50 protein-coding genes, 1 tRNA gene and 2 pseudogenes (1 of these 53 running past the window's edge) are annotated in these 57371 nt (G+C 70.8%); 14 read left to right on the forward strand and 39 right to left on the reverse strand.

All coding sequences use genetic code 11. The features are described 5' to 3' along the window. Together ACFYYN_RS03275 and ACFYYN_RS03280 are read right to left on the reverse strand one after the other, a co-directional pair. Positions 1–370, reverse strand: a pseudogene (locus ACFYYN_RS03275) (hypothetical protein); the annotation flags it as partial. Positions 371–373: 3 nt separating this feature from the next. Continuing rightward, on the reverse strand, positions 374–724 hold the full coding sequence (locus tag ACFYYN_RS03280; RefSeq protein ID WP_500544490.1) for an SCO3933 family regulatory protein: 351 nt from the start codon (positions 722–724) through the stop codon (positions 374–376). A gap of 292 nt (positions 725–1016) precedes the next feature. Here ACFYYN_RS03280 and ACFYYN_RS03285 point away from each other — a divergent pair, with 292 nt between their 5' ends. Further along, positions 1017–2195, forward strand: a complete 1179-nt coding sequence (locus tag ACFYYN_RS03285) for a helix-turn-helix transcriptional regulator (protein ID WP_500544491.1) — start codon at positions 1017–1019, stop codon at positions 2193–2195. Here ACFYYN_RS03285 and ACFYYN_RS03290 read toward each other — a convergent pair. After that, positions 2179–2973, reverse strand: coding sequence for an NUDIX domain-containing protein (locus tag ACFYYN_RS03290; RefSeq protein WP_500544492.1), 795 nt, complete (start codon positions 2971–2973; stop codon positions 2179–2181). The genes ACFYYN_RS03285 and ACFYYN_RS03290 overlap by 17 nt on opposite strands. Positions 2974–3690: 717 nt before the next feature. Beyond that, complete coding sequence (locus ACFYYN_RS03295; RefSeq protein WP_500544493.1) at positions 3691–3888, reverse strand: hypothetical protein; 198 nt, start codon at positions 3886–3888, stop codon at positions 3691–3693. A 163-nt stretch (positions 3889–4051) separates the two neighbouring features. Between ACFYYN_RS03295 and ACFYYN_RS03300 the strand changes: the two genes are divergently transcribed. Together ACFYYN_RS03300 and ACFYYN_RS03305 are read left to right on the forward strand one after the other, a co-directional pair. Next, a complete protein-coding gene (locus ACFYYN_RS03300; protein ID WP_500544494.1) occupies positions 4052–4294 on the forward strand; it encodes a GntR family transcriptional regulator in 243 nt (80 codons plus the stop codon). Between the two features lie 53 nt (positions 4295–4347). Continuing rightward, entirely contained in the window at positions 4348–4671 is a 324-nt protein-coding gene (locus ACFYYN_RS03305) for a DUF6233 domain-containing protein (protein ID WP_500544495.1), read from the forward strand. A gap of 659 nt (positions 4672–5330) precedes the next feature. Here ACFYYN_RS03305 and ACFYYN_RS03310 read toward each other — a convergent pair. From ACFYYN_RS03310 to ACFYYN_RS03345, 8 genes are all read right to left on the reverse strand, one after another. Continuing rightward, positions 5331–6809 carry an AAA family ATPase gene (locus ACFYYN_RS03310; RefSeq protein ID WP_500544496.1) on the reverse strand — a complete coding sequence of 493 codons (1479 nt, stop codon included), beginning with the start codon at positions 6807–6809 and terminating at the stop codon, positions 5331–5333. Beyond that, positions 6806–8044: a DUF262 domain-containing protein gene (locus tag ACFYYN_RS03315; RefSeq protein WP_500544497.1), complete on the reverse strand. Its 1239-nt coding sequence runs from the start codon at positions 8042–8044 to the stop codon at positions 6806–6808. The genes ACFYYN_RS03310 and ACFYYN_RS03315 overlap by 4 nt, the downstream gene beginning before the upstream one ends. A gap of 122 nt (positions 8045–8166) precedes the next feature. Next, positions 8167–11118 carry a type I restriction endonuclease subunit R gene (locus ACFYYN_RS03320; RefSeq protein WP_500544498.1) on the reverse strand — a complete coding sequence of 984 codons (2952 nt, stop codon included), beginning with the start codon at positions 11116–11118 and terminating at the stop codon, positions 8167–8169. Positions 11119–11161: 43 nt separating this feature from the next. Further along, on the reverse strand, positions 11162–12379 hold the full coding sequence (locus ACFYYN_RS03325) for a restriction endonuclease subunit S (protein ID WP_500544499.1): 1218 nt from the start codon (positions 12377–12379) through the stop codon (positions 11162–11164). Continuing rightward, the gene (locus ACFYYN_RS03330; protein WP_500544500.1) at positions 12376–13914 is read right to left on the reverse strand and encodes a type I restriction-modification system subunit M; all 1539 of its coding nucleotides are present in this window, start codon (positions 13912–13914) and stop codon (positions 12376–12378) included. The genes ACFYYN_RS03325 and ACFYYN_RS03330 overlap by 4 nt, the downstream gene beginning before the upstream one ends. After that, positions 13911–15458, reverse strand: coding sequence for a type I restriction-modification system subunit M (locus ACFYYN_RS03335; protein ID WP_500544501.1), 1548 nt, complete (start codon positions 15456–15458; stop codon positions 13911–13913). Before ACFYYN_RS03335 ends, ACFYYN_RS03330 begins: the two co-directional genes overlap by 4 nt. Before the next feature lie 309 nt (positions 15459–15767). Next, positions 15768–17384 carry a hypothetical protein gene (locus tag ACFYYN_RS03340; protein WP_500544502.1) on the reverse strand — a complete coding sequence of 539 codons (1617 nt, stop codon included), beginning with the start codon at positions 17382–17384 and terminating at the stop codon, positions 15768–15770. Between the two features lie 32 nt (positions 17385–17416). Beyond that, entirely contained in the window at positions 17417–17722 is a 306-nt protein-coding gene (locus tag ACFYYN_RS03345; protein WP_500544503.1) for a transposase, read from the reverse strand. Between the two features lie 457 nt (positions 17723–18179). On the opposite strand from ACFYYN_RS03345, the gene ACFYYN_RS03350 reads away from it, so the two are divergent. Beyond that, positions 18180–18258, forward strand: a tRNA-Arg gene (locus ACFYYN_RS03350). A gap of 139 nt (positions 18259–18397) precedes the next feature. On the opposite strand, the gene ACFYYN_RS03355 is transcribed toward ACFYYN_RS03350, so the two are convergent. From ACFYYN_RS03355 to ACFYYN_RS03365, 3 genes are all read right to left on the reverse strand, one after another. After that, positions 18398–19111, reverse strand: coding sequence for a PspA/IM30 family protein (locus tag ACFYYN_RS03355; protein WP_500544504.1), 714 nt, complete (start codon positions 19109–19111; stop codon positions 18398–18400). Between the two features lie 44 nt (positions 19112–19155). Beyond that, a complete protein-coding gene (locus ACFYYN_RS03360; protein ID WP_500544843.1) occupies positions 19156–21186 on the reverse strand; it encodes a TPM domain-containing protein in 2031 nt (676 codons plus the stop codon). 248 nt (positions 21187–21434) lie between these two features. Beyond that, positions 21435–22637 carry a DUF6777 domain-containing protein gene (locus tag ACFYYN_RS03365; RefSeq protein WP_500544505.1) on the reverse strand — a complete coding sequence of 401 codons (1203 nt, stop codon included), beginning with the start codon at positions 22635–22637 and terminating at the stop codon, positions 21435–21437. Positions 22638–23081: 444 nt separating this feature from the next. Between ACFYYN_RS03365 and ACFYYN_RS03370 the strand changes: the two genes are divergently transcribed. Further along, the gene (locus ACFYYN_RS03370) at positions 23082–23732 is read left to right on the forward strand and encodes a cysteine hydrolase family protein (RefSeq protein WP_500325399.1); all 651 of its coding nucleotides are present in this window, start codon (positions 23082–23084) and stop codon (positions 23730–23732) included. Positions 23733–23745: 13 nt separating this feature from the next. On the opposite strand, the gene ACFYYN_RS03375 is transcribed toward ACFYYN_RS03370, so the two are convergent. Further along, entirely contained in the window at positions 23746–25692 is a 1947-nt protein-coding gene (locus ACFYYN_RS03375; protein WP_500544506.1) for a S9 family peptidase, read from the reverse strand. Positions 25693–26020: 328 nt separating this feature from the next. On the opposite strand from ACFYYN_RS03375, the gene pstS reads away from it, so the two are divergent. The 6 genes and pseudogenes from pstS (at position 26021) to ACFYYN_RS03405 (ending at position 33455) form a co-directional block, all read left to right on the forward strand. Continuing rightward, entirely contained in the window at positions 26021–28216 is a 2196-nt protein-coding gene (pstS, locus tag ACFYYN_RS03380) for a phosphate ABC transporter substrate-binding protein PstS (RefSeq protein ID WP_500544507.1), read from the forward strand. 355 nt (positions 28217–28571) lie between these two features. After that, positions 28572–29281: pseudogene (locus ACFYYN_RS03385) on the forward strand (DUF2470 domain-containing protein). Between the two features lie 127 nt (positions 29282–29408). Then, entirely contained in the window at positions 29409–30299 is an 891-nt protein-coding gene (locus ACFYYN_RS03390; protein WP_500325409.1) for a sigma-70 family RNA polymerase sigma factor, read from the forward strand. Positions 30300–30333: 34 nt separating this feature from the next. Then, positions 30334–30963 (forward strand): alpha-ketoglutarate-dependent dioxygenase AlkB, encoded by a 630-nt coding sequence (locus ACFYYN_RS03395; protein WP_500325411.1) that lies wholly within the window; start codon positions 30334–30336, stop codon positions 30961–30963. Between the two features lie 109 nt (positions 30964–31072). Then, complete coding sequence (locus ACFYYN_RS03400) at positions 31073–32011, forward strand: serine hydrolase (RefSeq protein ID WP_500325413.1); 939 nt, start codon at positions 31073–31075, stop codon at positions 32009–32011. Positions 32012–32366: 355 nt separating this feature from the next. Further along, on the forward strand, positions 32367–33455 hold the full coding sequence (locus ACFYYN_RS03405; protein ID WP_500544508.1) for a S1 family peptidase: 1089 nt from the start codon (positions 32367–32369) through the stop codon (positions 33453–33455). A 129-nt stretch (positions 33456–33584) separates the two neighbouring features. Here ACFYYN_RS03405 and ACFYYN_RS03410 read toward each other — a convergent pair whose 3' ends face one another. Beyond that, positions 33585–34469 (reverse strand): acyl-CoA thioesterase, encoded by an 885-nt coding sequence (locus tag ACFYYN_RS03410; protein WP_500544509.1) that lies wholly within the window; start codon positions 34467–34469, stop codon positions 33585–33587. A gap of 142 nt (positions 34470–34611) precedes the next feature. Then, on the reverse strand, positions 34612–34827 hold the full coding sequence (locus ACFYYN_RS03415; protein ID WP_499514004.1) for a DUF6296 family protein: 216 nt from the start codon (positions 34825–34827) through the stop codon (positions 34612–34614). Between the two features lie 143 nt (positions 34828–34970). Here ACFYYN_RS03415 and ACFYYN_RS03420 point away from each other — a divergent pair, with 143 nt between their 5' ends. Together ACFYYN_RS03420 and ACFYYN_RS03425 are read left to right on the forward strand one after the other, a co-directional pair. Next, complete coding sequence (locus ACFYYN_RS03420) at positions 34971–35396, forward strand: RidA family protein (protein ID WP_500544844.1); 426 nt, start codon at positions 34971–34973, stop codon at positions 35394–35396. Further along, positions 35393–36115 (forward strand): 4'-phosphopantetheinyl transferase family protein, encoded by a 723-nt coding sequence (locus ACFYYN_RS03425; protein WP_500544510.1) that lies wholly within the window; start codon positions 35393–35395, stop codon positions 36113–36115. Before ACFYYN_RS03420 ends, ACFYYN_RS03425 begins: the two co-directional genes overlap by 4 nt. Before the next feature lie 221 nt (positions 36116–36336). Here the strand turns inward: ACFYYN_RS03425 and ACFYYN_RS03430 are convergent, their stop codons facing one another. Both ACFYYN_RS03430 and ACFYYN_RS03435 read right to left on the reverse strand, forming a co-directional pair. Next, on the reverse strand, positions 36337–37233 hold the full coding sequence (locus tag ACFYYN_RS03430) for a LysR family transcriptional regulator (protein ID WP_500544511.1): 897 nt from the start codon (positions 37231–37233) through the stop codon (positions 36337–36339). A gap of 111 nt (positions 37234–37344) precedes the next feature. Continuing rightward, positions 37345–38388: a helix-turn-helix transcriptional regulator gene (locus tag ACFYYN_RS03435; protein WP_500325423.1), complete on the reverse strand. Its 1044-nt coding sequence runs from the start codon at positions 38386–38388 to the stop codon at positions 37345–37347. Between the two features lie 153 nt (positions 38389–38541). Here ACFYYN_RS03435 and ACFYYN_RS03440 point away from each other — a divergent pair, with 153 nt between their 5' ends. Next, positions 38542–38745, forward strand: coding sequence for a hypothetical protein (locus tag ACFYYN_RS03440; protein WP_500544512.1), 204 nt, complete (start codon positions 38542–38544; stop codon positions 38743–38745). 161 nt (positions 38746–38906) lie between these two features. On the opposite strand, the gene ACFYYN_RS03445 is transcribed toward ACFYYN_RS03440, so the two are convergent. From ACFYYN_RS03445 to ACFYYN_RS03535, 19 genes are all read right to left on the reverse strand, one after another. Then, the gene (locus ACFYYN_RS03445; RefSeq protein WP_500544513.1) at positions 38907–39902 is read right to left on the reverse strand and encodes a TauD/TfdA family dioxygenase; all 996 of its coding nucleotides are present in this window, start codon (positions 39900–39902) and stop codon (positions 38907–38909) included. A 3-nt stretch (positions 39903–39905) separates the two neighbouring features. Then, the gene (locus ACFYYN_RS03450) at positions 39906–41009 is read right to left on the reverse strand and encodes an amino acid kinase family protein (protein ID WP_500544514.1); all 1104 of its coding nucleotides are present in this window, start codon (positions 41007–41009) and stop codon (positions 39906–39908) included. Next, a complete protein-coding gene (locus tag ACFYYN_RS03455; RefSeq protein WP_500544515.1) occupies positions 41006–42064 on the reverse strand; it encodes an aspartate-semialdehyde dehydrogenase in 1059 nt (352 codons plus the stop codon). Before ACFYYN_RS03455 ends, ACFYYN_RS03450 begins: the two co-directional genes overlap by 4 nt. Beyond that, on the reverse strand, positions 42061–43041 hold the full coding sequence (locus ACFYYN_RS03460) for a DMT family transporter (RefSeq protein ID WP_500325431.1): 981 nt from the start codon (positions 43039–43041) through the stop codon (positions 42061–42063). Before ACFYYN_RS03460 ends, ACFYYN_RS03455 begins: the two co-directional genes overlap by 4 nt. Positions 43042–43074: 33 nt before the next feature. After that, positions 43075–44001 (reverse strand): amino acid ABC transporter substrate-binding protein, encoded by a 927-nt coding sequence (locus ACFYYN_RS03465; RefSeq protein ID WP_500544516.1) that lies wholly within the window; start codon positions 43999–44001, stop codon positions 43075–43077. Further along, the gene (locus ACFYYN_RS03470) at positions 43998–45299 is read right to left on the reverse strand and encodes a methylaspartate mutase (protein ID WP_500544517.1); all 1302 of its coding nucleotides are present in this window, start codon (positions 45297–45299) and stop codon (positions 43998–44000) included. The genes ACFYYN_RS03465 and ACFYYN_RS03470 overlap by 4 nt, the downstream gene beginning before the upstream one ends. Next, positions 45299–45757: a cobalamin B12-binding domain-containing protein gene (locus tag ACFYYN_RS03475; RefSeq protein WP_500325436.1), complete on the reverse strand. Its 459-nt coding sequence runs from the start codon at positions 45755–45757 to the stop codon at positions 45299–45301. The genes ACFYYN_RS03470 and ACFYYN_RS03475 overlap by 1 nt, the downstream gene beginning before the upstream one ends. A 119-nt stretch (positions 45758–45876) precedes the next feature. Then, positions 45877–46863 (reverse strand): helix-turn-helix transcriptional regulator, encoded by a 987-nt coding sequence (locus ACFYYN_RS03480; protein ID WP_500544518.1) that lies wholly within the window; start codon positions 46861–46863, stop codon positions 45877–45879. Positions 46864–46891: 28 nt separating this feature from the next. After that, the gene (locus ACFYYN_RS03485) at positions 46892–48277 is read right to left on the reverse strand and encodes an acetyl-CoA carboxylase biotin carboxylase subunit (protein WP_500544519.1); all 1386 of its coding nucleotides are present in this window, start codon (positions 48275–48277) and stop codon (positions 46892–46894) included. 12 nt (positions 48278–48289) lie between these two features. Further along, a complete protein-coding gene (locus ACFYYN_RS03490; RefSeq protein ID WP_500544520.1) occupies positions 48290–48838 on the reverse strand; it encodes an acetyl-CoA carboxylase biotin carboxyl carrier protein in 549 nt (182 codons plus the stop codon). Further along, on the reverse strand, positions 48822–50534 hold the full coding sequence (locus ACFYYN_RS03495; RefSeq protein WP_500544521.1) for an acetyl-CoA carboxylase carboxyltransferase subunit alpha: 1713 nt from the start codon (positions 50532–50534) through the stop codon (positions 48822–48824). The genes ACFYYN_RS03490 and ACFYYN_RS03495 overlap by 17 nt, the downstream gene beginning before the upstream one ends. A 17-nt stretch (positions 50535–50551) precedes the next feature. Then, on the reverse strand, positions 50552–51016 hold the full coding sequence (locus ACFYYN_RS03500; protein WP_500544522.1) for a DUF4188 domain-containing protein: 465 nt from the start codon (positions 51014–51016) through the stop codon (positions 50552–50554). Positions 51017–51064: 48 nt separating this feature from the next. Next, entirely contained in the window at positions 51065–52477 is a 1413-nt protein-coding gene (locus ACFYYN_RS03505) for an aldehyde dehydrogenase family protein (protein ID WP_500544523.1), read from the reverse strand. After that, complete coding sequence (locus tag ACFYYN_RS03510; protein ID WP_500544524.1) at positions 52474–52908, reverse strand: hypothetical protein; 435 nt, start codon at positions 52906–52908, stop codon at positions 52474–52476. The genes ACFYYN_RS03505 and ACFYYN_RS03510 overlap by 4 nt, the downstream gene beginning before the upstream one ends. Beyond that, complete coding sequence (locus ACFYYN_RS03515; RefSeq protein ID WP_500544525.1) at positions 52901–53311, reverse strand: acyl carrier protein; 411 nt, start codon at positions 53309–53311, stop codon at positions 52901–52903. Before ACFYYN_RS03515 ends, ACFYYN_RS03510 begins: the two co-directional genes overlap by 8 nt. 5 nt (positions 53312–53316) lie before the next feature. After that, positions 53317–54006: an RNA polymerase sigma factor gene (locus ACFYYN_RS03520; RefSeq protein ID WP_500325454.1), complete on the reverse strand. Its 690-nt coding sequence runs from the start codon at positions 54004–54006 to the stop codon at positions 53317–53319. Positions 54007–54230: 224 nt separating this feature from the next. Beyond that, positions 54231–55460 (reverse strand): MFS transporter, encoded by a 1230-nt coding sequence (locus ACFYYN_RS03525; protein ID WP_500544526.1) that lies wholly within the window; start codon positions 55458–55460, stop codon positions 54231–54233. Beyond that, positions 55457–56806: an amidohydrolase family protein gene (locus tag ACFYYN_RS03530; protein ID WP_500544527.1), complete on the reverse strand. Its 1350-nt coding sequence runs from the start codon at positions 56804–56806 to the stop codon at positions 55457–55459. Before ACFYYN_RS03530 ends, ACFYYN_RS03525 begins: the two co-directional genes overlap by 4 nt. Next, positions 56803–57371 carry the end of an ATP-grasp domain-containing protein gene (locus ACFYYN_RS03535; RefSeq protein WP_500544528.1) on the reverse strand. The gene runs 685 nt beyond the window's last position, so 569 of the gene's 1254 nt are visible here — the last part of the coding sequence; the start codon falls outside the window, past its right edge; its stop codon occupies positions 56803–56805. Before ACFYYN_RS03535 ends, ACFYYN_RS03530 begins: the two co-directional genes overlap by 4 nt.

A 57371-nucleotide genomic window follows, 5' to 3' on the forward strand; every position in this document is an offset into this window, starting at 1 on the left:
ACACATCCAGCTCCGGCCCGGCCTCATCAACGGCTGCCTTGCCGGAACCAGCCTGACCATCACCACACCGACCCCGACCTGAAAACCTCAGTAACCGCACCACCAGACCGGTACGGGTCGGGCGCAGCCGCAGGATGCGAGGGACCCGCGGCCCGGGAGCGGGACGGTTGACGGCTCGCGCGAGGGCCATGCGCCAGCGGGACGGCGGCACGGTCAGCCCGCACGCCTCCATGACGGTGGCGTACCGGACGAGGACCCGCAGGATCGCGAGGGTGACACCGAAGGTCAGCCAGTACCAGGCGGGACGCCGCCACCGCAGAACCAGAGCGATGGCGACGACCAGCAGCAGCGCGACCGCGAAGCGGGTCATGGCTCAGGCCGCCTTCGCGGTGCCGGCGGCGAGCGAGGTGACCGCGACCGCTCGGAAGCTGATCCCGTGGCGACGCTGGCCGTTGAACTCGTTCTCCCACGGCCGGGCCACCAGGCCCGTGATCGCGACCGGCGTGCCCATCACCAGCTCACCGGAGATGCCCGGCTCCGGCACGGACACCGACAGGATCTCGACCTCACCGTTCGCCGCAAACATCACGTCCACGGTCATCATCGTCGCGCCGGTCTCGGCATCGGTGGCGATCTCACCGGTACGGCGGTCACGAACCTTGGGCTGAGGCGCCTGGGCGACCATCACGGTGGCGGCGGAGGTGTCAACGGGGATCTGACGCATGATGGAACTCCTCTGATGGAGGGCGGAAGCGGCGTACTTGCTTGGCGGTGGGGCGCCGCTTCCGCGAGTTGGCAGAAGGCCGCGGTTGGCTGCGGAAGACCGAGTCTCCAACTGGTGCGCACCAGTAGGTTGCATCTGGTGCGCACCAGATGTCAAGCGTTGTCGCGACCGGACATCTTCAACTGGCCTGCCTGCGACGGCTCTAGAGAACTGCGTTCGTGAACGCCTCGGTAGCCAACAGGGGTTAACACCTGGCGCGTGTAACCTCTGCCGACCTGCGCCGTTGTCCGGCATGCTGCTGTTGGGTGTACCTAGAAGCCAAGCGGGGCGGCATGACGTGACGAACGGGCTCAAGGCAGCGAGGAACGCGCGGGAGTGGTCGCAGGAGCGATTGGTCCGGGAAGTGGAGGGCTATGCGCGACGGCACGCGCTCGACGTCGCGTCGACGGCCAGCCTGCGCGTGTACGTCTCGGAGTGGGAGAACGGCAGACGCCACATCTCTGCTCGATATGCGAAGATTCTCCGCGCGCTCCTCGGCGTCACCGATGATGAATTGTTCAGCGACGGGCAGGCGTCGGCGGTGCCGGCGGCTGTAGGCGGATACGACGAACTCATAGGCCGGATCGATGCGGCTCGCAGTATCAGCCTGACCATGGTCGACACGTTCATGGATCAGACGGAGCTGCTGCGGACCATGGATCGGCAGATGGGTGCCGCTAGCCTGGTTGACCAGATGACCGCCCACTTGGCGACTCTCGAAGACGCCCTCACCTTCGCCGTACTTCCTGAAACCCGGCGTCCGGTTGCCCGAGCATTGGCCGGGGCGGCGACTTTGGCGGCTTGGCAGGCTCTCGATGTCGGAGCTGTCGAGCGCGCATGGCGCCACTATGAGTTAGGTAAGCGAGCTGCCCAAGAGGCCGAAGAGCCGATGTACCTCGCACACGCGACCGCGGAACAGGCCTACGTGCTCTGCGACGCGGGACGCGCGCCCATGGCTGTACAGCTGATACGCGATGCTCATCGAGTCGGCGGCAAGGCCGTGTCGCCACGCCTCGCGGCCTGGTTGTACGCGGCGGAGGCCGAGATCTGCGCCCGAGCGGGCATGCCCAAGGACTGCCAGCGCGCGCTGGAGCGAGCCATGCGGTGCCTCCCTCCAGGGGATGAAGCGCGAGACCCAGACATGCTGAGCATCTTCCTGAATGAAGGGCACCTCACTCGCTGGCGCGGCAACGTGCTCGCCCTCATAGGCGACGACGAGGCGGTGAACAGCCTCTACTCAGCACTCGACGCTTCGGACCCCACCTTCATACGGGCGTCAGCAGGACTGCGGTGCGATCTCGCACAGGCACACATGGCCCGCGAGGAGTACGACCAGGCCAAGGACCATCTGCGCCAAGCCCGTCTCATAGCGAGCCGTACGGGATCAGTACGTCAGCGACGCAGGGTGGAACACCTCATGCAGCGGTTGTAGGGGAAGCGCCGGCAGCGCGCGAATACAGGACATGCAGCAGGGCCACCAACGTGCCCGAGCCCATGAGCTCGCCGCGCGCCATGAGGCCCGGAATGTCGGAGAGAGGCACCCACGCAATATGTCCGGCCTCTTCCAAGTCTGTCGGTTCTCCGACGGGCTTGGCGCCCTGGCCCACGAAGATCTCGTGTGGTGAGTCGACCATGCCCACCATTGGTTGATACGTGACCACGTGCTCAAGAGCGTCCGGCCGCCAGCCGGTCTCTTCCTCGACCTCTCGCAGTGCCGTCTGCAGGGGAACTTCGCCCTCGTCGACGATGCCGCCCGGGAGCTCCCAGCCGAAGGAGTCGGGGACGAAACGGTAGCGCCACATCATCAGGACGCGGTCTTGGTCGTCGATGACGGCGGCGATGGCCACGTGGTGAAGCTTCACGACATGATGTTCAAAGCGCTCGACCCCGGGCGGTTCGACGTCGACAAGGCTGAGCTTCACCCAGCGGTTGTCGTAGAGCATCCGCTCCCCATGGATCTGCCACGGCTCCGTATCGGCCGGCGCTTGCGTGGCCACGGAACGATCAGGCACCCGGTAGGAGCTACGCCCATGCACCTCAATGGTGCCCTCGGCAACAAGCTTCGCCAGCACCTGACGCAGTACCGTCCGACCGATACTTAGCTCCTCGGCCAGGGTCCGCTCAGACGGGATCTTGGAGCCAGGCAGGTACTTCCCTGTCGAGATCCACTCGCGGATCGTGCGGTAGACCCGCTCCGACTTCGGTCCCATCCGGTGAGCCAACTCCTTGCGTCCCGCAATACTGATTCGCTCCAGGGTAGCCGCGCGCCTACTCACGCGAATAGGTTCGTATGGACCTCCCGGACACTCCGCCAGGCTGGACGAGTTGAGCCCTCCTCCGGCTGTGTGTAGGCGTTGAGGATGCCAGGTGGCAGCCGGGGAGAGGGCTAGCATCGGAGTGCGAAGGGAGACGACATGACCAAGATGCCGCAGCACAGCTGCAAGCAGATGGGCTGTGTCACCGCCACCAAGCCCAACGCCATTGTCACTTGGCACGTCTGTGCACCAACTCGACGGCTCGGACCGAGGCAGCTGGACATCCGCCCGGCTCCCCGGCCTGTGCCAAGGGCGGGGGCGTAGGCCCCCCTACGCGGCGGGGCCGCCCGCCTGGTCGTGTTGACCTATCCACGAGGTCCGGACCCCGGCCGGACGGGCTCGGGCCATGGGAGAGCCCCCACCGCAGGGGTGCCGGTGGGGGCTCAGGCGGTCGGCTTCCTGTAGTGCTTGCCGTCGGAAGCCGGCGGCAGCTCTATAGGGAGTACCTGCGCGGTCGGGTCGGTCCCTCTCGCTTCGCGCAGGCCTTCACATCGCGGCACAGGATGAACGTGCCGCTCCACGCGGAGCCAGTCTCAACAGCGTGGGTGACGCCGTTGTCGGTGTGCTGCTGGCAACGGGCACAGGAGCCGGATGCGGGACCTTCGGAGACGATCATCGCTCGCCGTCACGGACCTCGGTGTACGCGCCCCACAGGCCGGTGGCGACGGGGCATCGGGTCTGCCCGAACCCGCAGTCGGCACAGCCCTGCAGGTGTTCCAGGTACAGGCGGTGGGCTCGCTGTGCGCTGCCCTCAAGACGGTGGAGTTGGGAGGCTACGCGCGGGCTGTTCTGGGCGGTACCGTGAGCCATGTCGACCCCTTCCCGGTCGGCCATGCCCCGGGCCGTCGCTAGCGGCCGCGGGGCTATCTCGTACCCCGAGGTTAGCGCCAGTCTACTAGGTCTACTACCCCTATGAGGCATACGACGTATCCATGTCTCGCGAGGTAGCCACCGTCCCCCTAGTTTCCTGATCATGGATTGGCAGCCGAACGAGCCCCGGTGGCGACAGGTGTACGCACTCATGGAGGAGCGCATCGCCGATGGCACGTACCCGCCCGGCGGCCGACTTCCGTCGCTGATGGAGCTGCAGCAGGAGTTCGGGATCGCCGTGGCGACCGGGCAGAAGGTGCTGCGCCAGTTGCGCGACGACGGCCTCGCCGTGATGTATCCAGGCTTGGGGACCTTCGTGACGGAGCTACCCTCCCCGAACGGGTGACGTCCGTCCGGTCTGCTGGTCCCGGGGCGCCCCTCATCCGTACAGTCGAATATATGTACGAGTTGCCTCCGGATGCCGAGCGCCTGCAGATGCTCCGGCTGTACCTCGAGCGCCAGCTGGCGGCGGTCGACGCGAGGATCCGCAAGGTCGAGCAGCAGGCGGCCGCCCCAGCGCATGAACCGAGGATCGGCCGGGACCCGGGCGGCTGGCGTCTCCAGCACACCCCAGGTGTAGATGGTGCGGGCCGCGGCATCGTGCACCGCGCGGACTGCCCGCAGGCCGCCGGCGGCTGGCTCAGCCGGAAGGAGCTGGATCTCGCCCTCGGCATGCCCGAGGTCACCGCCTGCCCACGCTGCCAGCCCAAGGCCAAGCCCTGAACACGCAAAAGCTTCCCGCTACCCATGAGGAGCAGCGGTATCACCAGGTGAAGCCACGCTGTCAACCATCAACCGAGACAGGACAAGCCCAGCAGCAAGCAGCGCGGTAGAACTTTCTCTACTTCATCAAGGCGGCTCGCTCCGCTCACCGCGCGCGGCCCGACCGCCGGCCGGGCCTGCGCTCCTGTCTCCGCCCCGCTCCAGCCCGGCCGACGCCCGTGCCGCGCTCAGGACGATCAGCCGCCTGATGCCAGAGAAGGGGTGCGTCGCGGCTGGGGCGGTCGGCTCCGCGGCTTTACGCAGCCACTTTGGGGCGAGCCTCCAAGATCTTGGCCCCAACGTCGTGCTTTACCGGGCAGGTCCACAGACTGCCCGACGCGCCGGAAGCTTACGGGGCCAAGATCACTCGCCCCAAAGCAGCTCCAGCCCAAAGCCGCTCCGCCAACCTTGCGAGCAGCCGCGCGTTCATTAGTCTTTGAGCACGGCGAGCCCTGGCCGCGAGACCAGAACCCGCCGTACCCTGCTCTTGCGCTGTCCTCGTGTCGTCTAGCTAGACCCAGCGACCGGCACAGAGGACGTAGCACCCAGCTGTAACGATGGCAGTCGTTACAAGCAGGAACGATTCGCTTCTGGCCTTCGCCGCCTCTCGTTGGCCAGGCTCAGGGCGAAGGGGCTACGAGTGCGCGAACGCGTTCCATGAGCCGGTCCGTGTCCTTGCGGAAGCTCGGCACAGAGCGGATTCTACGCACTGCGAAGGAGATCAGCCGCAGCTCGTCCACGCCTGTATGTTCACTCACCATGGCAGGTTGGTCATGGACGTTGCAGACCTGTGCTTCCTCTAGGGCATATTTCAGGGTGTCCTCTGCAACGCCGAGGTCCTTGGCCGCCGCTCCTGTGCGTGTCTGGAGTAACTGCATGACGACTTCCTCGGGATCATGATGGCCCGGCAGATACTCCAGCCACTCTCCCTGACGACCCGGTTCAGAGCGTGTGTCTCCGTCCAGTACGCCGAGAAATGCCGCAGCCGGTCTGGTCGGTCCGAGGACACGGGCGACGGCTGCGACAGTGTCGGCGCCGCGCAGATCCTGCACGCACAGATGCGGGGCCAGCTCCGGCAGGTGGCAGCGGAGCAGTTCCTCCAGCATCAGCCGAGCGAAGCGGTCCTCGACCAGCAACACTGCCTCGGTCCGCGGGGCCATGCCCAGCTTCCGGCTGACTTGAGCAGGAATAACACCGGCGGAGATGGTTGCCTGAGCCACGGCGCCCACGCCGCGCTCGAGTGTGCGGAGAGAAGTGCTGGGCAGGCGGTAAGCGAACTCCGGGGAGTGCGACGCGAGGACGACTGACAGCTCCATTTTGACCGCACGAGCGACAATGATGTCGAGTAGCCGTTCGCGAGCGCGGGGCGAGAGAAAGTTCTCGGGCTCGTCGAGCAGTACGATGCTGCCCCGCCCCACCCCACGCAGAGCACGCAGGATGACGCAGGAAGCGAGCTCCCCCAGGCTCATCTGTTCGGGCCCGTACGTGTCGCCGTGGCGGCCGAGCTCGTAGTAGAACCAGGTGGGTGGCTCGCCGGAAGCAGGGGAGCGGCGGTCCAGCTCCTGGTGGGTGACCAGGTCGTAAGGACGTCCCATGATGGTGCCCAGTGCATGGTCGAACCAGGCGCTGCGGGGAGCCTTCTCGGCCGTGGCGCGCTCGCTTTCGAGCTCGTGTGCCGGAAGTCGGCTCACTTGGGTCAGTACATCGAAGCACTCTCGTGCGGTGTCGATGTACACACACGGAGCTTCGGCGTCGGCGAGTTCCACGTCGCCCGCCGCCTGTACGTTGCGGTCGCTCTTCTGGTGCCGTGACTGGCCCGTCAGTCGTACGGCAGCGGGGTGCGGCACACCGTCCGGCGGGGCCTGTTGCTGCAGATGGCGTGCGAGCGTTCGTAGGAACTGCGTCTTGCCCGCGCCACTCACTCCGCACAGGAGAGTGATGCCCGGCGCCATCTCGGCAGTAAGCGAGCCGAGGTGCGCATGCCCATCGATCTCGACCCTACGCAGCGGTGAACGCACCTGGCCACTCGCCAGTTTACGGTAGTGATTATTGATCTGGACCCGACGGAGGACCTCGTCATCCTCTGCGTCCCGGCTCAACTCCACTCCCCCCAGGACTTCAGTGCCCCGTCTTCCCACAGCACTTGATCGATTCCGTCTTCGGTGAACGGTGCATCATCTGCGCCGGTCAGCGCCGCGTACATGCGCAGTACGTCCGGCACGGGGGGAGTCCGGCGCGACGGGGCGCCGCCTGTCGCCACGAGGAACAGCCAGCCGATGGCATCCCGCAGCACCGTCGACTCGGGTGTGTGTGCGCCTACTGCGGCCACTTCGTTGAACCGCTCTAGCAAGGCATCGTACGGCAATTCACGGAAGGCGGTCCTGAGTGGTGGAGTCGCTCCAGGCCCAAGCTCGGCAGCTCGCCTCCGACGTTCCGGCTCCAGCCATTCGAGGAGGAACCCGAGGTGATATTCGGCGCCAGGGCCGAATGCACGCCGGGCCCGGACCACCACCAGCATCCAGCTCAGCAGTGTCGGTTTGGTGAACCGAACGGCAGGCATGTCAAGCGCGGGCAGTGACAACAGTCCCTTGAGCGCATCAGCCACCTCGTCTCGGGTCTGGTCAGCCACCGCGTCACCGGAGCGCAGTCGGTGGTTCAGTTGTTCGCTACCGACTGCCGCAGCTTGGATGCTGCCTGCTTCTACGGCGACCAGCACTCTGCTGATCACGTCCTCGTAGGCCAGGCCAACGTTCCCGAAGCCGATGCGCTCTTCCGCCAGGCCCCAGTCGGCCGCCGAAGCCACGAGGACCCGGACCTGCTCGCCGAACGAACCCGATTCGACGAGTTTGCGTCCTGCTTCGGTCAGTCCGGCTTCAGAGTTGAGCCGCAGCACGGCGGTACGCAACTCGGTGGGTGGCAATTCGTCGAGCTCCAGGAGCACCAATGGGTAGTCGTCGATCGCAGCGCGCAGCCCCTGCGGCAGAGCGTCGTATGTCTTTCCGTCGGATTCCCTCAAGGCACGAGCCGGAGGGGTGAGCCGGCCGTCGACCAACAGGTCGCCGCGCACGAATTCCTCCAGCGCCGCCAAGCGTCGCTGACCGTCGAGCAGGACTCGTGATCCGCCTGCTTCACGCGCGACGAGTAGAGTGCCGATGGGCCAGCCGCGCAGCACTGAGTCAAGGAGCACATGCTTGCGATGGTCCGACCACTCTGCGCTACTGGACAGCTCCGAGCGCTGACGCAGACTTCCGTCGCGGAGCTGGGCGAGCGCCTCGCGCACGCTTACGACGATGGGTCGGGTCGCCGACGCGCGCAGGTCGTGAGCTGGGGTCATGACGGCCGCCTCCTCTCGCGTCTGGGCTGGGTGCCGGCCTGGAAGGCTCGGGTGAATTCCATGCCTGATGGCACGATATGGCCGAGCACTGACATCCGGTGGGTCATGGTCCGAGGCCCGCCTCAGTAGTATTGCCGGATGTAGTCGTACGCCTTCTGGAACAGCTCTTCGTCCCGTTGCAGCTGGTAGCGGACCAGTGTGCGGCGCAGCGCCTTCTTCACCTCGCGCTCACCGCCCGCGGTGTGCTGCCACCCCGGGAACCGCACCGCGTTGACGATGCTGTCGATCTCCTCAACGAGCTTCGCCACCGCCACAGGTGTGCCCTCCCGACGGGACAATTCGAACAGCCGGGTGAGAGCGTACTTGCCCTGTTCCCTCGGATCCTGCTGCTTCTCATCAGCCTCGGCCTGGGCCTCTGCCCGCGCGGTCTGTTCCGCCAGGTCCAGCAGTTGGTAGAGATACTCCCGACTCACCAGCTGTCCCACCTCGTACTGCTGACGCAGTCGCTCCAACTTCTGTGCCAGGGAGTCGAAGCGCGGTTCACCGCGACGACGGCCGAGCCGTTCCTGAAGCCGGGGCTCAAGGTGACGGATCCCCCGATCGGGGACTCGCTGCAGGTACTCAGCCATCTTGGCGTCGATGATGAGCGTCTCGAGCCGTTCGGGCGGCACGTCCGCGTGGATGTGAGCGTTGACCAGCTCACGGGTTTTAGGGCCGAGCACCCGCCACAGCAGCGGGCTCGTGGCGTTGCTGGGCCGTACGGAGTTGTGCACCTTCGCAAGCCAGCGGTAGTCGATGATGTGCTCGCTCAACCGCTCGTCCGGGGCCAGCGCCTCCCAGAGCCGGGACAATCGGGCGAACGCCCCTGCGAAAGCCTGTCTTGTGCCGTCGTCGCGCAGCTTGTCCTGAGCCGCAAAAAGGGCCTCGTAACCGTCCTCGAAACGGTCGACCCCGGGGAAAAAGTCCAGGCACTTGCGAAGGGCGCCAGGGAACTGATCCCACAGCTCGTTGATACTGGTAACCGCACGCTCGACAGCCCGCTCGTCGAAGCGCATTGCCTGCCCGAGGCGCGCAAAGACCCCAAGGTAGTCCACGATCAAACCGTGTGACTTCGCCTGATCGCTGCCCGGCTGCCGGTACGGACGGTTCACGCGGCAGACAGCCTGGAGCAACGTGTGGTCACGCATGACCTTATCCAGGTACATCGTCTGGGCGATCGGAGCGTCGAAACCAGTGAGGAGTTTCGCCGTCACGATGAGGATCTTCAGCGGATCTTCCGGGTCACGGAAGCGATCCAGCAGCGCCGCCTCCTCCTCCTTGCCCCGCCCGAAGCGCTCTTGGATCTCCTGAGGCTGCCCCTGGGTGGACATCACGACCTCGCTGGTCTCTTCTCCCAGCAGCGCGTCCAGATCCCTCTTGTAACGGACGCACGCTTCCTGGTCGAAGACGACGACCTGGGCCTTGAAGCCCTCGGGTTCTACCTTCTCTCGGAAGTGACGCGCGATGTCCTCGCACACCATGCGAATCCGCTCATCAGACTTGATCAACAGTCCCATACGAGCAGCCCGATTGGCCACGGCGGCTTTCTCACGCGGGGACAGATGCTCGGCCAGCTTCTTGAACTCAGCGTCAATGACATCTCCGTCGATCTGGAAGCGCGCGTCACGCGGCTCGAAATGCAGCGGAAGCGTCGTCCCGTCACGCAGCGAATCGGCCTGGGTGTACCGCGAGAGGTAGCGGCCCTCGTCCTTCTCGTAACCGAACGTCTTGAAGGTGTTGACGTCGGTTCGGTTGATTGGGGTGCCGGTCAGACCGTAGAAGACCGCGTTGGGCAGGGCCTCGTGCATTCGCTGCCCCAGATCCCGGTCCTGGGTGCGATGCGCCTCATCGACGAGGCAGACGATGTCACGGCGGGCGGACAGGACGCGGTCCAGACTCTTGAATTTGTGGACCGTGGTGACAATGATCTTCCGCTGCCCCGTCGCGAGCATCTCCCCGAGGTTGTCACCGGAGCCCGCCGTGACCACGTTCGGGATGTCCGAGGCGCCGAAGGTGGAAGTGATCTGGGTATCAAGGTCCAGCCGGTCCACCACTATCAGCACCGTAGGCGCACCAGTACGCGGATCGGTGCGCAGCGCCTGAGCTGTGAATACCATCAGCAGAGACTTGCCAGAACCCTGGAAGTGCCACACGAGTCCCTGCCGGGGCGCGTCCGGGTCGTGCGCCGCGGCGGCGGCACGGTCGGCCATCCGCCTGCCGGCCTCGTATTGCTGATAGCGGCAGATGTTCTTGATCTTCCGGTGACGGTCGTCAGTGCTGTAGACGGTGAAGTTCCGGATGATGTCCAGAAGCGTCGACGGACTGAGTAGACCGTCGACGGCCTGACGAAGGTAGTCGGGGCCAGGTTCGGGATACTGCTTCCGCAGCCCCGGGGACCACCACGGGCTCCACAGGTGAAGGGGTAGCCGGAGGCTGCCGTAGCGCAGATCGCGTCCGTCGATGGCGAAACACAGAGCGTTGGGGACAAAGAACTCCGGTACGTCGTCCTGGTAACCGTCGAGTTGGAGCACCCCATCAGCCCAGGTTATGCCGGCACGTGTGGCGGACTTTGCCTCACCCACGACCAGGGGAATCCCGTTGACCCACAGCACATGATCGAAACGGCGTCGGGTGGCACCGCGGCAGAAGACAACCTCTGTGCTGAGGTGGTAGCGGTTGCGGGTGGGGTCATCGAAGTCGACCAGATGGATCGAGACATACTCGTGGTCTGGCCCGAAGGGCATCGACTTCTCGCCGAGCAGCCAGGAGCGAAAGTCCTCATTGGCCTTGACCACGCCCTCACCACGTGCCGACCGGATCAGCGCAGTGAGCCGGTAGAGCACCTCGTCAGCAAGCTCGGGATCGGTTGAGATGGTCGGGTTGAGACGGACCAGGGCGTCACGCAACTCGGACTCGACAAGGACATCCTGCTCAGCCCGGTCCGGCTGGGTCCCCTGCCGGACCCACGCGAGCTCCGGCAGGGCGGTGAGCCGGTCGGTGACAAATGCCTGAACCGTGTCCTTCTCGCTGAACATCCCCCGCCCCTCGCTCACCCTCAGTTGTCCCTCACTCTGCGTCTCACGCGCTGCAGTCGACTCGCGCACCCGTCGTAGCGTCCGCAGCCGCGCCTGGGCCTCGCAACAACACGTTCAAGGTGCGTTGCATCAGATTACGCGTCTGTGTCAAGTCCTCGGCGAGGTTGGTGCGCAGTTCGCGGGCGGCTTCGAGCCGCTCGACCACACGTCGTTGGATGGAGAGAGGGGGGACGGGGATCGGCTGGGCCGCAAGGAGGCCGGCGGGGAGGTGAGCCATGGATGTGGTGCGCTTGGCTACACGGGCAAATGCCCCCAGGCGCTGACAGCGGCGGAACCAGCCAAGGGCGAATTCCGGCAACACCTCATCGCCCGCGCGGAAGCGCAGCAACGTCTTCTGGAAACAGCAGTCCTCGATCTCCCCCCGATACATCGCCGCCCGGCCTACGTATTCCAAGCTCTGCCCTTCGTTGAGCAGCACGTCCTTCGGCCGCAGCGCATACTTGGCGAAGGCAGCAGCATCAAAGTTCATCTCCTGCACGTCGTCCAGAAACAGCTCGTCGTCCCCCACGTTCGCGACACGGAGGTAAGGGCGCATGTCTGCACCTGCGTGCACTTTGGGCGATCGCATAAGCCCCAGCCGCACTTCCCCCGCCTCACCCACTCGCTGCACAGGCCACCCCGGTTCGTCATAGAGCTCCGCCAACGCCACGAGCTCTGCCTGCCGCGCAGCCTCCAGCGCGGTGGCCTTCGCCCGCGCGGTGTGCTCGAACGACCACAGAAGGTCAGCGATCCGCCGTTGCTCGGCTGGCGGCGGGAGAGGGAACTCGTACTTGGCGATGTCGGGCCAGTTCACGTAGGGGTTGACTGACCCGCGTGACCAGTACTCCGAATGACGGTGAAAGGAATCCGCCATCATCAAAAAGGGCAACATCTCCGGGAGAAGCTCACCCGGCTCCGCGCTTTCCACCACGAACGTGGTGTTCGCGCAGACCCCCTCGAACTCCGCGTAGGAGACCTTGCGCAGATAAGTCCGTCGCGATCCATAGAGCACCTGACCGGGGCGGAACCTGCGGTGGAACGCAGGTCCGAGGGAGCTCCCCTTCACGTCTCCCCAACGGGTGATGTGCAGCTGCCGGGAGTCCATGTGCTCTCCGGCCACGAACCGCTCGAGCCCGTCTGCCACGGGATCCGTCGAGTCCTTCACCTGTCGAACCAGCGATCCGAAACGCACGGTGGGCCAAGCCTCTTGCTGCACGTTCACTCTCCTCCCTTCAACTGCGCGATCATCCCGGTCACGTGACGAGCCGTGTTGGTGGTGCGCACGTCCCACTCCGCGAGTGCCTGCCGCAGGGGCACCTGTTCGTCACTCGTACTGTCTGACGGGGGCGTGCCGATGATGCGGTTTATCGCTAGGTCGGCCCCTCTGCTGAGAAGCGTGTCCAGATCCATGTCCCGCGAAAAGCCGTCAATGTTCTGGCACTCGCGATACGCGGCCAGAATCTCCGCGATGTGCTCCTCACTCAGGAACGACTGACCTTGCACCCGCTCGAACAGGTGCGCCGCATCAATGAAGAGGACCTTCCCCTCCCGCTCCGGCCGCTTCCGGGTGCGCAGCACCACCACGCACGCCTCCATCGGCGAGTTGTAGAAGAGCCCTGGCCCGAGCCCCAGCACACACTCCAGGAGATCGGACTCGATCAGTTTCTCCCGCATGGCCCGCTCGTCCTCCCGGGAGAGCACGCCGTGGGGGAAGAGGATGGCGCACCGGCCCGTCTCGGGGTCCAGCGAGGCGGCGATGTGCTGGAAGAACGCGTAGTCAGCTCTTCCCTGGGGCGGTACGCCCCAGATGTTGCGCTGATAGGGGTCCCTGGCGAAGAGCGGGCGGTTCCACTGCTTGATCGAGTACGGGGGGTTGGCGAGCACCACGTCGAAGCGTTGCAGGCGGTCACCTTCGAAGAACAGTGGTTCGGCGAGAGTGTCCCCGCGCTCGATGCGGAAGTTCTCAATGCCGTGCAGGTAGAGGTTCATGCGGGCGATCGAGGAGGTCATCACGTTGAACTCCTGCCCATACAGCGTGAGCTGGCGGTGGTCCTTCCCCTGGCGCTTCAACTCGGCCGCCGCAGTGACCAGCATGCCACCTGTGCCGCACGTGGGGTCGTAAACCGTTTCCCCAGTCTGTGGTTCGAGCATCCGGGTCATGAGCCGGACCAGCGTCCGGTTCGTGTAGAACTCCTGAGCCGTGTGCCCGGAGTCGTCCGCGAACTTCTTGATCAGATACTCATACCCACGGCCGAGTTCATCCTCCGGGACCCGGGACAGGGAGAGCACCTGGGTCGAGAAGTGTTCCAGCAGGTCACGAAGAGTGGCGTCCGAGAGCCGTTCGGTGTTCGTCCACTGCGCATCCCCGAAGACTCCCCAGAGTTGGTCCGAGTTGACCTTCTCGATTGCCTTCATGGCCTGGGTGAGCGCCGAGCCGAGCCCAGAACGGGTCTCCCTTACATCTGCCCAGTGGTGACCCTCGGGGATCTGAAACTGGTAGTTCTCCTCCTTCACCACCAGCTCCGCGTCCCCGTGATAGGTGGCAAGGGCCTGCTCGCGCTCCTCATCGTGCACATCACAGATCCGCTTGAAGAAGAGCAACGGGAAGATGAACTGCTTATAGTCACCCGCGTCGATGAGTCCCCGCAGCCGGACCGCGGCTCCCCACAGGTAGTTCTCCAGCTCCCGCTGGTCCAAATGCTGCACCGTCACATTTGTACCGGGCAGCAGGTCCGCCGCGATCCTGGCGTCGCTCATCCGAGGAGCCCCCATTCCTTGAGCTGGTCACGCAGTTCGTTCTCGGCCGCCGCGGCGTCCGTCAGGGCGCTTTCCAAGGCAGCGACGGCTTCACTCAACGGGGGCAGTTCGGCCGCGCGGTCCTTTCCGACGTAGAGCGGGATGTTGAGGTTGCCGTCGTTCCTCTCGATCTCCGAGAAGTCGATCAAGCGGCTGCGTTCCTTGATGTCCGCGAAGGCGCGGTACCAGCCCAGGATGCGGGAGGTGTGTTCGGCTTCCAGCACGTTCTGTTTACTCGCCTTGCGCAGCTGGTCGGAAGCGTCGATGAAGAGAATCTTCCCCCGTTGGTCCTTCGGCTTCTTCGCGCGCAGTACGAGGACACAGGCGGCCAGCGGCGCGCCATAAAAGAGGCGCTCCCCCAGTCCAATGACGGCCTCGATCGCGTCCGACTCGATGACCTTCCTGCGGATACGGGCTTCGGTGCCGTCCCGGAAGAGGATGCCCTGCGGCAGCACAACAACCGCCCTGCCGGTGCCGGGTCGCATCGAGGCGAGCATGTGCTGGACCCAGGCCCAGTCAGCCGTGCTGCGCGGCGGAACGCCGGCCTCACCGCGTCCGTACGGATCTCTGGCCCACCCCTTCTCGCCCCACGCCTCCAGCGAGAACGGAGGGTTCGCGATCACGCAGTCAAAAGTCCGCAGACCCCCCTCCGGAGCGAAGAACCGGGGCTCGCGCAAGGTGTCTCCGCGCTCCACCCGGAAATCTTCGATCCCGTGCAGGATGAGGTTCATGCGGGCGATGCCCGAGGTCGTGAGGTTCTTCTCCTGGCCGAAGACCTTGCTCCACAGCAGTTGGGGAGCCACTCCCTTGCGAGCGAAGTGGTGGGCGACCTCGATCAGCATCCCACCGGTACCACATGCCGGGTCGTACACCGTCTCGCCCGGCTTGGGGGCGAGGATGTTCACCAACAGCTCGACCACGGCGCGAGGCGTGTAGAACTCGCCGGCCTTCTTGTTGGACAGATCCGCAAACTTCTTGATCAGGTACTCGTACGCCTGGCCAAGAAGATCCGCATCAGCCTGCGCATCGCCAAGAAAACGTGCCGAGAAATGGTTGAGGAGCGCTCGCAGCACCTGGGGAGGAATCCGGTCACGGTTTGTCCACGGTGTGTCACCGAAGATTCCGTCGAGGGTATCCGGGTTGGCCTTCTCAATTGCGCGAAGCGCGTCAATGAGTGCACGGCCGAGCTTCTCATCAGGCGCCGCTACGACATCGGCCCAGCGATGGCCCTCCGGGATGACGAAACGGTGCTGATCCGCCTTGGTCGCGAAATCACGGTCCCCGTCGGAATGCGCGAGAGCGTCGTCGAATTCCTCGCTATAGACATCGCACAGACGCTTATAGAACAGCAGCGGGAAGATGTAGCTCTTGAAATCTGCCTGGTCGACCAGCCCCCGCAGAATATGGGCAGCGCCGAGCAAATGCGACTCCAGCTCACTGAGCGTGAGCCCCCCGGCCGCATCTGGCAGCAGTTTTAGCTGCTCAGACGCTTCCTGCTGGGCCACAGCAAGACTCCGTTCTGCAAGTAGGGTAGGCGATGTCCGAAGCGTAGCGGTTGGTTCCTGCCTCTCGGACCGCCCGCCAGGGTATCCCGAAGCCATCAGCAGTCGCAGAGCAGTCAAGATCGGTGCTTGAGTCGGCCGCGACAGGGGGACAGCGGCGGCAAGGCGCGGCCACTGCGGTGCTCATGGCCGCGCTGAATCGCCTGCGCGGGCGCTTAGCTCGACATGGAACGGTCGCTGACTGAGCTCTTGCAGTCACCGCCTGCTCCTCCCAACTGGAATAGCAGCGGTACGGGTGCTGTCACCCACCGTTCACCGTCCGGTCGCGCCGTGCCGCCACTCCTCCAGCACCAGCCAGAAATCGCGCGACCAAGGCATCGACAGCGGATCGAAGTAATAGCTCCTCGCTATCGCATCCTTCCACAAGACCTCCGCACTCTCGGCTTCCTCAGCAAGGAGTCGGGCCGTAGTTAGGTGTCCCAAGGCAGCTGCGAACTTTCTCTCTTTTGCAGCGTCCAGGAGGGCCGGCCAGGTCTTCCACGTCAAGTGGTGTTCGAGGGCTCGAAGGTGATCGCTGGCCTTCCGAAGGATCAGGTCGCGGACTTCCCAGGTGATCTCTTCGTCCTTACGCTCCACTTCGCCGATCCGATCGTCGTCATCCCAGCCGTGCTCTTCGACGACTTCCCTCCAGATCGTCCACGAGCGCTCTGCTTGCTCCTTCGCGTATGCCTCTAGTCCTTCTTGAGTAAGCCGTAGAATGACGCCAGCGTCCGGATCATCGGACACGGACTCGTCCAGGGCCGCTTCGACCCCGTCTCCGTACCGGATACGGGTCAGGACCGCCAAGAGACGAATGGAGGCGTCGATGTCCTCATCCCAGACCGCGTCAAAAATGTCGACGATGTCCCGAGCCACGCCTTGCGAGTCGGTCTCGGCAAGGTGATCGTCAAGACGACCACCGAGGCCATCATCCGCGTCACGAATGCGCAAGCTGTCCAGTATCTTTTCGATCTTGGCGTCAAGCCGCCCAGTGACGGCCTCAGGGGTCTCCCGTTCCCGTCGGGCCACTTCATCGCGCTTCGTGCATTCGACTGCTTCACGCTGCTGCTCACGAGCTTCTCGGCTCGAGGGGAGGCGGGTCTGGAGTGCCCGCATCTCCTGGGCCTTGGTCAAGTCGGTCTGCTCCAGCATTTCGATGGCTTGTGCCCGGTGCCCGGCTTGCACCAAGGGATCCGATGCGATGCTGCACAGCGGACCCACGCCCGCCTTGGGGTCGCGATGCGCCACGGCTATCGCGACAGCGAGGCGGTCGGCGCTCGCGGCACCCTGATGCACGATGAGTTTCGTCACGACTTCGGGCACGTACCCGGTCGGGTGCTCGTACTCGGCAAGAGCCATTCCCACTCTCATGCGCGTCTTCAGCGGGGCCGTTTCGTCGTCCGCGAACAGCTGCGCCGTCCACACTGCCCATCCTTCCCGTACCGCATCCGCCAGCCAATCCCATTCGTTCTTGGGCAGCAGGTGCCGAGCTTCCGCGTAGCCCAAATCGTCACGGAAGCGGGAAACCAATCTGTCAGCTGCACGATGCCGTAGGCCCCGTGGCAGTTTCCTGGTGCCAGCTACGTAACAGAGGCCAAGTGTGTACTGGCCCTGTGTGTATCGAGGGCGATCGACATTGGCCCCCGACGCGCGGAGAATGCGCTGCAGGTCTTGGTGCCAAGGGCCCGGAGCCTGTACCACGAACCCGGCTGCGGCATGCGCGGCGCCGCCTCTGATCTCGCAGGCGTTGAGGCTGTTAGTGCGCCAGCTGTCGGCAAGGGTCTCGTCCGCAAGGCGAACAAGGCAGGTTTCCACGAAATCGTCGGGTTCCCGATGCCGAGCCGGAACGTCGCAGTCCGGCAGGAGTTCGGGCCGTTCGATGCGGTCCACAGGGCGCCCCCTTGATCGACAAGACTGGAATCCTACTGACTATCGAGGCGTGATGTCGTCATGATGGCTTGGGTAAGCCGATGCCGGTGAGGCAGCCGTGGAGGACGTCGTGTCGGGTACTGGAGTCGGCGTAGGCCGCGTCGGACGGCCGTGATCAGGTCGTCGGAGTCGACGAAGGCTCGGTTGGCTGTGGTGGTGCGCCGCAGCACGGACCAGAGGCCTTCGACGGGGTTGAGGTCGGGCGCGTAGGGCGGCAACTGGAAGACGGTGAGCCGGTCGCGGTCGTTGACGTAGCGGCGCATCCCGGCCGTCAGGTGGAAGTTATTCCAGACCAGCACGATCGGACCGCCGAGCTGCTGGCGGGCGGCTGAATGAGGTCTCGGTAATCCTGCCAGGAGAAGCTCTTGCGTCCGTCGGTCTGGGCATCGGGACAGGGCCGGTAATTAGCCGGGGAGGTTCGCCAGCTTTGTAGCAGGCCAGGGCGGCGACAGATAAGCAGCGGCGGCAGCGGCCTTGGACGCAGACGAGGGAGTGTGGTCGCGTGGGGACCCGGTGCGGATGGTCGGCGGCGTCATCGAGAAGTCGGCTCGTCCTCGAAGATGGGCCAGGCATCGAGCGCCGCCACGGTTCTCACCGGCAAGCCGTGGACCGCCGAGCTTGAACAGGTCGCCAAGGAACATGGGTTCGCTACGACGCTCCCCGCCGTGGCAGGGCTCGGAGATCTGCATGCGCAGTGATGGACACAGACAGCGTGGACTATCCGTGGACGGACCGCAGGCCGTCGTAAATCCATAAGGGTCTGAGCAGCGGCTTTCTCGGAGACTCAAACGGCCTCCGGAGCCGTGTGCGCAGGTTCGAATCCTGCCGGGGTTCGGGCTTGCGCGGAGGCCCGCCTAGCCGGCGGGCGTCGTGTTCGGAACGGCTGGCAAGCCACCGCAGCGCCGGGGCGACCGCTGCCGGCATCTGCGGGTGCCCATGGCGGAGCTGCTGGTCAGGGAGGTGGTGGCCTGCGGTCAGGCGTGGGCTTTGAGGGCGGCCAGGCGGGCCTCGATCTCTGCCGCGTCGCCCATGGTGTCGAGGCGCTCGAACTGGGCGTCCAGTGAGGAGTCGGCGAGTTCCTGCTGGCCGAGCGCCCTTGCCTCCTCGCGGCGGACTATCTCCTCGAAGCGGCTCAACTCGGAGGTGGGATCGAGCACGTTGATGTTCTCGGCGGCGTCCAGCATCTGGCTCTGGGCCTGGGCGGTCTTGGCGCGGGCCACCAACTGGTCGCGCTTGGAGTGGAGCTCCGTCAGCTTGACCTCCATCTGGGCGAGGCCGGACTTCAGTTTGTCGACGACCTCCCGCTGCATGGCGATCGTGGGCTCGGCGTCCTTCGCCTCGCGCCCGGCCTGGAGCTGGCGCTGCAGGGCCACCTTGGCGAGGCGGTCGAACGCGTCGGCCTCGGCTCCGGAACCGGCGGCCCGCAGCTCGTCCGCCTTTCGGCTGGCAGCAAGCGCCTTGGTGCCCCACTCGGTGCCCGCCTCCACGTCCTCCTGGTGGTCCTGCTCCAGGAGGCGCAGATTGCCGATGGTGGTGGCGACCGCCTGCTTGGCCTCGTCGATGTTGTTGCTGTAGTCGCGGATCAGCTGGTCGAGCATCTTCTGCGGGTCTTCCGCCTGGTCCAGCAGGGCATTGATGTTCGCCTTCGCCAGCTGTGCGACGCGGCCGAAGATCGTCTGCTTGGTCATGGGACCGACCCCTTCCTTGGGTTGCCGTCTGCGTACGCCTTGGCTCAGAACCTGCCGCCACCGCCCCTCCGCCCCCGCGTCCCTCCGCCGCCGAAGCTGCCGGGGCCGCCCCCACCGATCCCGCCGCCGAACACGCCCCCGCCGGCCCCACGGCCCATACCGCCGAAGATCTCCCCGAGCAGGATGCCGCCGAGCACCGCGCCGCCCATGCCGCCGCCCCCGCGGCGGCCGCCCATGGCGCCGCCGTACGGACTGCCGTACATGCGCACGTCCTGCTCGGCCTGCTGCTGCGCCGCGCGGGCCAGCGCATCCGCCCGCTGGGCCTCGGCGAGCGCGGCAGCGGGATCGGTGGGCGCCCCGGCTGCGGAGTCCAGCGCCAGTTCGAGGTGCCGCTGTGCCTCGGCGAGGCGCGTCCTGGCCTCGCTGCCCACCGCCGCACGGTGGGTCGTGATGAAGTCCGAAGCGGCGCCCACGGCGCTGCGGGCGGTGAGCAGGGCCTGGTCGAGCAGGGAGCGGGCCCTCTGGTTGCCGGCCTCGTGTTCGCGCGCTCCCGTGAGGGCCTCCTCGAGGGCCGCGTCGGCCTCCTCCACGCGGCGCAGCACGTCGATCGGGTCGTACGGTCCCGCGGCGATCCGCGTCCGCACCTCGCCGACGACCGATTCGGCGCGGGCGATCCGGCCGTGCAGGTCGGCTGTGGGGATGCCCTCGGGCGTGCCGGCGAGCATGCCCCGCGCCTCCGCGAGGTCGGTCCCGGTCTCCGTCAGCGCGCCGGGCAGCTTGCCCGCCGCCTCCGCGAGCTCCTTGGCCAGGCGGCCGACGGCGTCCACGAACGTGCCCGCCTGGTCGATGGCGCCCTCGGCGGCCCGCAGATGCACCGCGGCCGTGCCGCCCGCGTCCGCCACGATGGCCTCCCGGGCCTGGCCGAGCTGGGTCGCGGCGAACACGAGCCGGTCCCTGGCCTGCTCGACGTGGCCCGTGACGGGCTGGACCGCGGTGGGTGCGTACCGCGTGCCGAGCGCGGTGAGCGTGGCCTGCGCGGTGTCGGTGCGGCCGGTGATGTCCCGCAGCTCCGCCTCGGCGTGCTCCAGCGCCTGGGGCGCGTTCTGCTCCAGCGCGCGCAGCCGGTCGAAGCCCTCCGCCTCCGCGTCGAGCCGGCGGTTGGCCTCGGTGCACCGCGCGATGATCTCGTCCAGCATGCGGCGCTTGGCCGCGTCGTCCTCAGGCATCGCGTCGTCGAGCTGCTGCCGCAGCCGAAAGGCCGCCGTGAGCTGTGACTGCGCGTACCCGAGCGCCTCGCTGTAGGGCGCGGCCGCCTCTTCGCCGAACTGGGCGGTGGCGAAGCCGAGTTCCTCGGTGCTGGTGCGCACCGCGTCGTCCGTCTCGACGAGCAGCTCCCTGGCCCGCTGGTCGAGTTCGGGCAGGGGGACGGCCTGCTTTCCGCTCGGGCCGGGGGATCCCCAGCCCTGGGTGGTACGGGGCCCGGAGCGCTTCTTGCGCCGGGCGTACACGTACCAGGCGAAGGCGAGCGCGGCTGCGATCACCGCGACCGGCAGAACGAGATCACCCGCGCCCCTGTCGCTGCCGGCGCCACCGGGGTCGGCCTCGCCCGGGGTGATCGCCGGGGTGGGCACGGGCATGCCCGCGAGGACCGCGCCGATGCCGTCCGCCGCGCCGATGGCCGCCCCTGCCCAGTCGTTCTGCCGCAGCGCCGGTTCGACCGCGGTCTGCGCGACGTCTTGCAACTGGGCGTCGGTCAGCTGCGAGTCCTGGTCCACGGAGTACGCGTACTGCCGGTCGTGCGTGGCGACGGCCAGCAGTACGTCGTTCAGGCCGAGGCCGTTGCGCTCGGCGGTCGCGTCGGCCCAGTTCTGGGCCGAGCGGCCGGAGAAGTCACGTACGTAGGCGACGTAGAGCTGGACGCGGTGCACGTCGTCGAGGTTCCTCAGTGCCGTCCCGACGGCGCCCTGCCGGTCGCCGAGCGCGTCCACCCTGTCCGTGATCTGGCCGGTCCGCGACAGCACGATCGGATCGTCGGCGCGGGCAACTGCGGCGGGCAGAACCAGCCAGCACAGCATTGCCAGCGCGCTGATCACGGCGTACGCGGTACGCAGGGTGTGCGAGGTGCGAACGCCTCCGTGCGACGGTTCCCGGCTCCGGTACGGCCTCACTTTGTGAGCGTATTACCCCTTCTGGCCCTCCGCGACCGAGAACGCCCCGGGCTGGGACGTCCGCTTGTGGGGGCTTGACCGTCGGACATCGCCATACGAGGGGCATCACGGAGTTCACGTCACTGCTTCCGCGAGCCAGTGACCCGTGCGGTGCCTCAGCTGGGTTTGACGGGGGACTTGGGCTGGGTGGGTTGCTGCGGTTGGTCGCCCGTGCCGCCACCTCCGCCGGAGGACTTGGGCGGGGCCGGGGGCTGTTCGGGCTGTTCGGACTGCTGGGGCTGGGAGGGGGGCTTCTGAGGCTGTTCCGGGGTGCCGGGAGTGTCCGGGGGCTTGGGTTGCTCCTGCGTGCCCGGGGACTCCGGGGACTTCGGTTCCTCCTTCGGCGACTGCTCCTCGCTCTTCGGGGATTCTTCCTTCTTCGGGGATTCCCCTTCCTCCTTCTTCTGCTCCTCGCTCTTCGGGGACTCCTCCTTCGGAGACTCCTCCTTGTCCTTCTCCGGCGACTGCTCGTCCGTGCCCGGCGACTTGGGCTCCTCCTGCTTCTTCTCCTCGCTCGGCGGCGGCGCCGTCTTCCCCGGCGGTTCCAGCTGCGAGCCCGTGGACGGCGACGGCAGGACCGGCACCGGGGAGCCGGACGGCTGGCCCTTGGGGGGTTCGACCTTGTGGTCCTTCTTGCCTTCGACCTTGCCGCTGGGGCGCTCGAACCAGCGCTTGCTGTCCTGGTCGTAGAGCGTGAGCGTCTTCATCGGCTTGTCGGACGGGACGACCGCCACCAGGCCGGCCGCGCGGAAGGTGTCCCACTGGCGGCCGCTGTACGTCGGCGTGCCGTTGACGGCGTCGGGCGAACTCAGCGGGTTGCCGCAGGTGCAGCGGACCACCGGCACGCCGTGGTCGTCGACCATGACGGGGGTGCCGGCCTGGAGGATCGCCTGGTAGTCGGTGGCTTTGCCGTCCTTGAAGCCGTGGCTGGTGACGCGGGTGTCCCAGTTGAGCTGAACGGGCGTCAGCGCGCGCAGGTGGGAGGGGAGGTCCTGCGGCTCGACCTTCAGGGTGTCGGCGAAGGCCGCGGTGCGGGCCGGGTCCTTGGTGAGGTACGTGATCTGCTTCTCGACGTCGCAGGCGGCCTCGTTCTGCTTGCCGCTGTAAAGCCCCGGGTGGGCACCGCTGACCTTGAGGGTGCCGCCCGGGGCCGAGGACTCGTTGGGGGTGATGGTGGGGGTGACCGCGGTGCCCGATTCGCCCGCCGTGGACGGGGTGAAGGGGTCCGGGCCGGCCGCGGAGGCGTTCTGGAGGAAGATCTCGCCGCCGCCCTTGGTGCCGCCCAGGAACGAGAAGGCGAAGATCACCGCGACCGCCACGACCATCGCGGTGCCCGCGGTGACGAGGGTCCGGCGGGCCCGCCACCACGGGGCGGGGGGTCCGCGGTGGCGGCCGGGTTCTCCGCCCGGTGGACCCGGTGGGCCCGGTGGTCCTGGTGGCGGCGGGCCGGGGGGTGGCACCGCCGGTGGGGGCGGGGGGCCCGGTGTCACCGGTGGGTGCTCACCCGACGGCCGGCCGGACAGCGGTCCGGACGGAGGGCCGGTGGGGCGTTCGGGCGGAGGAGGTATGGAACTCACGGCACTCTCCCCAGACGTGGGGCAGCGGGAATTGAGGTCGATTCCCGTGCGCCCTCCGATTCCATTATGTGCACCCTTCCGGAAAGGCGGCAGCGGGGCATCCGTGAAGCTGTTGCCGCCGCGCCGGCTTCCGTGGCGTGACCTGCTGCGCAGGTGGCCGTGCGGGTCGGGGACGAGAATCGGTACATGGAAGCAGTGGGATACACCAGCGCGAACACCGGTCTCTTGCTGATCGACCCGTACAACGACTTCCTGTCCGACGGCGGGAAACTGTGGCCCCGCGCGAAGGCGGTGGCCGAGCAGGTGGGGCTGCTCGACCACATGCGTGAGGTGCTCGCCGCCACCCGGGCCCGCGGTATCCGGACGTTCTTCGTCGCGCACCGCCGCACCGCCCCCGGGGACTACCAGGAGTGGGAGCACCTCTCCCCCGCCCAGGAGGCGACCGTCAAGGGGCAGGTCTTCGCCCAGGGCTCCTGGGGCGGCGAGTTCCACCACGACTTCCAGCCCGTCGACGGCGAGATCCAGGTGCACGAGCACTGGTCGTCGAGCGGCTTCGCCAACACGGACCTGGACTTCCAGCTGAAGCAGCACCGGCTGTCACGCATCGTGCTCATCGGGATGCGGGCCAACACCTGCGTCGACACCACGGCGCGCTTCGGCCAGGAACTGGGCTACCACGTCACCCTGGTGCGGGACGCGATCGCCGCCTTCAGCCCGGCGGAGATGGAGGCGACCTTCGAGGTGAACGCGCCGGTCTACGCGCACGCCATCCTCACCACGGAGGAGTTCCTCGACGTGCTGCCGCCCTGCCCCGAGGAGTACGGGGCAGGGCGGTAGCGACGGGTGCGGGTCAGGGCTGCCGCGGGGCGGTGAGCCAGCGGTCGTACCAGGCCACGCTGCGGCGCAGCAGGTCCAGCAGGTGGCCGCGTCCACCGATCATGTGGCCTTCGCCGGGGTAGACGACGAACTCGTGGGGGACGCCGTGGTGGCGCAGGGCGCGGTGGAGGAAGTGGCCCTGGCTGACCGGCACATTGGTGTCGTCCTCGCCGTGGAGGATCAGGACCGGGGTGCGGACGCGGGAGGCGTACGAGACGGGGCTGACGCGGTCGTGGGCGTGGGGCCCTGGGCCCTCCCAGCCGATGCTGCCGCTGCCCGCCGACTCGCGGACGGCCCCCTGCTCGCCGGTCGCGGCCAGCATGCCCCAGTCGCTGATGCCGGCGCCCACGATCGCGGCCTTGAAGCGGTCGGTCTGCGTGACGGCCCACGCGGCCAGGTAGCCGCCGTGGCTCCAGCCGCCGATGCCGAGGCGGTCGGGGTCGGCGACGCCCTGGGCGACGAGGAGGTCGATGCCCTCGGTGATGTCGGTCCACTCGGCGCCGCCGACGGCGCCGTCCGTCGCGGTGGCGGCGAAGGCGTGGCCGTGGCCCTCGCCGCCGCGGGGGTTGGGGAGGAAGACGGCGTAGCCGGCGGTGGCGAGGAGCTGGCCCGGGGGCAGGTCGATGTGGAACTGCCATGAGTCGCAGTAGCGCCCGTACGGGCCGCCGTGCGCGAGGGTGATCAGCGGGAAGGGGCCGTCCTCGCGGGTGCGGCCGGGCGGCAGGAGGAGCAGGCCGTCGAGGGCGAGCCCGTCGGAGGCCTTGTAGGAGAGGCGTTCCTGGCTGCCCCAGGGGATGTCGCGGATCTCGGGGCGGGTGTCGCTGATCCGGGTGAGCGGGCCGTCGGGCGGTCCTGCGTGGACGTCCTTGGGCTCGTACGCGGTGCCCGCGAGCACGGCGACCGTCCCGCCCGTACGGCTCGCGGTGAGCGCGTGGACGATGCCCGGGCGGGTGTGCAGGCGGCGGAAGCGCCGCTCGCCGGGGTCCAGCCGGAACAGCGCGGTGTCCAGGCCGTCGGCGAAGACGGCCAGGGGCGGGCCGTCGGCGACCTGGAGGAGTTCGGTGGGGCAGACGGTCATGCCGGCGGTCAGGTCGCGGGCCTCCGGCCGGGGCCGCTGCTCCGGGTCGGCCGGGATCGCGCGGTCCAGGACGGCCGGGGAGCCGACCAGGCCGGGCGGGGTGGTGGCCAGGTGGGCGAGGTGCCAGCCGTCCTCGGCCCGCCACCAGACGGGGCGCTGCGCCGCGTGCCCGGCGGGGCCGAGGTCGTGGACGGTGAAGGTGGCGGTGTCGACGAAGTGGAGCTCCGCGGTGAGCGAGCCGGGGTCCTCCTCCGCGCACTCCCAGGTGAGCACGGCCAGCATGCCGCCGTCGGGGCGCTCGGCCACCTCTACGACGTGCCGGTCGCCGAGGGTGTCGACGGTGCGGACGGCGCCGCTGTCGAGGTCGAGGAGGCGCAGGCGGGCGGAGGGCTCGGGGCCCGTCCGCTCGGTCCACACCATCACGTCGTCGTCCTCGGCCTCGTCGGGTTCGTCGGCGGCGATCAGGGCGACGGTGCGGCCGTCGGCGAGCGGCAGGTGGTTCGCGATGCCGCCGGGCCAGGCGGTGAGGGCCTCGGCGGGGCCGTCGGGTCCGCCGTCGGCGGCGAGGCGTACGCGGTGCAGTTGCCCGGCGGTGACGAAGAGGACCGCCGCCGAGTCCGGGGTCCAGCGCGGGGCGCCGATCCAGCTCGTGCCGTCGGTCAGCTGCCGCGCCGGGGCGCCGCCGTCGGCGGGCACCGCCCACAGGGCACTGGCCAGGCGGTCCGCGATGGCGAGGGGCCGCGCCGTGTGGACGACCGTGCGGCCGTCCGGGGAGAGGGCCGGGAACATCGGTATGACGCTGTCCAGGACCGTCCGTGCCACGATGTCGCTCTGTACCGTCAATGTGCCCTCCGTAGCGTCCACTTGGGTCTACGCCTTCCTTCTGGGAACCGCGCACATCCTGCCGTAGCCCGCGACCCCTGGATAGGCCGAAGGATCATGGAGCTGTCGCGCCGGCGAGGCCGAACCGCCTGGCGAACGGCTGCCCCGGCGCCCTGCCCGCGGCTGGGGGTGACCTGCTCCCCGGGTGCGTGCGCACGCGGGTGATCGCGCCGGAGCGCAAGGAGTTCGCGGTCGGGCGGTGAGGTCCGGGCTGCCCGGTACGGGCCCCTGGTGAGGGGTCGCTCCCTATGCTGTGTGCTGCGGCTGGGCGCGGGGAGGGAGCGACCGGGTGACGCTGGTGGAGGGGGATCCGCGGTCCGTCGGCGGGTACCTGCTGGAGGGCAGGCTGGGCACGGGCGGGATGGGGGTCGTCTACCTGGCCAGGTCGGTGTCGGGGAGGGCGCTGGCGGTCAAGGTGATCCGTCCCGAGTTCGCCGAGGACGCCGGCTTCCGGGACCGGTTCCGGCGCGAGGTGGCGGCCGCGCGGCGGGTCAGCGGGGCGTTCACGGCGCCGGTGGTCGACGCCGACGCCGACGCGGAACAGCCGTGGCTGGCCACCCTGTTCGTACCGGGGCCGGCACTGTCCCGGCGGGTCGCGGAGCGGGGGCCGCTGCCGCCGGAGGAGGTCCTGAGGCTGAGCGCGGGTCTGGTGGAGGCGCTGCGCGACATCCACCGGGCCGGGCTGGTCCACCGCGACCTGAAGCCGGGCAATGTGCTGCTGGCGGAGGACGGGCCGCGCGTCATCGACTTCGGGATCGCCCGGGCCGCCGGCACCGAGCGGCTGACCAGGACCGGGACGGTGGTCGGCACGCCCGCCTTCATGGCCCCCGAGCAGTTCCGCGCGGGCGCCGTCGGCCCGGCGTGCGACGTCTTCGCGCTGGGTTCCGTCCTGGTGTACGCGGCGACCGGCCACGGCCCGTTCGACGGCGACAGCTCGCACGCGATCGGGTTCCGTGTGGTGTACGAGGAGCCGGACCTGACCGGGCTGCCGGAGGAACTGCACGCGTTCGTGGCGCCGTGCCTGGCCAAGGACGCGCAGGAGCGCACCTCGGTGGAGGAGCTGCTGGCCTTCCTGACGCTGGCGCGCGCCGGGGGATCCGTGCCGGACCCGGAACCCGCCCCGCCGGAGCCTGAGGAGCCGGAGCCCGACGAGCCGGAGGCCGACGAGCCCGGGTCCGGGCCCGGCCCGGAGCACTCCCCGACCCTGGCCGACCGCCCCCGGGACACCGCCACACGGGTCATCCGCCCGGTGCCGCGCCCCGGGGCGTTCGGGCCGCCGCCGGTGGACCGGGCGGGGCCCACCGGTCCGGTTCCGGCACCGCGCGGGCGGGCCCACGGCAGACGGGTGGCCCTGGCGGCCGGCGCCGTGCTGGTCGCCGCGTCGCTCGCGGTGGGCGTCCCCCTCCTCGTCGACCGCGACGGCTCGGGCGGCAAGGACGGGGACGGCGCGGCGGCGCAGGGCCCTTCGGGGAAGCGGGGAGCGTCCTCCGCGGAAGCGTCCTTCTCCTGCCCGGGGGCCCGGGGCGCCCTGGTGGGCGGCGGGGCGAGCGCCGTGAGGGAGGCCGTGGAGGCGTGGACCGCCGGTTTCCAGGCGGCCTGCCCCCGCTCCACGGTCTCGTACCAGCCGACGGGCTCGGGCGCGGGAACGACGGCGTTCCTGCAGGGGACGGCGGACTTCGCGCTCTCCGACGTGCCGCTGGCGACCGGGGAGGTCCTGCAGTCCGGGAAGCGCTGCACGGGCGGCGGCAAGGCCGTCGACCTGCCGCTGCTGGCCACACCGGTGGCGGTCGTCTACCACCTGCCGGGGGTGGACGGGCTGGTGCTGGACCCGCCGACGCTGGCGAAGGTCTTCGACGGGCGGATCACCCGCTGGAACGACCCGGCGATCGCCGCGCTCAACCCGGACGTCGCCCTGCCGTCCCGGGCGATCACGGCCCTCCACCGGGCCGACGCCACCACCAGCACGAGGACGTTCACCGGGTACCTGCGGGAAGCGGCGCCGGACGCGTGGGCCTACGAGGCGACGTCCGACTGGCCGCGGAGCGGCGGAGAGGGCGTGGCCCGCGCGGACGGGGTGGCCGCGCGGGTCGCGCAGGAACCGGGGGCGATCGCCTACCTGGACTTCGCCTCTGCCGGAGGGCTCGACGCGGTACGGCTGGACACCGGGGCGGCCGAGCCGGTGCCGGCCGCCGTCTCCACCGCCACGCGCGCCCTGGCCACCGCGCGGACGGCGGGGAGCGGCGGCGGCCTGGCGCTCGACCTGGCCGGCACGGGCCCGGCCCCCGGCGCCTACCCGATCACCCGGGTCGGCTACGCCGTGGTCTGCGACAAGGGCAATGAGCCCCGCTCCCTGGAGACGCTGAAGGCGTTCCTGCTGTACGCGGTCAGCGGCCCGGGGCAGACCGCCGCCGAGCGCCAGGGCCACGCCCGGCTCCCGGCGGCGCTCGCCGCGAAGGTGCGGGACGCGGTACGAGGGCTGGGCTGAGCAGCCGGAGGCCGCCGGGGTTGTCGTAGGCGTTGATGGCGGTTGGCGTCGGCGCCTTCGCGCCGGGTGCGGCACCGCTGTCGCGGCTCGGCTCCGGCCGCGTCGACCACGGGCTCAGCGGTTGTTCACAGCGGGCTTCTGGGACCGCGCGGCGGCGATGCACAGCGTGCTCGGTGCCCATTCCGTGAGCGGCCTGGGCCGCGGTCTCACGCCGGCCCGGTCGGCCGCGCCGTGGTCCGCGACGAGAGGAGGGAACGCGCCCGCGTGCCGCGCGCGGACGTGCGGGCCCGTGGGGGATGGCGACATCCGGGCGCATATGTTAGGCAAACCTAACCTACGTCTCGCGGAGATCCGGATGCGCAGCAAGACCACCGCCCCCCTCGCTCCCGCCCGGCCGACGCATGCCGAACGCATCCGGTCCGTCCTCGCCTCGGCCCACTCCATGACCGTGGTCACCGACCAGGAGCGCACGGAGGTGACCCGGCTGACGGCGCGGGCGCTCGCCGGTCACGTCCATCTGCACCCCCTCGAGACGGCCTTCGTCCCCGAGAGCACCCCGTCTCGCTGGAGTTCACCGACGTCGCCCCCACCCCCGTACGCGACCGGGTGCGGGCCCGGGTGACCGTCACCGGCTGGACGGCCGCGCCGTACCGGGCGGACGCCCCGGACAGCCAGTGCGTGCAGTTCGTGCACGCGAGGCTGGATACGGCGGAGGGCACCGCCTCCGTGGGCCTGGCCGAGCTGACGACGGCGGAGGCGGACCCGCTGGCGACGGCCGAGGCGGGGATGCTGACGCACCTGGTGGACGACCACGCGGAGCTGGTGCCGCTGCTCCTGCGGCTGGTGCAGCCGGCCCCCGCCCCCGGCGCGCGGCAGGTCCTGCCCGTGGCCGTGGACCGCTACGGGATCACGCTGCGCGTGGAGTACGCGAACGGCCACACCGACGCCCGCCTGCCGTTCCCGGCCCGCCTGCAGAACGCGGACCAGGCGGGGAGCCAGATCCAGGCGCTGCTCAACAGCGCCCGCCGCGCGTCGCACCGGGGACGGCTGTTCGCCGGCTGGTGACCAGGGGCCGCGGACGCCGCCCCTCCGCGACCCCGGCCCCCTGTCACACCCCTCTGTCACATTGGACGCGACCGGTTCGTCAGTGCGCCGAGGGAAGCCGGGGGAACGCGACGAGGGAATGGGACCGATGGACGACAAAGAGTTCCTGGCGGAGCGGTTCGAGGAGAACCGGGCGCACCTGCGGGCGGTGGCGTACCGCATGCTGGGGTCGCTGGCCGAGGCGGACGACGCCGTGCAGGAGGCGTGGCTGCGGCTGAACCGGGCCGGGGCGGACGGGATCGGGAACCTGGGCGGCTGGCTGACGACCGTGGTGGGCCGGGTGTGCCTGGACATGCTGCGCTCGCGGACCTCGCGGGGCGAGTCGTCGCTGGACGACGTACGGGTGCCCGACCCGGTGGTGAGCCGGGAGGACGCGGCCGGCGACCCGGAGCAGGCGGCGCTGCTGGCGGACTCGGTGGGGCTGGCGCTGCTGGTCGTACTGGAGACGCTGTCGCCCGCCGAGCGGCTCGCCTTCGTGCTGCACGACATGTTCGCGGTGCCCTTCGAGGAGATCGCCCCGATGGTCGGGCGCACGCCGGCGGCGGCGCGGCAGCTGGCCAGCCGGGCGCGGCGCCGGGTGCAGGGGGCAGCGCCGGTGCCGGACGCGGACCTGGGCCGGCAGCGGGAGGTGGTCGGCGCGTTCCTGGCGGCGTCGCGCGCGGGTGACTTCGAGGCCCTGGTGGCGGTGCTGCACCCGGACGTCGTGCTGCGCGCGGACACCGGCGCCGCCTTCCCGGGGGCGGCCCGGGAGCTGCGCGGCGCGCGGACGGTCGCGAGCCAGGCGCTCTCCTTCCGGCGGGCGGCCCTGCACGCACGGCCGGCACTGGTCAACGGGGCGCCGGGGGTGGTCGCCGTGGCGGAGGGCCGGGTGGTGTCGGTCATGGGCTTCACGATCGTGGACGGGCTCGTCGTCGAGCTGGACATCCTGGCCGATCCCGAGCGGCTGGCCGGGCTCGACCTGGCCGCGTTCGGCGAATAGCTCACTTGTTCGATTGAGGGGTTACCCTGGACGCATGACCGCACCGCTCCAGGGATCGCTCTTCGACCAGAGCGACGAGTTGCTGCTCGGTCCGCTGGACGGCCTCCGGCGGACCGGGCTCGGCAGCGGCGCATGGCTCGACCTGCTGCCCGGATGGCTGCAGGGGGCCGACGCCCTGTTCGAGGAACTGGCCGGCTCGGTCCCGTGGCGGGCCGAACGGCGGCAGATGTACGAGCGGGAGGTCGACGTGCCCCGGCTGCTGGCCTTCTACGGGGAGGGCGACGGGCTGCCGCACCCCGTCCTCGACGAGGCCCGGGCCGCGCTCGACGCCCATTACGCGGACGAGCTCGGCGAGCCCTTCGTCACGGCGGGGCTCTGCTTCTACCGGGACGGCCGGGACAGCGTCGCCTGGCACGGGGACCGGACCGGACGGTCGGCGACCCAGGACACGATGGTGGCGATCCTGTCCGTCGGCGACCCGCGCGACCTGGCGCTGCGGCCCCGCGGCGGGGGCGCGGCCTCGATGCGGCTGCCGCTCGGGCACGGCGACCTCGTGGTGATGGGCGGCTCCTGCCAGCGGACGTGGGAGCACGCGATCCCCAAGAGCACGCGCGCCGTGGGGCCGCGGATCAGCGTCCAGTTCCGCACGCGCGGCGTCCGCTGACTCCTCGCCCCGCACCCCGGTGCCGTATCCGTACAACCTTTCGCCCGCGGCCGTGGGTCAACGTCTGCGAGGCCCGGGAGCGGGGTCCAGGGGATGACGGGGAGGGGCCATGGGGCGGGGACGGACGGCGCGGCGCGCCGGGAGAGCGGTGGCGGCCGCGGTCGTGGTGGGCGCGGTCGTGCCGACGGCCGTCGTGGGGACGGGTGCGGGGAGCGCCGCGGCGGCGGCACCGGCGGTGGTGTGCACCTCGGGCAAGGCGGGGCTCGCGGCGAAGCTGAGCGCCGACATCACCGGTGCGCTGCGCGGCAGGACGGCGACGGTGGCCCTGTCGCTGCGGGACCGCAGGACGAAGACGGTGTGCACGCTCCGCGCGGACCAGCGGTTCGACTCGGCGAGCACGGTGAAGGTGACGGTGCTGGCCACCCTGCTGTGGGACAACAAGAAGCGCAACCGCTACCTGACGGCGCGTGAGGTGAAGCTGGCCACGGCGATGATCACCAAGTCGGACAACGCCGCGACCACGCAGCTGTGGCGGCAGCTGGGGGTGGCCAAGGTGAAGGGCTTCCTGAAGGCCGCGGGCATGACCCGCACCGTGCCGGGGAGCAACGGCTACTGGGGGCTCACGCAGATCACGGCGAAGGACGAGCAGCGGCTGCTCGACCTGGTGACGGCGAAGAACGCGGTGCTGAGCGACAACTCCCGGGCGTACATCCTGAAGCTGATGAACAAGGTGGTCGGCACGCAGCGCTGGGGCACCCCCGCCGGCGCCCCGCGCGGGGTGACGGTCCACGTGAAGAACGGCTGGCTGCCGCGCGCCACCCACGGCTGGCGGGTGCACAGCCTCGGCGCGTTCACCGGCTCGGGGCACGACTACTCCCTCACGGTGCTGACGCAGGACAACCGCACCATGAACACCGGGGTCGCCACGATCGAGGCGGTCGCCCGCGTCGTCCACCGGGACCTCGACCCGGCGGCCACCGCCGCGGGGACGCAGTCGACGACGCGTACGCCGCAGGAGGCGATCCCCGCCGTCCCGCCGGGCACGTAGCGGAGCGGAACCGACGGCACGACAGGCGCCCCCGCGGGGGCGCCTGTCGGCGTTCGCGTGGGCGGTTACCGGACAGGTGTAGTCCTCACCTGACGTGTGCGGCCCGTCGCGCAGCGCGGCGGGAGCCCTCCCGCACAGCGGAATGAAAGGTTCCACACCGGGAATCGGGATGTCTTGTGAGACGGCTGTGGAGACCGGAATCCTGCCTTGCCGGTCACGGAACGGCCTCGGAATACTCGACGGCGTTGCTTGGCGTGGACACGCATTCTTTTCGGGATGTGACGCCTTGCACCGCAAATTCCTCCGGGTTGGCGGTAGTTGAGCCGGCCCATCCCCCCACGTGGAGGTACAGGACTTGAAGCATCGTCGAATATCCGGGCGGAAGGCCGTGCTCGCGGGCAGCGGGGCTGCGGCCGTGCTGGCGGCACTGATCGTGCTGCCGCAGGCCAACGCGGCGCCGAGCCCGGCGCCCGCCCCCAAGAGCCTCACGCCCGCCGCCGCGGTGACCCTGGCCGCGCACCTCACCTCGCAGCTCGGCACCGAGGACACCGCGGGGTCGTACTACGACGCCGCGAGCGACCGGCTCGTCGTCAACGTGCTCGACACCGCGGCCGCCGACACCGTCCGCGCGGCGGGCGCCGTGCCGAAGACGGTCGCCAACACCATGGCCGAACTGCGCTCCGCCACGCGCACCCTGGGCCTGGAGGCCCGCATCCCCGGCACGGCCTGGTCCGTCGACCCGCGGACCAACCAGGTGGTCGTGTCGGCCGACCGGACCGTGTCGGCGGCCGGGATGGCACGGCTCGGCAAGGCGGTCGACGGGCTCGGCGCCGGGACCGCCCGGATTCACAAGTCGAAGGGTGAGTTCAAGCCCTTCATCGCCGGCGGCGACGCCATCTTCGGCTCCGGCGCGCGCTGTTCGCTCGGCTTCAACGTCGTCAAGGACGGGCAGCCGTACTTCCTCACCGCGGGTCACTGCGGCGTGGGCATCAAGAGCTGGTCGGACAGCTCCGGCGGACAGGAGATCGGCTCGGTCGAGGCCGCGACGTTCCCCGGCCACGACTACGCGCTGGTGAAGTACACCGGCACCGGTGTCGACCACCCCAGCGCGGTCGACCTCTACAACGGCTCGACGCAGGAGATCACGTCGGCGGCCACGCCGACCGTCGGCCAGGCCGTGCAGCGCAGCGGCAGCACCACCCAGGTGCACGACGGCACGGTCACCGGGCTCGACGCGACCGTCAACTACCAGGAGGGCTCGGTCTCCGGACTGATCCAGACCGACGTCTGCGCCGAGCCCGGCGACAGCGGCGGCGCCCTCTTCTCCGGCAGCACCGCGCTCGGCCTGACCTCCGGCGGCAGCGGCGACTGCACCGGCGGCGGGGAGACGTTCTTCCAGCCGGTGACGGACGCGCTCGAGGTGTACGGGGCCGAGATCGGCTGACCCTTCGCGACGCCACGGCGCAGCGGCGGCGCCGGACACCCCTCCCCGGGACCGGGAGGGGGTCCGGCGCCGCCGCCGTCGCCGTGGGGACGGGGCGAGAACGGGCGGGAAGGGGCGGGAACGGGCCGGTCAGCCCTGCCGGCCGGGGCGGAACTCGCGTACGGCGCGCGCCTGACGGGCGAGGGCGAGCAGCAGGCCGTCCTCGGTCCACACGGCGCTGTCCTCCACGGCCCAGCCGCCGCCCGCATGCTCGGTGCGGCTGCGGACCAGGGCCCAGCCCTGCGCGGGCGCGGCGTCGAGGACGTCGGTGAAGTGCACGGTCAGCTCGGCCGTCGGCACGGGGCGAGGCTCGGTCCACACCGCGAACAGCGCGGGCGGCAGGGCGTCGGCGAGGACGACCAGCGCCTCGGCGTCCACCGGCCGCCCGTCGGCGAACCGCATCCAGGCGAGGAGTTCGGCACGCTCCCCGCCGGCCAGGGGGCGCGCGTCGCCGGCCGGGCGGATCTCCAGGTGGGCGGCGAACGCCGCCGGCGAGCGCGGCAGGGTGAGCGGCGGGCAGGCGCCGGGCGCGGGGACGTCGGGCGCGGGCGTGCCGGTGTGGGCGGGGCCGGGTTCGCTCCGTCCGAACACGGCGGTGCCGGTGAGCGCCGCGGCACCGTCCTGCAGGGCGGTGACCGAGGACACGGACGTACGGCGCCCCCCGCGCAGGGTGGTCGCCGCCAGGCGCAGCGGGCGCTCGTCGACGGGGGCCAGGAGGTGCGCGCCGAGCGTTCGGACCGGGAGGCGCCCCCCGTCCGCGCGGCCAGGTCGTCGCGCATGGCGGTCAGCGCGAGGGCGGCGACGTAGCCTCCCTGCGCCCCGTTCCAGGACCACCAGGAGCGGTCGATGCGGACGGTGCCGGTGGTGCCCTCGGTGTCCGCGTCCGCGTCCGTGTCCGTGATCGAGGCGGGCATGACGTCCCCTTGGGAATGTGGGTTCGCTGTCCGGTCCACGATAATCCAGTGAGTTGGACATTCAAATCAACTCGACGGGAATCCCGGCGGGGTGACGGGGGCGGTCCGCACGGTCACGGACGGCGACCGGGGATGGGTAGCCCACAGCGGCGTCCGACGGCGGTCACGTGGCCGGTTCCGGGACGCCGGTGGCGACAGGGCGTTCAGTGCGGCGTCGCCCGCGAGGGGACGTCGTGGTGCTGGTGCCCGCCCGTCGCGAGCATGCGGACCTCCCCCCGGTCGCTGATCTCCGCCTGGACGATGCCGGTGTCGTCGCTGTACACCGGGTGCCCCCCGGCACCCTTGCGCTCGGTGCGCTTGACGACCACGGTGTCGCCGGAGACGGGGAAGGTCAGATCGTAGGTTTCGGCATGACTCATGAGGGGAACCTCCTGTCTCCGCCCATATGACGATTTATGCCCAGAGAATCCCTGGCCAATGACACCGGTCATGACGTTCGCTGTGGCGCCGGGCCGACCCCCTGGGAGAGCATGGAGCGGTGTCGATCATCAAGGGGGAACGCATGGCGCACCTCACCCACCTCGCCGCTCCGGAGGGTGTCCCGCCGGGCACCGGTTACAGCCACGTCGTGTGGGGCGAGGGCCGGTTCGTCGCCGTCTCGGGCCAGATCGCGGTGGACGATCGGGGTGAGCTCGTCGGGCCGGGCGACCCGGCGGCGCAGGCGCGCCAGGTCTTCGGCAACCTCGACCGCTGCCTCACGGCCGCCGGGGCGGACTGGGGCGACGTGGTCAAGCTGACCTTCTTCGTCACCGACGTCGCCTTCCTGCCCGCGGTCCGCGAGGCGCGCGACGCGTACGTCGACACCGAGCGTCCCCCGGCCAGCTCGGCGGTGCAGGTGGCCGCGCTCATCCGGCCCGAACTGCTCCTGGAGGTCGAGGCGTTCGCGATCGTCCCGGCCGCGTCCACGACCCCGGCGGCCCGGCCGTGACATTGGTCCCGGAGCGGTTCAGCGTGGCGGCGGCGGCCCGCCGCCTGCCCCCGCCGGGGCCCGGCGAGCCGCCGCGGCTGTGCCTGGTGGACACGGCGGCGAACGCGGCCGCCGCCGTCCACCTCGCGCCCGGGCTGCTGGACCGGGAGGAGCGCGAGCGGGCCACGGCCTTCCGCTTCGACCGCGACCGCACCAGCTACGTCACCGCGCACGTGGCGCTGCGCCTGCTGCTGGCGGCGTACCTGGGGACCCCGCCCGGCAAGGTGCCGCTGACCCGGGAGACCTGCCCGTCCTGCGGCGGCCCGCACGGCCGGCCCGCGGTCGAGGGCGGCGCGCCGCACTTCTCGCTCTCGCACTCCCGGGAGCTGACGCTGCTGGCCTTCGCCGCGACCCCGGTGGGGGTGGACGTGGAGGCGCTGCCCGGCCAGGAGGCCGTCGACGGCGTGTGGCGCTCGCTGCACCCGGCGGAGGTGGACGAGCTGGGCGGGCTGCCGCCGGCGGAACGCCGCGAGGCCTTCGCGCGGGCGTGGGCACGCAAGGAGGCGTACCTGAAGGGCCTGGGGACGGGCCTGGCCAGGGACCCGTCCGAGGACTACGTGGGCTCCGGACCCGCCCCCGCCACGGGCCCCGAGGGCTGGTCGCTCTCCGACGTCGCCGTCGGGGACGGCCACCGCGCGGCCGTCGCCGTACGGCTGGCCCAGGGCCTGTCGTCAAAGTAGTGCCGGCCGCCCGGAGGGCGGGCCCCGCGGTTCCCCCAGCTCCGCTGGGAGGTACCCCCAAGTGCGGTGCATCGCAAGGCGGAGAGCCGTCCTCGTAGTGGGCTACTCGGACGACTCGACAACTCCCCCGGGCCGAGGGTTGGGGAGTGCCGTGCCCGGGGGCACCTCCCAGCGCCAGCTGGGAGAGCGCCGCGGAGCAGGCAGGACTTTGACGAATGGCCCTAGCGCGCGTACTCCTCGGCGAGGAAGCGCATGGTCTGGTCGACGAAGACCCGCATCTCGCGGGAGAGGTTCTTGCCCCGCCGCCAGGCGATCTGGGTGTGCACCTCGAAGGGCACCGGCCACGGGAGGGTCACCAGCGTGCCGGCCTCCAAGGCGTCGGCGACGGTGGCGGTCGGCAGCAGGCTGATGCCGAGCCCCGCCGCGACCCCGCGCTTGATGGATTCGATGGTCCCGAACTCCAGGAAGGGCAGCGACTCGCCCGTACCGTCGTTGAGTTCGGCCTCGAACAGCTCGCGGTAGGCGCAGCCGGCCTCGGCGGAGATCACCTGGACCTGCCGCAGGTCATCGGTGGTGATCTTGTGCGCCCGGGTGAGCGGATGGCCGGGTGCGGCGACCACGGTGAGCGGCTCGGAGCCCAGGACCTCGGTCTGGACGCCGGGGTGCTGGGTCTCGGCCTCCATCAGGAAGCCCATGTCGAACATGCCCTGGCGCAGCGCGTGGCAGGTCTCGGCGCACAGGCTGGGCCGCAGCACGATGTGCAGGGCCGGGTAGCGGTGGTGGAAGAACTCCAGTAACGGGGGCATCCGGTAGGAGGTGATGCTCTCCATCGAACCGATCGTCAGCACTCCCGAGGGCTCCTCGGAGCCCAGCGTCGCCCCGCGCGCCTCGCCGGCGAGGGAGAGCATCTGCTCGGCGTACGGCAGCAGCCGCTGGCCGGCCTCGGTGAGCTGGATACGGCCCCCGAGACGGTCGAAGAGGTCGACGCCGAGCGACATCTCCAGGCCCTTGATCTGGGCCGTGACGCTGGATTGCGCGTACTTCAGTTCCGTCGCCGCCCGGGTGAAGCTGAGCAGCGTCGCCACCTTGTGGAACGTCGCCAGCTGCCGAATGTCCATTGACCCCTCCCGTGGTTCGGCTCGCGCCGGATCAATACTCCCTCCACAGGAAATCAAGCCGCCGGTGCCGGGCGCCAGAACTCCGGGTTGTCTGATCGAGGACAACGCCCGTCAGCATTCGGACACATCACCTCCGGCGGGATCGGGGGGAACGGCATCGCCGTCGGGGATCAATCCCTGGCGGCCGATCAGCAATCCCGCCTGGAATCTGCTGGTGGCGCCGAGTTCCTCCATGATTACGGATATGTGGCGGCGGCATGTACGGGTCGCCATCCCGAGGCGGCGGGCGATCACCTCGTCCTTCAATCCCATGGCCATCAGCCGCAGAATTGACAACCGCAGGTCCTCCGTGACCTGCTGGTATTCGGCGGTCCGGCCGACGTCGAAGGGCTGGCTCCCCTGCCATATGGACTCGAACGAGCGGCAGAGATAGGCCACGAGCGTGGGATCGGAGACAATCGCCGCACCCGGCGGTTCCTTTCCCTTCCGTTCCTTCGGAATGAACGCCAGTCTGCGGTCGTAGATGATCAGCCGCTCGGAGAGCTCCTCGGCGGTACGGACCTCGGCGCCGCCCTCGCAGATCTGCCGCACATAGGTGCGGGTGGCGAGGCTGGTGCGGGCGGTGTGCTGGTAGAGCGTGCGGATGCGGATTCCGCGGCGCCGCATCTCCAGGGTCTGCACCAGGTCCTGTTCGAGCAGTTCCGCGCTGCGGCCGCCGCCGGGCTGCAGGCTCATCCGCTCCTCGGTGCAGCGGCGCCGCGCCAGGTCGATCTCCCTGCGCACTTCCTCGAAGTCGTCCAGCACCCTGACCGGCACGTCGTCGGGGGCGGCCCGGTCGCTCGTGCGGTAGACGGCGGACAGCGCCCGTAACTGGCGGTGGATCGCGGCGATCTCCTGCCGGCGGTGGGCGATGGACAGCTCCAGCGGTGTCACCAGTTCCGCTTCCGCGACGTCAGGGTCGAGCGCCACGACGGAGCGGCCGGAGCCGATGCGGCCGAGCAGCCGCAGCTCCTCCAGGGTCTTGCGGGCCTCGGCGACCAGGTCGACGCCGACGCCCAGCTCGGCGGCGATCTCCTCATCCCTGAAGGCACCGTCTCGCAAAGCGCATTCGTACGCATCAACAGCAAGGTCGTCCAACAGGCGATGCTCGTCCACCGATCACCCACCCCATGCCCGATTTGCCGCTATCCACTTGTTGCCGCTCCATCATAGGACACTTCCGGCGGCTCGAACTCGATCTCCGGGACTGACACCTTGTTCTCGTGCCCACAAAGGGCACGACGGACAAGCGATGTGGGGGGATCCACGATGATGAACACTCGTCATTTACTTGCCCGGGGCTTCTCGGTGATCGTCCTGGCGGCCGGAGTTGTTTACTCCGCCACCACTCCGGTGGCCCCGGTCGTTTCCGGCGGCAACGGGCCGCGGAACGTCACGCTGGCGGATGACAAGTGGGACGTGGCTCCGATCGGTGGCGCCGACACGCATTCGGCCGACGGCCACCACGCCTGATTCGTCACGGAATTGGTTGAAGGAGAAATCATGTCGTCGAATGACCCCATGACCGCACCTACCGGTGCCCCGGAAGAGGAATCCGGCACTCTGCACTGGCCGGGGCGGCACCGCTAGCCGCCCGCCGCCCGCGGCGTCCGGCCCGCCCCGGGGCCCGCGGCTCAGTGGTGCACGCGGCGGTCGCCCGGGGTCACCCGGTACCTGATGTCCCACAGGTTGCGCCGTACGTACGTGCGCTGGAGCCAGCGGTCCCGGCCGTCGTAGCGGGCGGTGAACTCCGAGCGGGCGTGCACGCCCTTGCGGTTGTTGACCAGCAGGGCCGTGCCCGGCTCCAGCCGTACGGCGTGCGCCGTCGCGCGGCAGGCCTCGTGCAGCAGTTCCAGGGCCGCGGCGGCCCCCCGGGTCAGGGGGCGCACGCCGTTGGCGGAGACGGCGATCCCGGGGAAGTCCCGGGAGCCGCTGACGATCGGCACCGGGTCCGACAGGACCTCCGCACCGCCCGCGACATCGCGGGTGTAGCTGCCCGGGGCGTTGAGCCGGAACAGCGGACTGCGCAGCGCCTCCAGCGCCCCGTCCGCCAGCTGCCCGCAGATGTCGCGGGCGTCCGCGTAGTAGGTGGCCGCCGTCCCGGAGGGGTCGCCGCGCAGGCAGTTGAGGACCAGGAAGTCCGGGTTGGCGACGTCCCAGCGCCCGGCCGGGTCGTGGGTGATGTCGCTGTGGAAGTTGAGGAAGACGGCCGAGCCCTGGTTGGTCTGGGTGCTCTCCCCGCCGGGGACGGGGACCACGTCGTGGATCAGCCGCCCCTCCTTCTCGGTGAGCACGCCGACGGGCTCGCCCAGCAGCCCGGACAGGCCCAGCAGCACGCCCTCGGCGACGAAGCCGCGCTTGGCGGTGCTGGGCCCGCCGTCCACCGGGGTGGGCGGCAGGTCCCGGTCCACGGGCAGGTTGCGCACCAGCGCGACACCCGGGGTGTCGATGTGCCGGCCGAAGTCCAGCACCTGCTGCAGCAGTTCCGTGGGCAGCGCGGCGAAGACCCGGTGGTAGCGGGTCATGGCGCGGTCGATGTCCGGCGCCGGGTCGGGGAGCGCCGCGAGCCGCTCCCCGATGTCGTCCCGTACCGCGTCGGGCAGTTCCATCTCGGCGAAGGTCGCCTTCACGGCTCACACTCCTACAAGGCGGGCGTCGGGGGCACCGGTGGCGGCCGGGAAGTCCAGCCGGTCGTGCAGTCGCTGCGCGAGGTGCAGGGCGTCCTCGCCGCTGTCGGCGATGTGGGTGGTGACCTTGCTGCCGCGCACCTCCGCGACCGGCACCCCCACGTGCCGGCCCGGGGTGACGCCCTGCCGCAGCTGGACGGCCTCCAGGTCGACGTAGCCGCCGATGACGGCCACCCGGGACTCCTGGGTGAGCCGTACGGTGTCGATGCCGGCGACGTGGAAGGCGTTGTGCGCGGCGTCGGCGCGGGCGTCGTCGGGGAAGTCCAGCACCACCGAGCGCCGGTTGAGGACGACGGCGGCCAGCTGGTTGCCGACCGCGCTGATCCGGGTGCCCGAGGAGTACGGGGCCCGGTTGTAGCGCAGCACGATCTCGATGCGGTGCCGCAGCGCGAGCTGGACGGCGCGGCGGTGCAGCACCTTCGCCCCGTACAGCGACATCAGGGCGGCCATGTTGTACGAGACCTGCGGCAGCATCCGGGCCCCGGTGACCAGGTGCGGGTCGGAGGTGTAGATGCCGTCGACGTCGGAGTGGATCTCGCAGACGTGGCTCTCCACGGCGCGGGCGACCGCCAGCGCCGACAGGTCGGAGCTGTTCTTGCCCAGCCAGGTGGGCCGCCCCTGGGCGTCCACGGCCTGGCCGCCGGGGACGACCACGACCTCGTGCCGGTCGAGCGCCCTCCTGAGGGGGCCGGGGTCGGTGCTCACCACCCGGGCCCACAGGAAGGAGGAGTTGGTGACCAGGCCGACCTGGTGCCCGGCGAGCACGGTGGCGCTGCGACCCGCCTTGTGCAGGGCGCTGGCCAGCAGATGGGCGCTGACCAGGTCCCCGGTGGCGAGCATGCCCGCGGCGGTGGCGTCCTCGGGGCGCAGGTTGACCTCGTGCAGCCGGCCGCGCAGCCCCTCGGTCTCGCCCTGCATCGCGCTGACCACGACCGCCAGCGGCCGCCCCTCGCGGCGGATGCGCTCGTCGAGCCCGGCGGCGAGGTCGTGGTAGGCGGCGTGCGTGCGGAAGGTGGAACCGCCGAACTTCAGCACCGCCGGGGCCTTCATCGTGCGCCTCCGCCCAGGAAGCCGCGGGTCAGCGCGTACTCGGCGATCTGGACGGCGTTCAGGGCCGCGCCCACCCGCAGGTTGTCCGAGACCAGCCACATCCAAAAGCCCCGCGGGTTGTGCGGGGCGACCCGGATCCGCCCGACGTGGACGTGGTCGGGGTGCCCGGCGGTGAGCGGGGTGGGGAAGCCGCCCGGGTGCTCCCGGTCGTGGACGGTGACCTCGGGCAGCGCGGCCAGCAGCGCGACGAGTTCCTCGCGGTCCACCGGCGCCCCCGCCTCGACCCACACCGCCTCGGAGTGGGAGTTGACCACCGGCACCCGTACGCAGGTGGCGGTCAGGTCCAGGTGCGGGAGCCCGAGGATCTTGCGGGACTCCTGGAGCATCTTCTGCTCCTCCAGGGTGAAGCCGCCCTCCAGCAGCCGGTCGATGGAGGGGACGACGTTGAAGGCGAGGGCGGGCCGGAAGCGCTCGGAGGGCAGGTCCGCGTCCGGGTCGCGCAGCGCGACCTCGCTGCCCTCCAGCAGTTCCTCGATGCCCTGGTGGCCCTGGCCGGAGGCGGCCTGGTACGTGCTGACCACCACCTGCCGGACCCCCCAGCGCCGCTGCACCGGCAGCAGCGTGCGGACCAGCGGGATGGTGGAGCAGTTGGGGTTGGCGACGATCCCGCCGGCCGGCCGCCGGTGCAGCTCGTCGGCGTTGACCTGCGGCACCACGAGCGGGGTGTCGGGGTCCATGCGGAAGGCGTTGGTGTTGTCGATCACCAGCGTGCCCTGGGCGACGGCGGTCTTGGCCCACTTGTCGCTGACCGTCGTGCCGGCCGAGAAGAACGCGATGTCGGCCCGGGCGAAGTCGAAGTCCTCCAGGGCGGAGACCTCGCACGCGCGCCCGTCGACCGCCACGTGGCGGCCCGCGCTGCGCGCCGAGGCGACGAGGTGGATCTCGCGGTAGCGCAGTCCGCGCTCCTCGATCAGCTCGATGAGGGTGCTGCCCACGGCCCCCGTCGCGCCGACGATGGCGATGCGCGGGGCGGCGGGATCGGTAACGAGGGTCATCGGGGATCTCCGATCTGGACGAGCCCGGCTGCGGGTGCCGTGGCTTCCGGTTCGGTGCCGTCGGCCGTGGCGGGGCGGCGGCCCCGCCACGGCAGCAGCGGCCAGCCGAGGTTGACGCCGAGTCCGGCGGCGGCGATCAGCGGCACTCCGAGGGCCTGCAGCGGCCCGACGCGGTGGCCGTATACGGCGAGGTCCACCAGGATCGCCACGGCCGGGTAGACGAACGACAGCACCGCGATGCGGTCGGTGGACAGCTTCCGGTACGAGGAGTAGAGCAGGACGTACATCAGGCAGGTGTGGATCACGCCGAGTCCCACCAGCCAGCCCCAGCGCGCCCCGAGGCCCGCGGTCTCGCCGAGCCGGGCGAAGGGCAGCAGCAGCGGGATGCCCACCAGCACCTGGATCAGCGCGGTCAGTTGCGGGCGGACGGTGGTGAGGCGCTTGGCGATCACCGTGGCGAAGGCGTACAGCAGGGCCGCGAGCAGCGCCTCGGCGACGCCGAGCGGGTACCCGTGCCCGCCGGGACCGGCGCCGGGCAGTCCGGCGACGAGCAGCACCCCGGCGAAGGCCAGCAGGATCCAGCCGGCGCGGTGCCGGTCGAGCCGTTCGCGGAACAGCGCGACGCCCAGCAGCACCACGTAGAAGGGCTGGGTGTGGTAGACGACGGTGGCCACCGAGATCGAGGTGCGGTGGTACGCGTCGAAGAGCAGCACCCAGTTGAGGACGATGAACACCCCGCCGAGCGCGGCGAGCGCGAAGCTGCGGCGGGTCAGCCCGGTGTTCCTCAGGTGGCCCCGCAGCAGGCAGTAGGCGGCCAGCGCCACCGCCCCGAAGACGCAGCGGAAGAGCACCACGGTGGAGGAGGAGACCCCGGACTCCAGGACGAAGACGCCCAGCGTGCCGGAGAGCCCCATGGCCGCGGTGAGTTCGAGGGCGCCTGCGCGCCCGTGTGCTGCGGGTGTGGTGTCACTGGTCATGCGCCCTCGGCTCCTTCCGCGGCGGACGGGGGGTCAGTGCAGGGGGACGGCGTAGTGCAGCCCTCCCCGGGTCCACAGTTCGTTGGGGCCGCGCGGCACGTCGAGGCCGGAGGCGGCGCCCAGGTTGCGTTCGTACACGTCGGCGTAGCTGCCGACGGCGGCCAGCACGCGGGCGGCCCACCGCTCGTCGAGCCCGACCGCGGGGCCGTGCGGGCCGGCCTGCGCGGCGGCCTGCGCCACGCCCTCGTGCTCGGCGGCGGGCAGCAGCTGCAGCACCCAGCGGACCAGCCGGAACCAGTGCGGGTCGGTGTCGCGGACGGCGGCGGCCATCGGCTCCCGGGAGATCGAGACCGGCAGGAGGCGGTGTGCTGCGGGGTCGGGCAGCCCGGCGCGGGCGCCGGCCAGGGCGATGCGGTCCAGGACGTACGCGGCGCAGTCGCCGGAGGCGTACGCGGCCAGCGCCTCGGCCGGGTCGTGGAAGCCGACGGGGACGGTGGTCAGGCCCCGCGGGCCGTACCACGCGGCCAGGTTGACCGGGGTGGTGCAGCCGGTGTGGACGGCGAGCCGCCGCCCCGCGAGGCGGGCCGGGCCGTCGATGCCGTCGGCGGCCCGCACCAGGAAGCCCTCGCCGTCGTAGGCGGTGATCCCGGCGAAGAGCACCGGGTGGGCGGCCTCCCGGCCCAGCGTCCAGGTCAGGTTGCACACCGTCAGGTCGGCCTCGTCCGCCGCGAGCACGTGAAGCCGGTCGGCGGCGCGCACCGGGCGCCAGTCGACGGCCTCCGGGTCGTGGAGGACGGCCGCCGCCACGGCGCGGGCGATGTCGGTGTCCAGCCCCGTCCAGCGGCCGTCGCCGGTGCGCAGGGACAGCCCGCGGATGCCCTGGGAGACGGCGGCGCGCAGGGCGCCCCGGGCGCGGACGGCGTCCAGGGTGCCGGTCCTCGCGCGCGCGGGGGCGGTCACGAGGCGTACCCGGGGAGCGGGCGGGCGGCGCCGGTGAGGTCCTCGCGGTCGTAGCGGCGTTCGTTGAAGGAGAGCATCTCGCCCAGGCCGCGTGCGGTGACCGGGGCGACGGGCGCCGCCGGGCCGTCCTTCCGGCCGACGGTCACCGGCATCGCGCCGGCCTCGGTCCAGCGCAGCACGCCGTAGGGGTCGACGGCGGCGCGGGCGCGGTCGGCGTTGTCCGGGTGCAGGCAGTACGGCACGTCGAGGACGCCGCGGGCGAAGGCCGCCACGAGGGCGTCGCCGACGGTGTCCCCGAGGCCGAGGGCGGCGTCGACGAGCGTCCTGGCCTCCTCGTACAGGCCGGTGGCGGTGGGCCCCGGCCCCGCGCAGGCGTCGGCGGCGGCCGATTCCGCGACGGCGTGCGCGAACTCCAGGGCTTCGACGTTCTCCTCGACGGTGGGGATGCGGTGGGACTCGGCGGGGGTCTTGACCACCAGCCGCTCCGCGCCGCCGCGCACCGCGAGCCGGACGCTGTGCTCCAGCAGCCGGTAGGAGCCGATCGGGGTGCGCGGGAAGACGCCCATGAAGGTGTAGAGCACGAGGTGCCGGTCGGTGTCCGCCAGCCGTTCCGCGGCCAGCCGGCGCAGCGCGGCCAGGGCCTCCAGGTCCTGGCCGGGGTGGACCTGCTGGGCGTAGCTGAGCGAGATGCCGGTCAGCCCGTGCTCGCGGAAGAACATCCCCTCCAGCACGCTGAGCGCCACCAGCAGCGACGGCGGGCACAGCTGGCCGAGCATGCAGCCGCCGAAGGTCTCCAGGTGCGGGGGCACGGGCAGCCCGGCCAGGAGTTCGCAGGCCTCCCGCCACTCGCGGACCGCCGCGGCGAGCGGGGTGCGGCTGTAGGGCAGGCAGTACGAGACGGGGCCGCCCTCGGTGGCGTCGATCCCGGCCTCGGCCATGACCCGGAACAGGCGCAGCGGCAGGGCGGTGCCGTGCCGTACCTGCACGGGGAAGTCCCGCGCGGCCGTCCCGGCCAGCAACTCCCTCACGGCCACGGGCCCGTGGGCGAGCAGCGGGAAGCCGTTGAGGTCGCCGGCGCGGTCGCGCAGGGCGCGGCGGGCGGCGGCGTAGTCGTGGCAGCGGGTGTAGCTGTCGAGGGTGATGGTGCCGACCGAGGTGGCGCGGGCCTCCCGCACGGCGCGCAACCCGGCCCGCATCCGGTCGAGTTCGCCGAAACCCATGCGGGGCTGGACGACCAGTCGCCCGGCCGCGCGGGCCCGGCGGACGAACGCGGAGAAGCGGTCGGGGCTGTACGGCATCAGGCCACCTCCGCCAGGGCGGGCGGGGTGCGCAGCGCCCGCAGGTAGGCGCCGAAGCGGGCCAGCGCGCCGCCGCCGGTGTCGTCGCCGTCGGCGAAGACGGCGTCGTAGCCGGCGGCGGCCAGACGGGCGGCGAGACGGGCGTCGTCGCGTCCGTGGACGCCGAGCTTGCCGCCGATCACGACGGGGAGGGCCGCGAGTGCGGGATCGGCGCGCAGGGCGCGGATCAGACGCAGGCCGTCGAGGTGACCGTGCCCGTTGACGGTGCCGATGACCAGCAGATCCGGGCGGAGCGCGCGGCAGGCGCCGGCGATCTCCGCGTCGGGGGTGAGGCTGCCGAGGTTGGACACCTCGTGGCCGTGCTCCTCCAGCAGCAACTGCAGGAACACCAGGTTCCACATGTGCGCGTCGGAGGAGACACCGGAAACAATGATCCGCCTCCGGGAGGCGGCAGCCATGCCAGTCATTGATTCCCTCGGTAGGAATGTGGAGTGGGCCGGGGAAATCATCCGCGGCGCGCCGCCGGAGGGTCCAGCGGGGCCGGGTGGAAATACCCGAACGTCGCGATCAGGAATTTCTATCCCGCACTGTCCGGATCGTCCCCGTTCCCGAACAGGTCCAGCCTGGCTGCGGCCATGCCCAGTTGGAAGCGGGTCTCCGCACCGAGCTTCTCGCACATCCCCGACAGGTAGCGGCGGAGCGTACGGGTGGAGATACCCAGCCGCCGGGAAATGAATTCATCCGACCTGCCGAGTTCCAGCTGGCGCAAAATGGCCACCTCGACGTCCTCGAAGACGTCGCCGTCGAAATCGCCGTCGACCGGTTTCGCGTGCTCCCAGATGTGGTCGAATATCACTTCGAGAAAGGAGACCACGGTCGGGTCGCGGAAGAGCGCGGCGCCGCCGCCCTTTCCCGTGGACACCAGGGCCACGACCCCGTCCAGCAGGATCATCCGGCCGGGTATGACCGCCGCGGTGCGCAACTGGGCACCGAGGTCGCCCAGTCGGGTCATGTGCCGCAGCGCCTCCCGCTGCCGGCGCGCGGTGTGCGGGACCACCGTCCGGTACCGCACGCCCCGGTCGAGCAGGTCGCGGTCCAGGTCGAGGGCGGCCCGCAGGGTCTGCGGGCCGCCGAGGGTGGGGTGGGCGGTGAGCACGCGGTCGCGGACCTGCGACGACAGGTCGGCGAGCCGGTGCCGTACCGCGTCGCCGTCGGTGAGCAGTTCGGTGGTGGTGCCGGCGAGCCGCTGCCGCTGGTGGGCGTCGTACAGGGCGCCGAGCGGGCCGAGGTCACGCCGGGTGGTGTCGATCTGGCGCAGCAGCTGGTGCGCCTGGAGGCTGAGGGAGGCGGTGAGTTCGGCCGCGGCCAGGCCGGGCGAGACGACCTCGTAGCGGCAGGGGCCGTCCGGGTGCAGCAGCCGGTGCGCCATCAGCCGCTTGACCGACTCGTCGAAGTCGTCCGGAACCAGTCCGAGTTCCGACGCGCACCGGTCGGCGTCCGGCGACACCTGCAGCAGGTGCCGGTAGACGCCGATGTCCTGGGATGTGAGCTCCTGGTCCGACACGGCGGCTCCCCTCGGCTGGTCGTGCTGCTCACAGGGCGAAGTGGCGCTCCAGGAAGTCGGTGGCCACGTCGCCCCGGCGGAACTCGGGGTGGCCGAGGATCTCCTGGTGCAGCGGGATCGTGGTGTGCACGCCGGGCCCGGAGACCTCGAACTCCGCCAGCGCGCGCAGGGTGCGCTCGATGCAGCTGCCGCGGTCCGGGCCCCAGACGATCAGCTTCCCGATCATGGAGTCGTAGTACGGGCTGACGCGTGAGCCCGGGTCGTAGTCGGTGTCCACCCGGACCCACGGGCCGCCGGGGACGCGGTAGCGCTCCAGCAGTCCGGGCGTGGGGGCGAAGGCCCGGGCCGGGTCCTCGGCGTTGATGCGGCACTCGATGGCGTGCCCGCGGATCTCCACGTCCTCCTGCTTGACCGACAGCGGGCTGCCGGAGGCGACCCGCAACTGCTCGCCGACCAGGTCGACACCGGTGACCAGCTCGGTGACCGGGTGCTCGACCTGGATCCGGGCGTTCATCTCCATGAACCAGAAGACGTCCTCGCCGCGGGCGCCGTCCCCGCCGCCCTCCCCGTCGCCGGCCTCCAGCAGGAACTCCACCGTGCCCGCGCCCCGGTAGCCCACCGCGCGGGCACCGGCCAGGGCCGCCGCGCCCAGCCGCTCCCGCAACTGCGGGGAGACGCCGGCCGAGGGGGACTCCTCGACGAGCTTCTGGTGACGGCGCTGCACCGAGCAGTCGCGCTCGCCCAGGTGCACGGCGCCGTCGAAGTCGTCGCAGACGACCTGGATCTCGATGTGCCGGGTCTTCTCCAGGTAGCGCTCCATGTAGACCGCGCTGTTCTTGAAGACGGCCTGCGCGCTGGCCCGGGTGGCGGTGTAGGCGTCCCTCAGGTCCTGCGGGCGCCGTACCACCGTGATGCCGCGGCCGCCCCCGCCCGCCGCGGCCTTGATGATGACCGGGTAGCCGATCGCGGCGGCGACGGCCTCGGCGGCCTCCACCGAGTCGACCGGCTCGATGGTGCCCGGCAGCAGCGGCAGTCCGGCCTCGGTCATCAGCCGGCGGGCGGTGGCCTTGTCGCCGACGTTCTCCATGACGTCCGGGGGCGGGCCGACGAAGGTGATGCCGTCGTCGGCGCAGATCTCCGCGAAGTACGGGTCCTCGGAGAGGAACCCGTAACCGGGGTGGATGGCCTCGGCACCGGTCTTGACGGCGGCGCCGATGATGTTGGGGATGTTGAGGTAGCTGCGGGCGGGCGCGCCCGGGCCGATGTGCACGGCCTCGTCCGCGGCCTTGACGAACCGGGCGTCGGCGTCCGGGGTGGAGTACACCGCCACCGTGCGCACGCCCAGGTCGCGGCAGGAGCGGATGATGCGCAGCGCGATCTCCCCGCGGTTGGCGACGAGCACCTTGTCGAACACGGCTGTGCCCTCTCAGTCGACGGGGACGAGGTCGATCAGCGGCTGGGCGTACTCGACGACCTCGCCGTCCTGGACGTGGATCGCGTGCACCCGGCCGCGGGTCTCGGCGGTGATCGAGTTGAGCAGCTTCATCGCCTCGATGATCGCCAGTTGCCGGCCGGGCTCGACGACGTCGCCGACCTGCACGAAGGGCTCCGCGCCGGGCGAGGACGCCCGGTAGTACGTGCCGACCAGCGGTGCGGTGACGCTGACCAGCCCGGCGGGCGGGGCGTCCCCGTCGGGCACGGCGGGGACGGCCGGGGCGGCGGGCGCCGCCGGCTGCGCGGGGGCGGCGGTGCCCGGTGCGGCGACGGCGGGGGCGGGCGTGGGGGCGGCCGCGACCGGGGCGGACTCCCACTCCACGTCCACGCTGATCCCGCCGGCCCGCAGGGTGATCCGCCGCAGAGTGCCGGGCAGTTCGCCGGCCAGCAGCCGGGTCTGCGCCCGCAGCTCCTCCACGGTCATCGCGCCGTCTGCGCTCCCGCCGGCCGCCTCGGTGGTCTCCTCAGTGCTCGTGCTCATCACGCTTCTCCCAGTCCACTACCGGCTGACGGTCGGGGTGCCCGAAGCGGTCGAACCTGTCCCGGCGCACCTCGACGAGCCGGTCCCCCGGCAGGTCGAGCAGCGGGGCCAGGGCCCGTACCAGGGCGGTCTTGACATTGAGCGCGGTGGGGTACGGCGCGGTGTGCGCGCCGTCCGGCGGCTCGGGCACGATGGCGTCCACCACGCCGAGGCGCAGCAGGTCCGAGGCCGTGAGCCGGAGCGCGTCCGCGGCCCGGCCGGCCTGCTCGGCGGTGCCGAACAGGATGGTCGAGCAGCCCTCCGGGCTGATCACCGAGTAGTACGCGTTCTGCAGCATCAGCACCGTGTTGGCGACGCCCAGGGCCAGAGCCCCGCCGCTGCCGCCCTCGCCGGTGACGACGGAGACCACGGGCACGCGGACCCGGGAGAGTTCGAGGATGCACTCGGCGATGGCCAGGCTCTGGCCCCGCTCCTCCGCGCCGATGCCGGGGAAGGCTCCGGGGGTGTCGACGAAGGCGACGATCGGCAGGCCGAACCGGTCCGCCAGCCGCATCAGCCGCAGCGCCTTGCGGTAGCCCTCGGGGTTGGGCATCCCGAAGTTGCTGCTCACCAGCTCCGCGGTGTCGTGGCCCTTCTGGTGGCCGAGGACGACCACGCTCTGGCCGCCGAGCCGGGCGATGCCGCCGACGAGCGCCCGGTCGTCGGCGAAGGCCCGGTCGCCGTGCAGGGCGACGAAGTCGTCGAAGACGTAGCCGATGTACTCGCGCGCGGTGGGCCGCTGGATCGTGCGCGCCAGCGCCACCGTGTCGCGGGTGCTGCGCACGGCCGGGACGGGCGTGGTGAGCGGCTCGGCGCCCGCCGGGTCCGGCAGTTCGGGCACCGAGGGACCGAGCAGGGTCAGCAGCCGGGCCAGGTGCTCGCGCTGGTTCTCGCGCGGCACGACCGCGTCGATCATGCCGTGCTCCAGCAGGAACTCCGCGCTCTGGAAGCCCGGCGGCAGCTCCTCGCGGATGGTGTTGCGGATGACCTGCGGTCCGGCGAAGCCGATCAGGCTGCCCGGCTCGGCGAGGATGACGTCGCCGAGCATGGCGAAGGAGGCGCTGGCGCCGCCGAAGGTCGGGTCGGTGTTGAGGTTGATCACCGGCAGCGCCGCCTCGCGCAGGGCGGCGATCCACTGCGAGGTCTTGGCCATCTGCATCAGGGACAGGGCACCCTCCTGCATGCGGGCCCCTCCGGAGGCGGCGACCAGCAGCAGCGGCAGCCGCTCGGCGAGGGCCTGGCGGGCGGCGGCCGCGATGGTCTCGCCGACCACCGAGCCCATGCTGCCGCCCATGAAGCTGAAGTCGAGCACGGCGGCGACCAGCGGGCGGCCCTCGATCGTCAGGCGCCCGGCGAGCACGGCGTCGTTGCGTCCGGTCCTGGCCTGGGCGTCGCGCAGCCGGTCCCGGTACGGCTTGCTGTCGGTGAAGCCGAGCAGGTCGCGCGGCCGGTGGTCGTCGGGGAAGGCGCGGAAGCTGCCCGGGTCGGCGAGCTGCTCGATCCGGGTGTCCGGCGGTATGCGGAAGTGGAACCGGCACTCGGGGCAGACCTTGCGGTTGCGGTCCAGCCGCTTGCCGTAGATGAAGGCGCCGCACGCCCCGCACCTGCGCCATTGGACGTCCTGGCCGGCCCGTACCGGCCCCTGCTGCTGTGTCACGGCGGTGTCCTCCTCCCCTATCCGTGGTCCGGGACCTGCGCGAGCGGCCGTTGCGGCCGGCCGGCGGTGGCCCTGGCGATGCCGAACGGCGGCATGTTGCGGTAGACGGTGTGCGTCCGGGCGGGGTCGACGACGTAGGCCTCGTGGAAGATCCCGACGGCGCCGTCGTTGCCGACCGTGCGGTTGAAGCGGGCCCAGGCGGGACGGTGGGCGGCCTCGGTGTTGCGCGAGTACGCCATCAGCTCGTCCATGCTGTGCCAGTACTGCACCATGATCACGGTGCGGTTGAGCCAGGTGCGCGAGCCCAGGAAGCCGTGGTCCTTCTGCTTGTTGAGCTCGATCAGCATCGGGAACATGGCCAGGAAGGACGGCAGCCAGCGGTGCACCTTCCAGAAGCTGTTGATCCTCATCCCGATGAGGAAGAGGACGGTGCCCTCGGGCGGGTCCGCCACCTGGGGTACGGTCTCGACCTTGCCTGCCACGGGGGCGCTCCTCTCGGATCTGCTCGGCTCGGAACGGTGGGTACAGGCTCAGAACGGGTAGCCGCGGGGCGGGACGCTGCTGGTGAGCGTGTGCCAGCGGGTGAAGGCCTCCAGCGCGGCCCGGCCGCCGAAGCCGGAGGCGTTGCCCGACGCGCCGACGCCCCCGAAGGGCAGCCGGGGGTCGTGGCCCACGGTCTGGTCGCCGACGTGGACGACGCCGCAGCGGATCCTGCGGGCCAGCGCCCGGCCGCGTTCGGCGTCGGAGGTGTAGACGGCGGCGGTCAGTCCGTGGTCGGAGGCGTTGGCCAGGGCCACCGCCTCGCCGTCGTCGGCGAAGGCGGTGATCGTGGCCACCGGGCCGAAGACCTCGGTCCTGAAGATGTCCATCAGCGGGGTGACGTCGGCCAGGACGGTCGGCGGGAAGTACGGTCCGCGGGCCCGGCCGCCGGTGACCAGCCGGGCGCCCTGGGCGATGGCGTTCTCCACGGCGGCGGCGATCGAGGTGAGCTGCCGCTGGTCGATGACCGGCCCGATCTGCGCGTCCTCGCGGTACGGGTCGCCGATCCGCAGTGCCCCGGCGTGCCGGGCGAGCGCGGCGGTGTACTCCGCGGCCACCTCGCGCTGGACGAGGTGCCGGCGGGCGGCCATGCAGATCTGGCCCTGGTGCAGGAAGGACCCCCAGGAACCGGCGGAGGCGGCCTGTTCGAGGTCGGCGTCCGGCAGGACGACGAAGGCGTTCTGGCCGCCGAGTTCGAGGACCACCCGCTTCAGCAGGCGGCCGCAGGTCGCGCCGATCTCCCGCCCGGCCTCGGTGGAGCCGGTGAACGACACCATGGCCACGTCCGGTGCCTGCACCAGGGCCCGGCCGGTGTCGGCGCCGCCGTGCACCACCTCCAGCACTCCCTCCGGCAGCCCGGCGTCGGCGAGGACCCCGGCCAGGACGCGGCCGCCGGACAGCGGGGTGTGCGGATCGGGCTTCAGCAGCACGGTGTTGCCCAGCGCGAGGGCCGGGGCGACCGAGCGCAGGGCCAGCAGCAGCGGGAAGTTCCAGGGGACGATCACCCCGACGACGCCCAGCGGCACCCTCCGCACCTCGGTCTGCCTGCCGGGGTCGGAGCCGGGGCCGTGCGGGACCTCGGGCTCCCGCACCAGTTCGGCGGCGTGCCGTAACTCCCCGGCGCCCGCGTGGACCTCGTAGAAGGCCTTGCCGGGGATCGACCCGCCCTCGCGGACCAGCAGGTCCTGGACCTCCTGGGCGCGTTCCACGAGCAGCCCGGCGGCGCGCTCCAGCACCTCGGCCCGGTCGGTGGCCGGCAGCGCCGCCCAGCCCGGCGCGGCGGCGGCCGCCCGGCGGGCGGCCGAGGCCACGGCACCGGGTCCGGCGAGCGGGACGCCACCCAGCTCCTCGCCGGTGATGATCTCGCGGCTGACCAGCAGCCCGGTCTCGGTCGCTGTGCTCACCTGCGTACCTCGGTCTCGTCGTCGGTGGCGGTGGGGGTGAGGGTGGCGGGGCGCTCGCGGCGGGTCAGCACGGCGAAGGCGGTGACCCGGCCGGCGTCGGCGGTGACGGTCACGTTGACGTCACCGCTGAGCACCGTGTCGGCGAAGCGCGCCAGCTCCCCCTTGAACAGCAGGGTCCAGGGCCCTCCTTCGGGGCCCCGTACGTCGATGTCGCCCCAGCGGCCGCCCACCCGGGGCGGCGCGGCCAGGGCCCGCAGCGCGGCCTGCCGCAGCGACCAGCCGACCGCCGAGGCGCCGCCGGCCGGCAGCCGCAGCGCTTCAGGGCCGTGCCAGGCCACCAGCCTCCGGAAGGAGTCCACGTGGACGTCGCAACTGCCCACCCGCACCACGGTCCTGCCCTCCGCGGACGCCCGCGCCGATACCTCAGGCATGGACCGGCCGCCCTTCGGCCAGCATGTGCTCGACCATCGCGACGAGGTTCCCGACGGTCAGCCGCTCCAGCATCCGGTCGAGGGTGAGTCTCCCCGCCCAGACCTCGGGATCGAGTTGCGGCATGACGACCGCCAGCCTTTCCAGACCGCGCCGGCTGATGATTCCGTTCGCGTCGCAGAATTCCTCGTCCGGGACCTCGCCCTGGAGATAGCGGCCGCACCGTTCGACGGAGAGGACCACCGGGACACAGCATTCGATCCGGAAGAACACGTCGAGCAGGTCGAGCGATTCCAGGCCGAGGTCGGAGGCGAAGGCGAGATCGGGATGGTATTTCTCCGGGTCGATTCCCATCGCCTCCACGACGACGGACCGCACCAATTCCTCGACGTCATAGCGAGGCATGCGCATCACTCCCATCCGGCAGCTCGGCCGGCCGCGGCTTCGGGGCCTTCCCCCACCAGATCCGCCGACCGCCCCGGACCGGACACCTCGCCCCCCGGGCACCGCCCGCAGGGCGCCGGGCCGGACGGCGGCACGGGCTCGCCCTCCTCCGCGGCCGCCAGCGCGCGGCGCAGTCTGCGCAGGCAGCGGGTGCGGATGGGGCCGACCGAGCCCAGCGACATGGACAGCGCAGAGGAGATCTCCTCGTACGAGGCCGGCGGGTCCTCCAGCGCCATCCGCAGCACGCCGCGGCACTGGTCCGACAGGCCGTGGATGGCCCGCAGGACCTCTTCCTTGCGGTGCGCCCGCAGGGTGATCTGCTCGGGGCTCTCGTGGTGGCCGGACAGGACCTCGAGGGTCTGGCTGTCCCCCACCATGACGAGTCGCTTTCCCCGTGTCACCACTTTGAGGGATTCACGCCTCGCCACGGTGGCGAGCCAGTCACCGATCCGGTCCGGGTCGCGAATGCGGTCCACGTTCTGCACCAGCCGGAACCAGGTCAACTGCCGTACGTCCTCGGCGTCCACGTCGTTCATCCGGTGGCTCCGGATGACGGACCAGACGAGCCGGCCGAATCGCTCGACCATCTCGTCCCAGGCCGTTTGTTCCCCTCGCGCACACCCCGCCAGAAGCTCCGCATTCCCCTTCCGGGTCATTGGGATTCCTCCGTCTGGAAATTACCGGACTTTCGACGGGTGCGTATTCCATGCAACCCGGCGCGGGGGTTTGCGGGCAAGCGGTGCCCGCTGTCAGCAAGCGGCCTGGCCGCACCTGGACAGCGGTGCGTCCGGTGCGCGGACCGGGGCACGGTGGCGCACCCCTGGGCGCGCCTCACGGCGGCACCGCACGGGTGCGGTGCCGCGGGTGCACCCGACCCTCCCTAGGCCGCCGAAGGCGCGGGGGCGGGGGTCGTCTCGGGGTCGGGGCCGGGTTCGGCCGTGCGCTCGCGGGCGGAGACGCCGAGGCTGACCAGGGCGCAGGCGGCCGCGAGGGCGGCGGTGAGGTACCAGTTGAGCCCCGGGATCCCGGTGTTGTGGGCCAGGTCGAACAGGGCGCCCGCGACCAGCGTGCCGGCCATGTTGCCGAAGCTGCGGAAGAAGTGCATGGCGCCCATCGCGCGCGCCAGCCGGTCCGCCGGGATCCGCCGGGTGACCCACAGGTCGAACGAGGGCGTGAAGAGGATGTCCCCGAAGACCACCACGAAGCAGCCGACCACCACCCACAGCACGTTCCGCCCCGCGCCGAACAGGACGAACGCCAGCGCCATCGCGCCGAACGCGACCGCCATGACCTGCCCGGGACGGAAGTGCTTGATCATGAACCGGAAGGCCGGGTACTGCAGCGCCATCAGCGTGATGCCGCTGATCCAGAAGGGCGCCGAGACCGGCAGCCCCTTGACGTACTCCTCCATGAACAGCGGCATGCCGACCAGGAAGCTGATCGACATGATCCAGAACAGGCTGGACAGGAAGAAGTAGCGCGTGCCCGCACCCGCCTTCAGGCCCTTCAGGACCGCGAAGTTGACCAGCGGGGTCGCCGCGGCGGCCGCCCGGTCCTGCTCCCCGTCGCGCGGGATGACGAAGACCGCGGCCAGGCAGTAGCCCGCGAAGAGCGCGAAGACCACGCCGAACAGCACGCGCATGTCGGCCCACAGGAAGAGCCCGCCGACGACCGCACCGGCGATGACGCCGGTCTGGCAGGCCATCTGGAAGTACGAGAAGGCCTTCGCGCGGTGCTCCTCCGGCAGCGCGCCCAGGATGTTCTTCAGCCCCGGGAAGGACATGCCCGACCCGAAGCCGACGAAGAAGGCGCACAGGCCGTACGCCACGAGCCCGTCCGCGAAGCCCATCAGGCCGAGGGCGACGGCCTCCAGGGCGATGCCGGCGATGACGCTGCCGCGGGTGCCGAGGCGGGCGCCCAGCCCTTCGTAGAAGAAGGTGGAGGACAGCCGGCCCACGTAGGTCAGGAACATCACGAACCCGGCCCAGAAACCGCTGTACTCGACGCCCAGGGTGGACACGAGGTGCGGGAAGTAGATGTAGTTGCCGACGTGCGCCAGCGCGATGCCGACGCAGACACCGGCGAGCGTCCTTTTCGCCGTTGCGTTCACGAGTCCGACCTCTCGTCGTGGTGCAGGCCGACCTTCCCTCCCGAGGGGGTCGCCCGCAGGGACCTGATCTCCTGCGCGACGGCCTGGCGGTCGACCACCACGCCTGCCGCGACGGTGAGTTCGGGCAGGGTGGACAGCGGTTCTTCCTTGGCGGCCGCCGGGAGCAGGTTGAAGGTCGCGGGGGCGCCTTCGTGAAGAAGATCCGGCGAGGGTGCCGACCCGGACACCTCGTCGAAGAAGAGCCGGTTGTCCAGGGTGGCGGCGCGCAGCAGGCCGTGCCGCAGGGCGGCGCGCTCGCGCGGGTCGTCACCGGCGAGCCGTTCGAGCTCCCCGAGCAGGCTGTAGCCGTGGAAGGCGCCGGTGTTGCCGCAGTCGGTGCCGACCAGCATGCCGCGGCGGGACAGGGCCCGGAGGCTGTTGGCCCGCATGGTGGCGAGCGCGGCGGTGCGGGTGTCCTGGCAGCCGAAGCGGATGCCGAAGGGCTCCTCGACGCCCGCGACGAAGTCGAGGTTGGCCGGGTCCTGGGTCTCGCGGAAGCCGGGCCTGCCGTACTCGCGCCGGAAGTCCTCCCGCTCCATGACCATCGGGTACAGCCCGCCGAGGGTGGAGACGAAGCGCGCCCCCTCCAGGGCGTGCCAGTCCTGCGCCGTCAGCTCCAGGTCGCGGACGGGGTGGGCGAAGAGCCGGAAGCCGTACGCGTACGCCTGCAGGACCTCCTCGCGGGTGTTGCAGTCGAGGATCGCGGGCAGCCCGTGCGCGTGGACCACCCGCGCGACGTGCTCCAGCACGGGCGCGGGCAGCCGCGAGAAGCGCCGGGCCGTGCCGGGCTGCTCGGTGCCGTCGGTGAACATGACCTTGAGGAAGGTCGCACCGCGCGCGCGGTTGGCGGTGATCAGCGGCTCCAGGTCGTCGCCGACCCCGAGCATGAAGACCGGAGCGGGGAACTCCACGCCGTGCCCGGTCAGTCCCTCGCCGTCGCGCATGGAGGTGGCCGCGTAGCCGCAGTGCGCCAGCCGCGGGTACGGCACCGGGGACGTGGCCCGGCCGGCCTCCCAGGCGTCGGCGACCAGCGGGAAGCCGAACATGTCGACGACGTGCGTGACGCCGTGGAAGAGGTACGACAGGGCGGAGATCCGCGCGTCGTCGAGGGAGTCGTCGAAGTTGGCGGGCAGCGCGAGGTGGGCGTGCGCCTCGACGAAGCCCGGCCACAGCTCCGGCTCGCCGCCGGCCCGGACGTCCCGGTCGGCGACCGCCTCGATCCGGGTGAAGACCCCCTCGCCGACCTCCACGTCGTACAGCGTCTGCGGGTCGAGGAGGGGGACGGCGACGCGCCGGAGCGCGCTCACCGGGCGACCTGGACGGACAGGTCGACGGCGATCCGGTCCAGCGCCGCCTCGCAGCGGCCCCCGGCCTCCGCGCGGCCGTTGCCGGTGAAGATCACGTGGCCGAGCCAGTCGAAGTTGCTCTTCGACAGCCGCGCGACACCGGTGCCGGGGGCGCGGTAGCTGAGGGCCTCGACGAAGCCCGGCTGCTCGTTGAGCGCGGTGAAGTCCACCGCGCGCAGGGTGCCCTCGACCGGCGAGCCGAACCAGCGGCCGCTCGCGGTGACCGTGCCGGGGAAGGGCAGGTCCGGCGTCTGACCGAGCGCCTGGCGGATGACCTCCAGGTAGGGGTCCACCCCGCTGGAGATCTTCATCAGCTGCGGCACGATGCCGCCGATGAGCCGGCCGTTGACCTCGCACAGCACCGGGCCGTCGGCGGACAGCAGGTACTCGGCGTGGATGAAGCCGAAGTCGATGCCGAGGGCGCGCAGCGCCTTCTCGTTCATCTCGAACAGCTCGTCCTGCAGCGGGTGGCCGCGGAAGTACGTCGCGCCCATCTCGATGAAGTACGGGAAGCCGCTCAGGCAGC

The organism is Streptomyces sp. NPDC001902 (genome assembly GCF_042891295.1).
GTDB lineage: Bacteria > Actinomycetota > Actinomycetes > Streptomycetales > Streptomycetaceae > Actinacidiphila.

Coding starts and splice junctions, on each gene's coding strand:
- ACFYYN_RS03280 (WP_500544490.1), bottom strand. CDS start 724: ATGCGTCAGATCCCCGTTGACACCTCCGCCGCCACCGTGATGGTCGCC.
- ACFYYN_RS03285 (WP_500544491.1), top strand. CDS start 1,017: ATGCTGCTGTTGGGTGTACCTAGAAGCCAAGCGGGGCGGCATGACGTG.
- ACFYYN_RS03290 (WP_500544492.1), bottom strand. CDS start 2,973: ATGGGACCGAAGTCGGAGCGGGTCTACCGCACGATCCGCGAGTGGATC.
- ACFYYN_RS03295 (WP_500544493.1), bottom strand. CDS start 3,888: ATGGCTCACGGTACCGCCCAGAACAGCCCGCGCGTAGCCTCCCAACTC.
- ACFYYN_RS03300 (WP_500544494.1), top strand. CDS start 4,052: ATGGATTGGCAGCCGAACGAGCCCCGGTGGCGACAGGTGTACGCACTC.
- ACFYYN_RS03305 (WP_500544495.1), top strand. CDS start 4,348: ATGTACGAGTTGCCTCCGGATGCCGAGCGCCTGCAGATGCTCCGGCTG.
- ACFYYN_RS03315 (WP_500544497.1), bottom strand. CDS start 8,044: ATGACCCCAGCTCACGACCTGCGCGCGTCGGCGACCCGACCCATCGTC.
- ACFYYN_RS03320 (WP_500544498.1), bottom strand. CDS start 11,118: ATGTTCAGCGAGAAGGACACGGTTCAGGCATTTGTCACCGACCGGCTC.
- ACFYYN_RS03330 (WP_500544500.1), bottom strand. CDS start 13,914: ATGAGCGACGCCAGGATCGCGGCGGACCTGCTGCCCGGTACAAATGTG.
- ACFYYN_RS03355 (WP_500544504.1), bottom strand. CDS start 19,111: ATGACCAAGCAGACGATCTTCGGCCGCGTCGCACAGCTGGCGAAGGCG.
- ACFYYN_RS03360 (WP_500544843.1), bottom strand. CDS start 21,186: ATGCTGTGCTGGCTGGTTCTGCCCGCCGCAGTTGCCCGCGCCGACGAT.
- ACFYYN_RS03370 (WP_500325399.1), top strand. CDS start 23,082: ATGGAAGCAGTGGGATACACCAGCGCGAACACCGGTCTCTTGCTGATC.
- ACFYYN_RS03390 (WP_500325409.1), top strand. CDS start 29,409: ATGGACGACAAAGAGTTCCTGGCGGAGCGGTTCGAGGAGAACCGGGCG.
- ACFYYN_RS03395 (WP_500325411.1), top strand. CDS start 30,334: ATGACCGCACCGCTCCAGGGATCGCTCTTCGACCAGAGCGACGAGTTG.
- ACFYYN_RS03400 (WP_500325413.1), top strand. CDS start 31,073: ATGGGGCGGGGACGGACGGCGCGGCGCGCCGGGAGAGCGGTGGCGGCC.
- ACFYYN_RS03410 (WP_500544509.1), bottom strand. CDS start 34,469: ATGTCCAACTCACTGGATTATCGTGGACCGGACAGCGAACCCACATTC.
- ACFYYN_RS03415 (WP_499514004.1), bottom strand. CDS start 34,827: ATGAGTCATGCCGAAACCTACGATCTGACCTTCCCCGTCTCCGGCGAC.
- ACFYYN_RS03420 (WP_500544844.1), top strand. CDS start 34,971: ATGGCGCACCTCACCCACCTCGCCGCTCCGGAGGGTGTCCCGCCGGGC.
- ACFYYN_RS03430 (WP_500544511.1), bottom strand. CDS start 37,233: ATGGACATTCGGCAGCTGGCGACGTTCCACAAGGTGGCGACGCTGCTC.
- ACFYYN_RS03440 (WP_500544512.1), top strand. CDS start 38,542: ATGATGAACACTCGTCATTTACTTGCCCGGGGCTTCTCGGTGATCGTC.
- ACFYYN_RS03450 (WP_500544514.1), bottom strand. CDS start 41,009: ATGAAGGCCCCGGCGGTGCTGAAGTTCGGCGGTTCCACCTTCCGCACG.
- ACFYYN_RS03455 (WP_500544515.1), bottom strand. CDS start 42,064: ATGACCCTCGTTACCGATCCCGCCGCCCCGCGCATCGCCATCGTCGGC.
- ACFYYN_RS03460 (WP_500325431.1), bottom strand. CDS start 43,041: ATGACCAGTGACACCACACCCGCAGCACACGGGCGCGCAGGCGCCCTC.
- ACFYYN_RS03470 (WP_500544517.1), bottom strand. CDS start 45,299: ATGCCGTACAGCCCCGACCGCTTCTCCGCGTTCGTCCGCCGGGCCCGC.
- ACFYYN_RS03475 (WP_500325436.1), bottom strand. CDS start 45,757: ATGGCTGCCGCCTCCCGGAGGCGGATCATTGTTTCCGGTGTCTCCTCC.
- ACFYYN_RS03490 (WP_500544520.1), bottom strand. CDS start 48,838: ATGAGCACGAGCACTGAGGAGACCACCGAGGCGGCCGGCGGGAGCGCA.
- ACFYYN_RS03510 (WP_500544524.1), bottom strand. CDS start 52,908: ATGCCTGAGGTATCGGCGCGGGCGTCCGCGGAGGGCAGGACCGTGGTG.
- ACFYYN_RS03515 (WP_500544525.1), bottom strand. CDS start 53,311: ATGCCTCGCTATGACGTCGAGGAATTGGTGCGGTCCGTCGTCGTGGAG.
- ACFYYN_RS03520 (WP_500325454.1), bottom strand. CDS start 54,006: ATGACCCGGAAGGGGAATGCGGAGCTTCTGGCGGGGTGTGCGCGAGGG.